54 protein-coding genes and 1 pseudogene (2 of these 55 only partly in view) are annotated in these 56,557 nt (G+C 60.9%); 43 read left to right on the forward strand and 12 right to left on the reverse strand.

Annotated features, from left to right (window positions below):
* The 3 genes from secD to FBX99_RS08770 form a co-directional block, all read left to right on the forward strand.
* Window positions 1-1,662, forward strand: partial view of a protein translocase subunit SecD gene (secD, locus tag FBX99_RS08760; RefSeq protein WP_144923121.1) — the 3' portion only. The gene continues 207 nt to the left of window position 1, outside the view; 1,662 of the gene's 1,869 nt are visible here — the last part of the coding sequence; the start codon falls outside the window, past its left edge; its stop codon occupies window positions 1,660-1,662.
* A 9-nt stretch (window positions 1,663-1,671) separates the two neighbouring features.
* Window positions 1,672-2,586: a protein translocase subunit SecF gene (secF, locus tag FBX99_RS08765; protein ID WP_144923126.1), complete on the forward strand. Its 915-nt coding sequence runs from the start codon at window positions 1,672-1,674 to the stop codon at window positions 2,584-2,586.
* Window positions 2,587-2,703: 117 nt separating this feature from the next.
* Window positions 2,704-3,252 carry a glycine zipper 2TM domain-containing protein gene (locus tag FBX99_RS08770; RefSeq protein WP_024777040.1) on the forward strand — a complete coding sequence of 183 codons (549 nt, stop codon included), beginning with the start codon at window positions 2,704-2,706 and terminating at the stop codon, window positions 3,250-3,252.
* 275 nt (window positions 3,253-3,527) lie between these two features.
* Here FBX99_RS08770 and suhB read toward each other — a convergent pair whose 3' ends face one another.
* Entirely contained in the window at window positions 3,528-4,346 is an 819-nt protein-coding gene (gene suhB / locus FBX99_RS08780; RefSeq protein ID WP_145131263.1) for an inositol-phosphate phosphatase, read from the reverse strand.
* A gap of 144 nt (window positions 4,347-4,490) precedes the next feature.
* Here suhB and trmJ point away from each other — a divergent pair, with 144 nt between their 5' ends.
* The 22 genes from trmJ (at window position 4,491) to FBX99_RS08890 (ending at window position 23,780) form a co-directional block, all read left to right on the forward strand.
* A complete protein-coding gene (gene trmJ / locus FBX99_RS08785; RefSeq protein ID WP_144923129.1) occupies window positions 4,491-5,261 on the forward strand; it encodes a tRNA (cytosine(32)/uridine(32)-2'-O)-methyltransferase TrmJ in 771 nt (256 codons plus the stop codon).
* A gap of 1 nt (window position 5,262) precedes the next feature.
* Window positions 5,263-6,039: a serine O-acetyltransferase gene (gene cysE / locus FBX99_RS08790; RefSeq protein ID WP_047702174.1), complete on the forward strand. Its 777-nt coding sequence runs from the start codon at window positions 5,263-5,265 to the stop codon at window positions 6,037-6,039.
* A gap of 247 nt (window positions 6,040-6,286) precedes the next feature.
* A complete protein-coding gene (iscR, locus tag FBX99_RS08795; RefSeq protein WP_003185160.1) occupies window positions 6,287-6,778 on the forward strand; it encodes a Fe-S cluster assembly transcriptional regulator IscR in 492 nt (163 codons plus the stop codon).
* A gap of 50 nt (window positions 6,779-6,828) precedes the next feature.
* On the forward strand, window positions 6,829-8,043 hold the full coding sequence (locus tag FBX99_RS08800; protein ID WP_144923132.1) for an IscS subfamily cysteine desulfurase: 1,215 nt from the start codon (window positions 6,829-6,831) through the stop codon (window positions 8,041-8,043).
* Window positions 8,044-8,086: 43 nt separating this feature from the next.
* Window positions 8,087-8,473, forward strand: a complete 387-nt coding sequence (iscU, locus tag FBX99_RS08805) for a Fe-S cluster assembly scaffold IscU (RefSeq protein ID WP_003185157.1) — start codon at window positions 8,087-8,089, stop codon at window positions 8,471-8,473.
* Between the two features lie 23 nt (window positions 8,474-8,496).
* Window positions 8,497-8,820: an iron-sulfur cluster assembly protein IscA gene (iscA, locus tag FBX99_RS08810; protein ID WP_047702172.1), complete on the forward strand. Its 324-nt coding sequence runs from the start codon at window positions 8,497-8,499 to the stop codon at window positions 8,818-8,820.
* Between the two features lie 8 nt (window positions 8,821-8,828).
* Window positions 8,829-9,350 (forward strand): co-chaperone HscB, encoded by a 522-nt coding sequence (gene hscB, locus FBX99_RS08815; protein WP_047702171.1) that lies wholly within the window; start codon window positions 8,829-8,831, stop codon window positions 9,348-9,350.
* Window positions 9,351-9,400: 50 nt separating this feature from the next.
* Window positions 9,401-11,263 (forward strand): Fe-S protein assembly chaperone HscA, encoded by a 1,863-nt coding sequence (hscA, locus tag FBX99_RS08820; protein WP_144923135.1) that lies wholly within the window; start codon window positions 9,401-9,403, stop codon window positions 11,261-11,263.
* A 3-nt stretch (window positions 11,264-11,266) separates the two neighbouring features.
* Window positions 11,267-11,608 (forward strand): ISC system 2Fe-2S type ferredoxin, encoded by a 342-nt coding sequence (gene fdx, locus FBX99_RS08825; RefSeq protein WP_144923137.1) that lies wholly within the window; start codon window positions 11,267-11,269, stop codon window positions 11,606-11,608.
* A 14-nt stretch (window positions 11,609-11,622) separates the two neighbouring features.
* Entirely contained in the window at window positions 11,623-11,823 is a 201-nt protein-coding gene (gene iscX, locus FBX99_RS08830) for a Fe-S cluster assembly protein IscX (RefSeq protein WP_144923140.1), read from the forward strand.
* 92 nt (window positions 11,824-11,915) lie between these two features.
* On the forward strand, window positions 11,916-12,341 hold the full coding sequence (gene ndk, locus FBX99_RS08835) for a nucleoside-diphosphate kinase (RefSeq protein WP_144923143.1): 426 nt from the start codon (window positions 11,916-11,918) through the stop codon (window positions 12,339-12,341).
* Window positions 12,342-12,369: 28 nt separating this feature from the next.
* On the forward strand, window positions 12,370-13,515 hold the full coding sequence (rlmN, locus tag FBX99_RS08840) for a 23S rRNA (adenine(2503)-C(2))-methyltransferase RlmN (protein WP_144923146.1): 1,146 nt from the start codon (window positions 12,370-12,372) through the stop codon (window positions 13,513-13,515).
* Window positions 13,516-13,527: 12 nt separating this feature from the next.
* Window positions 13,528-14,286, forward strand: coding sequence for a type IV pilus biogenesis/stability protein PilW (pilW, locus tag FBX99_RS08845; RefSeq protein WP_144923149.1), 759 nt, complete (start codon window positions 13,528-13,530; stop codon window positions 14,284-14,286).
* Window positions 14,286-15,302, forward strand: a complete 1,017-nt coding sequence (locus FBX99_RS08850; RefSeq protein ID WP_145131265.1) for a RodZ family helix-turn-helix domain-containing protein — start codon at window positions 14,286-14,288, stop codon at window positions 15,300-15,302. The genes pilW and FBX99_RS08850 overlap by 1 nt, the downstream gene beginning before the upstream one ends.
* Before the next feature lie 3 nt (window positions 15,303-15,305).
* Window positions 15,306-16,415 carry a flavodoxin-dependent (E)-4-hydroxy-3-methylbut-2-enyl-diphosphate synthase gene (gene ispG, locus FBX99_RS08855; RefSeq protein ID WP_020795607.1) on the forward strand — a complete coding sequence of 370 codons (1,110 nt, stop codon included), beginning with the start codon at window positions 15,306-15,308 and terminating at the stop codon, window positions 16,413-16,415.
* A gap of 22 nt (window positions 16,416-16,437) precedes the next feature.
* Window positions 16,438-17,727, forward strand: coding sequence for a histidine--tRNA ligase (gene hisS / locus FBX99_RS08860; protein ID WP_055126918.1), 1,290 nt, complete (start codon window positions 16,438-16,440; stop codon window positions 17,725-17,727).
* A gap of 41 nt (window positions 17,728-17,768) precedes the next feature.
* Window positions 17,769-18,410: a tetratricopeptide repeat protein gene (locus FBX99_RS08865; RefSeq protein WP_144923156.1), complete on the forward strand. Its 642-nt coding sequence runs from the start codon at window positions 17,769-17,771 to the stop codon at window positions 18,408-18,410.
* Window positions 18,403-19,554 (forward strand): outer membrane protein assembly factor BamB, encoded by a 1,152-nt coding sequence (bamB, locus tag FBX99_RS08870; protein WP_144923160.1) that lies wholly within the window; start codon window positions 18,403-18,405, stop codon window positions 19,552-19,554. The genes FBX99_RS08865 and bamB overlap by 8 nt, the downstream gene beginning before the upstream one ends.
* A gap of 201 nt (window positions 19,555-19,755) precedes the next feature.
* Entirely contained in the window at window positions 19,756-21,228 is a 1,473-nt protein-coding gene (gene der / locus FBX99_RS08875) for a ribosome biogenesis GTPase Der (RefSeq protein WP_144923163.1), read from the forward strand.
* Window positions 21,229-21,367: 139 nt separating this feature from the next.
* Window positions 21,368-22,516 (forward strand): pyridoxal phosphate-dependent aminotransferase, encoded by a 1,149-nt coding sequence (locus FBX99_RS08880; RefSeq protein WP_144923166.1) that lies wholly within the window; start codon window positions 21,368-21,370, stop codon window positions 22,514-22,516.
* Window positions 22,504-23,295 carry an amidohydrolase gene (locus FBX99_RS08885; protein WP_144923169.1) on the forward strand — a complete coding sequence of 264 codons (792 nt, stop codon included), beginning with the start codon at window positions 22,504-22,506 and terminating at the stop codon, window positions 23,293-23,295. The genes FBX99_RS08880 and FBX99_RS08885 overlap by 13 nt, the downstream gene beginning before the upstream one ends.
* Window positions 23,296-23,363: 68 nt before the next feature.
* Window positions 23,364-23,780 carry a hypothetical protein gene (locus tag FBX99_RS08890; RefSeq protein WP_144923172.1) on the forward strand — a complete coding sequence of 139 codons (417 nt, stop codon included), beginning with the start codon at window positions 23,364-23,366 and terminating at the stop codon, window positions 23,778-23,780.
* Between the two features lie 177 nt (window positions 23,781-23,957).
* Here the strand turns inward: FBX99_RS08890 and leuA are convergent, their stop codons facing one another.
* The 3 genes from leuA to xseA form a co-directional block, all read right to left on the reverse strand.
* Entirely contained in the window at window positions 23,958-25,637 is a 1,680-nt protein-coding gene (gene leuA / locus FBX99_RS08895) for a 2-isopropylmalate synthase (RefSeq protein WP_144923175.1), read from the reverse strand.
* Between the two features lie 437 nt (window positions 25,638-26,074).
* Window positions 26,075-26,896 (reverse strand): peptidoglycan DD-metalloendopeptidase family protein, encoded by an 822-nt coding sequence (locus tag FBX99_RS08905; protein ID WP_145131267.1) that lies wholly within the window; start codon window positions 26,894-26,896, stop codon window positions 26,075-26,077.
* Between the two features lie 3 nt (window positions 26,897-26,899).
* Entirely contained in the window at window positions 26,900-28,279 is a 1,380-nt protein-coding gene (gene xseA, locus FBX99_RS08910; RefSeq protein WP_144923480.1) for an exodeoxyribonuclease VII large subunit, read from the reverse strand.
* Window positions 28,280-28,495: 216 nt separating this feature from the next.
* On the opposite strand from xseA, the gene FBX99_RS08915 reads away from it, so the two are divergent.
* The 4 genes from FBX99_RS08915 (at window position 28,496) to guaA (ending at window position 33,205) form a co-directional block, all read left to right on the forward strand.
* On the forward strand, window positions 28,496-29,263 hold the full coding sequence (locus FBX99_RS08915; RefSeq protein ID WP_145131269.1) for a sulfite exporter TauE/SafE family protein: 768 nt from the start codon (window positions 28,496-28,498) through the stop codon (window positions 29,261-29,263).
* 68 nt (window positions 29,264-29,331) lie between these two features.
* Window positions 29,332-29,880, forward strand: coding sequence for a sugar ABC transporter ATPase (locus tag FBX99_RS08920; RefSeq protein ID WP_144923183.1), 549 nt, complete (start codon window positions 29,332-29,334; stop codon window positions 29,878-29,880).
* Window positions 29,881-30,031: 151 nt separating this feature from the next.
* Entirely contained in the window at window positions 30,032-31,501 is a 1,470-nt protein-coding gene (gene guaB / locus FBX99_RS08925; protein ID WP_145131271.1) for an IMP dehydrogenase, read from the forward strand.
* 126 nt (window positions 31,502-31,627) lie between these two features.
* A complete protein-coding gene (gene guaA / locus FBX99_RS08930; protein ID WP_047702151.1) occupies window positions 31,628-33,205 on the forward strand; it encodes a glutamine-hydrolyzing GMP synthase in 1,578 nt (525 codons plus the stop codon).
* Window positions 33,206-33,281: 76 nt separating this feature from the next.
* On the opposite strand, the gene FBX99_RS08935 is transcribed toward guaA, so the two are convergent.
* On the reverse strand, window positions 33,282-33,941 hold the full coding sequence (locus FBX99_RS08935; protein ID WP_145131273.1) for a TetR/AcrR family transcriptional regulator: 660 nt from the start codon (window positions 33,939-33,941) through the stop codon (window positions 33,282-33,284).
* Between the two features lie 105 nt (window positions 33,942-34,046).
* Here FBX99_RS08935 and FBX99_RS08940 point away from each other — a divergent pair, with 105 nt between their 5' ends.
* From FBX99_RS08940 to tadA, 6 genes and pseudogenes are all read left to right on the forward strand, one after another.
* The gene (locus FBX99_RS08940; RefSeq protein WP_145131275.1) at window positions 34,047-34,940 is read left to right on the forward strand and encodes an NAD(P)/FAD-dependent oxidoreductase; all 894 of its coding nucleotides are present in this window, start codon (window positions 34,047-34,049) and stop codon (window positions 34,938-34,940) included.
* A gap of 48 nt (window positions 34,941-34,988) precedes the next feature.
* Window positions 34,989-35,852, forward strand: a complete 864-nt coding sequence (locus FBX99_RS08945) for a class I SAM-dependent methyltransferase (protein ID WP_144923195.1) — start codon at window positions 34,989-34,991, stop codon at window positions 35,850-35,852.
* A 407-nt stretch (window positions 35,853-36,259) separates the two neighbouring features.
* A pseudogene (locus tag FBX99_RS08950) lies at window positions 36,260-36,445 on the forward strand (DUF6632 domain-containing protein); the annotation flags it as partial.
* Between the two features lie 280 nt (window positions 36,446-36,725).
* The gene (locus FBX99_RS08955) at window positions 36,726-39,443 is read left to right on the forward strand and encodes an AAA domain-containing protein (RefSeq protein WP_145131277.1); all 2,718 of its coding nucleotides are present in this window, start codon (window positions 36,726-36,728) and stop codon (window positions 39,441-39,443) included.
* 285 nt (window positions 39,444-39,728) lie between these two features.
* The gene (locus tag FBX99_RS08960) at window positions 39,729-41,105 is read left to right on the forward strand and encodes a multicopper oxidase family protein (RefSeq protein ID WP_145131279.1); all 1,377 of its coding nucleotides are present in this window, start codon (window positions 39,729-39,731) and stop codon (window positions 41,103-41,105) included.
* The gene (gene tadA, locus FBX99_RS08965) at window positions 41,105-41,602 is read left to right on the forward strand and encodes a tRNA adenosine(34) deaminase TadA (protein ID WP_144923204.1); all 498 of its coding nucleotides are present in this window, start codon (window positions 41,105-41,107) and stop codon (window positions 41,600-41,602) included. Before FBX99_RS08960 ends, tadA begins: the two co-directional genes overlap by 1 nt.
* A gap of 125 nt (window positions 41,603-41,727) precedes the next feature.
* Here the strand turns inward: tadA and cmoB are convergent, their stop codons facing one another.
* Window positions 41,728-42,684, reverse strand: a complete 957-nt coding sequence (gene cmoB / locus FBX99_RS08970) for a tRNA 5-methoxyuridine(34)/uridine 5-oxyacetic acid(34) synthase CmoB (RefSeq protein ID WP_144923207.1) — start codon at window positions 42,682-42,684, stop codon at window positions 41,728-41,730.
* Window positions 42,681-43,424, reverse strand: a complete 744-nt coding sequence (cmoA, locus tag FBX99_RS08975) for a carboxy-S-adenosyl-L-methionine synthase CmoA (protein WP_024778935.1) — start codon at window positions 43,422-43,424, stop codon at window positions 42,681-42,683. The genes cmoB and cmoA overlap by 4 nt, the downstream gene beginning before the upstream one ends.
* A gap of 307 nt (window positions 43,425-43,731) precedes the next feature.
* Between cmoA and FBX99_RS08980 the strand changes: the two genes are divergently transcribed.
* Window positions 43,732-44,691 carry an omptin family outer membrane protease gene (locus FBX99_RS08980; RefSeq protein WP_256662463.1) on the forward strand — a complete coding sequence of 320 codons (960 nt, stop codon included), beginning with the start codon at window positions 43,732-43,734 and terminating at the stop codon, window positions 44,689-44,691.
* A gap of 25 nt (window positions 44,692-44,716) precedes the next feature.
* Here the strand turns inward: FBX99_RS08980 and FBX99_RS08985 are convergent, their stop codons facing one another.
* The 5 genes from FBX99_RS08985 to FBX99_RS09005 all read right to left on the reverse strand — a co-directional run bounded on the left by FBX99_RS08985 (window position 44,717) and on the right by FBX99_RS09005 (window position 51,414).
* On the reverse strand, window positions 44,717-45,109 hold the full coding sequence (locus FBX99_RS08985) for a protease inhibitor I42 family protein (protein ID WP_041020627.1): 393 nt from the start codon (window positions 45,107-45,109) through the stop codon (window positions 44,717-44,719).
* Window positions 45,110-45,299: 190 nt separating this feature from the next.
* Window positions 45,300-47,714 (reverse strand): endopeptidase La, encoded by a 2,415-nt coding sequence (gene lon, locus FBX99_RS08990; RefSeq protein ID WP_144923210.1) that lies wholly within the window; start codon window positions 47,712-47,714, stop codon window positions 45,300-45,302.
* 199 nt (window positions 47,715-47,913) lie between these two features.
* The gene (locus FBX99_RS08995; protein WP_144923213.1) at window positions 47,914-49,227 is read right to left on the reverse strand and encodes an MFS transporter; all 1,314 of its coding nucleotides are present in this window, start codon (window positions 49,225-49,227) and stop codon (window positions 47,914-47,916) included.
* Between the two features lie 120 nt (window positions 49,228-49,347).
* Window positions 49,348-50,589 (reverse strand): CNNM domain-containing protein, encoded by a 1,242-nt coding sequence (locus tag FBX99_RS09000; RefSeq protein ID WP_144923216.1) that lies wholly within the window; start codon window positions 50,587-50,589, stop codon window positions 49,348-49,350.
* Between the two features lie 12 nt (window positions 50,590-50,601).
* A complete protein-coding gene (locus tag FBX99_RS09005) occupies window positions 50,602-51,414 on the reverse strand; it encodes an inner membrane protein YpjD (protein ID WP_144923219.1) in 813 nt (270 codons plus the stop codon).
* A 196-nt stretch (window positions 51,415-51,610) separates the two neighbouring features.
* Between FBX99_RS09005 and ffh the strand changes: the two genes are divergently transcribed.
* The 7 genes from ffh to FBX99_RS09040 all read left to right on the forward strand — a co-directional run.
* Window positions 51,611-52,987, forward strand: coding sequence for a signal recognition particle protein (gene ffh, locus FBX99_RS09010; protein WP_144923222.1), 1,377 nt, complete (start codon window positions 51,611-51,613; stop codon window positions 52,985-52,987).
* Between the two features lie 228 nt (window positions 52,988-53,215).
* Complete coding sequence (gene rpsP, locus FBX99_RS09015) at window positions 53,216-53,467, forward strand: 30S ribosomal protein S16 (protein WP_007927680.1); 252 nt, start codon at window positions 53,216-53,218, stop codon at window positions 53,465-53,467.
* A gap of 5 nt (window positions 53,468-53,472) precedes the next feature.
* Window positions 53,473-54,009: a ribosome maturation factor RimM gene (gene rimM / locus FBX99_RS09020; RefSeq protein ID WP_144923226.1), complete on the forward strand. Its 537-nt coding sequence runs from the start codon at window positions 53,473-53,475 to the stop codon at window positions 54,007-54,009.
* Window positions 53,991-54,764, forward strand: a complete 774-nt coding sequence (trmD, locus tag FBX99_RS09025; RefSeq protein ID WP_173668653.1) for a tRNA (guanosine(37)-N1)-methyltransferase TrmD — start codon at window positions 53,991-53,993, stop codon at window positions 54,762-54,764. The genes rimM and trmD overlap by 19 nt, the downstream gene beginning before the upstream one ends.
* Window positions 54,765-54,808: 44 nt before the next feature.
* Window positions 54,809-55,159, forward strand: coding sequence for a 50S ribosomal protein L19 (rplS, locus tag FBX99_RS09030; protein WP_003175895.1), 351 nt, complete (start codon window positions 54,809-54,811; stop codon window positions 55,157-55,159).
* Window positions 55,160-55,290: 131 nt separating this feature from the next.
* Window positions 55,291-56,187, forward strand: coding sequence for a site-specific tyrosine recombinase XerD (xerD, locus tag FBX99_RS09035; protein WP_144923229.1), 897 nt, complete (start codon window positions 55,291-55,293; stop codon window positions 56,185-56,187).
* Window positions 56,188-56,475: 288 nt separating this feature from the next.
* Window positions 56,476-56,557 carry the beginning of a DsbC family protein gene (locus tag FBX99_RS09040; RefSeq protein WP_144923232.1) on the forward strand. The gene runs 650 nt beyond the window's last position, so 82 of the gene's 732 nt are visible here — the first part of the coding sequence; it begins with the start codon at window positions 56,476-56,478; its stop codon lies off the right edge, out of view.

Raw genomic sequence — 56,557 nt, forward strand, 5'->3', positions numbered from 1 at the left:
GTTGCCGAAAATGGCAAGGGCGGCCTGTTGCGCCTGGTCAAGGCTGAAGACCAACTGCCGGCCAAGGACGTGGTGCGCAAGGCGTTGGGCGACGATTACGTCGTAGCTCTGAACCTGGCCCAGACCACCCCGCAATGGCTGCGCAAATTCGGCGCGCATCCGATGAAGCTGGGCCTGGACTTGTCCGGCGGTGTGCACTTCCTGCTGGAAGTGGACATGGACAAAGCCCTCGACGCGCGGATGAAAGTCTACGAAGGCGACGTCAAGAGTCTGTTGCGTAAGGAGCGCGTGCGCTATCGCAGCCTGCCGGCCTTCAACGGTGCCATTCAGCTGGGCTTCAGCGATGAAGATACCCGCGAGCAGGCCCGTGCACTGGTCCGCAAAACCTTCAACGATTTCGACATTGTGCCGGCCGACCTCAATGGTCAACCGGTGCTGCGTCTGGCGATGACCCCGGCCAAGCTGGCGGAAATCCGCGAATACTCCATCAAGCAGAACTTGACCACGGTGCGTAACCGCGTCAACGAGCTGGGTGTGGCCGAACCGATCGTGCAGCGCCAGGGTGCCAACCGCATCGTGGTCGAGCTGCCGGGTGTGCAGGACACCGCCGAGGCCAAGCGTATCCTCGGCAAGACCGCCAACCTGGAGTTCCGCCTCGCGGCCGAGCCGGGTGCGTCCAAGGCCACTTCCGAGAGCTTCGAGTTCCGTGAGGGCAACCGCCCGGCGGCGCAGATCGAGCGCGGCCTGATCATCACCGGTGACCAGGTCACCGACGCCAAGGCGAGCTTCGACGAGCACGGTCGTCCACAGGTGAACATCCACCTCGACGGCCACGGCGGCGAACTGATGAGCCGCGCCACGCGCAGCAATGTCGGTCGCAGCATGGCGGTGATCTTCATTGAGCAGAAGCCGATCACCACCTATACCAAGCAAGTGGTCGACGGCGTCGAAAAAGACGTCGCGGTGCAGGCGTTCAAGGAAGAGAAGAAGATCATCAGTTTGGCGACCATCCAGTCGCCACTGGGCAGCCAGTTCCGCATCACCGGCCTGAACGGCCAGGGTGAATCCTCCGAGCTGGCGCTGCTGCTGCGCGCCGGTGGCCTGGCCGCACCGATGTACTTCGCTGAAGAACGCACCATCGGCCCGAGCCTGGGTGCGGACAACATCACCAAGGGTATCGATGCGTCGCTGTGGGGCATGCTGTTCGTGTCGCTGTTCATCATCGCTATCTACCGCTTCTTCGGCCTCATCGCCACCGTCGCGCTGGCGGTGAACATGGTGATGCTGCTGGCCTTGATGTCGCTGCTGGGTGCCACGCTGACCCTGCCGGGTATCGCCGGTATCGTATTGACCATGGGTATGGCGGTGGACGCCAACGTGCTGATCTTCTCGCGGATACGTGAAGAGATCGCCGCGGGCATGTCGATCCAGCGGGCAATCAACGAAGGCTTCGGCCGGGCATTCACTGCGATTCTCGACGCCAACCTGACCACGTTGCTGGTGGGCGGGATTCTCTTCGCCATGGGCACCGGCCCGGTCAAGGGCTTCGCAGTGACCATGTCCCTCGGGATCTTTACCTCGATGTTCACAGCCATCATGGTGACCCGCGCAATGGTCAACCTGATCTTTGGCGGTCGTGACTTCAAGAAGTTGTGGATTTAAGGGGCTGCCATGTTACGTACAATCAACTTCATGGGCGTTCGCAACGTTGCGTTCGGCGTCACATTGTTCCTTACCGTGCTGGCGTTGTTCAGCTGGGCCACCAAGGGCCTGAACTACGGCCTGGACTTTACCGGCGGTACGCTCATCGAGCTGACCTACGAGCGTCCGGCCGATGTGACCAAGGTGCGTGAGCAACTGGCAACGTCCGGTTACCACGAAGCCATCGTACAGAGCTTCGGTGCAACCACCGACCTGCTGGTGCGCATGCCGGGTGAAGATCCGCAACTGGGCCACCAGGTTGCCGATGCCTTGCAGAAGGCCGGTGGCGACAACCCGGCGAAGGTCAAGCGCGTCGAGTTCGTGGGCCCGCAAGTGGGTGAAGAACTGCGCGACCAGGGCGGCCTCGGCATGCTGATGGCGCTGGGCGGTATCCTGCTTTACCTGGCCTTCCGCTTTCAGTGGAAATTCGCGGTGGGCGCCATTGTCTCGCTGATCCACGACGTGGCCGTGACGGTGGGTATCCTGTCGTTCTTCCAGATCACCTTCGACCTGACGGTGCTGGCGGCGGTGCTGGCGATCATCGGTTACTCGCTCAACGACACCATCGTGGTGTTCGACCGGGTGCGTGAGAACTTCCGCGTGCTGCGCAAGGCCTCGTTGATCGAGAACATCAACATCTCGACCACCCAGACCCTGCTGCGGACCATGGCGACGTCGATCTCCACCTTGCTGGCGATTGCCGCGCTGCTGTTCTTTGGTGGCGACAACCTGTTCGGATTCTCCATTGCGCTGTTTATCGGTGTATTGGCGGGTACCTACTCGTCGATCTACATCGCCAACGTGGTGCTGATCTGGCTGAACCTGAACTCCGAGGACCTGATTCCTCCTGCGGCCACCGAAACGGAAGTGGACGACCGCCCGTAAGGCGCGTCGCTCCGCCCGTCACCGCTGAAAAGGCGCGAATTGAACTCGCGCCTTTTTTTATGCTCCAAGGCTGGGAGAAGCGCGGATTATTCCGCTGGTGATGCCCAGGAGGTTCAAGTGAACAAATCGATGCTGGTTGGTGCGGTATTGGGTGCTGTCGGTGTTACTGCCGGTGGTGCGGTCGCCACCTACAGCTTGGTGAAAAGTGGTCCTGAGTATGCGCAGGTGCTGGCAGTGGAGCCGGTCAAGACTCAGATCAAAACCCCGCGTGAGGTCTGCAAGGACGTCACCGTGACCCGGCAGCGGCCGGTCCAGGATCAACATCAGATTGCCGGTACTGTGTTGGGCGCCGTGGCGGGTGGCCTGTTGGGTAACCAGATCGGCGGCGGCACCGGCAAGAAAATCGCCACCGTGGCGGGTGCGGCCGGTGGTGGTTATGCCGGTAACAAGATTCAGGAAGGCATGCAGGAGCGCGACACCTACACCACCACCCAGACGCGCTGCAACACGGTCAATGACATCAGCGACAAGGTGGTAGGCTACGACGTTCGCTACATGCTCGACGGCAAAGAAGGTAAAGTCCGCATGGACCGCGACCCGGGCAACCAGATCCCGGTGAGCAAGGAAGGCCAACTGATCCTGGGCCAGAACCAACCGGCGCAGTGATCTGAATGTTTTGAAGAAGCACCCTTCGGGGTGCTTTTTTTATGCCCGGATTCCAGGATCCATCACTCAATCCTGTGGGAGCGGGCTTGCTCGCGAATGCGGACTGGCATTCAAACCAGACATCGACTGACCCACCGCTTTCGCGAGCAAGCCCGCTCCCACACTGGAACTTCAGTGAACTCAAATTTCATGCCCGGCACAGGGATCGGGTTCATCCATAAAACTGAGGCATAAAAAAAGCACCCCGAAAGGTGCTTTTTCTGTAGCCGGGATGCTTAACGCTTCAACGAAGCCGGCAGATGCGGCTGGATAGCAGTCAGCACAGCCTTGAAGCATTTGGTGTTGCCAGCAACGATGTGGCCTTTTTCAAGGAAGTCGTGGCCGCCGGTGAAGTCGCTCACCAAGCCACCGGCTTCCTGGATCAGCAGGGCGCCTGCCGCCATGTCCCACTCGGACAGGCCCGACTCCCAGAATGCGTCGAAACGACCGGCCGCCACATAAGCCAGGTCCAGGCTGGCGGCGCCAGCGCAGCGGATGCCGGCGGTCTGGCCGACCAGGGCGCGGAACATGCCCAGGTAGTTGTCCAGGTTGTCCATCTGATCATCGCGGAACGGGAAGCCGGTACCCAGCAGGGCGCCGTCCAGGCTGGTGCGGCCGCTGACGCGCAGGCGACGACCGTTCAGTTGGGCGCCACGGCCACGGCTGGCGGTGAATTCTTCCTGGCGAACCGGGTCCAGCACGACAGCGTGTTCCAGGCGGCCACGGTATTTGCAGGCGATGCTGACGGCGAAGTGAGGAATGCCGCGCAGGAAGTTGGTGGTGCCGTCCAGCGGATCGATGATCCACAGGTACTCTTCACCCTCGATGCCGGTGCCGGCGTGCATGCCGGTCTCTTCACCGAGGATGGAGTGGTTCGGGTAAGCCTTGCGCAGGGCATCGACGATTTTCTGTTCGGCGGCGCGATCGACCTCGGACACGTAGTCCTTGGCGTCTTTTTCATCGACCTTGATGGTATCCAGGCGCTCGATGGAGCGGAAGATCAGTTCACTGGCGCTGCGGGCGGCGCGCAGCGCGATATTCAGCATGGGCTGCATGGATGTGTCACCTAAGGTTGTTAAAGAAAGCCGCGCATTCTATCAGAAAGTTTTCCGAGGAGAAGGTTGGCGTTCGCTTTCATAGCTTAACGGTAGGTGCTTAGGTAAGATTTGCTCCCTTTGTCGTGTTCGAGAGCGCCTCCCTTGTTGCAGAACATTCGTGTCGTCCTGGTCAATACCAGCCATCCGGGCAATATCGGCGGAGCTGCGCGGGCCATGAAGAACATGGGCCTGTCGCGGCTGGTGCTGGTCGAGCCTCGCTTGTTTCCCCATCACGAAGCCGACGCCCGGGCGTCCGGTGCCGGTGACATCCTGGCGGGTGCGCAGGTCGTCGCCACTCTGGAAGACGCCTTGGCGGGCTGCAACCTGGTGCTCGGCACCAGTGCTCGTGACCGCCGCATCCCCTGGCCGTTGCTCGATCCCCGCGAATGTGGGACGAAAGTGGTCGAGGAAGCCGCGCAGGGTATCGAAATCGCGTTGGTGTTCGGTCGTGAAGACTCCGGCCTGACCAATGACGAGCTGCAGCGATGTCACTTTCACGTGCATATCCCTTCCGACCCCGGATTCAGTTCCTTGAACCTCGGGGCGGCGGTGCAGGTGTTGAGCTATGAAGTGCGCATGGCCTGGCTGGCGGCCGAAGGTAAGCCAAGCAAGGTCGAAAAATTCGAGGCGACGTCGCCGCGCAGTGAGACACTGGCGACCATGGACGAACTGGAGCGATTCTATGAACACCTGGAGCAGACCCTGGTGGACATCGAATTCCTCGACCCGGACAAGCCTAGGCACTTGATGGCGCGCCTGCGTCGGTTGTACGGACGAAGCTCGGTCAGCCGGGCGGAGATGAATATATTGCGCGGCATCCTCACGGAAACCCAGAAAGCGGCCCGTGGCGAGCTGATTAAGCGGAAGGATTAAAATGTTCGATCGTTTGCGTGAAGATATCCAAAGCGTTTTCCATCGTGACCCGGCGGCGCGCAACGCCTTTGAAGTGTTGACCTGCTACCCGGGGATGCACGCCATCTGGATCCATCGGCTGTCCGGCGCCCTGTGGAACCTTGGCTGGAAGTGGCTGGCACGGTTGGTATCCAACTTCGGTCGCTGGCTCACCGGGATCGAGATCCATCCGGGGGCCAAGGTCGGTCGCCGGTTCTTCATCGACCACGGCATGGGCATTGTCATCGGCGAAACCGCTGAGATCGGCGATGACGTGACTCTGTATCAGGGGGTGACGCTGGGCGGTACCAGTTGGAACAAGGGCAAGCGCCACCCGACCCTGGGCGATGGTGTGGTGGTCGGCGCGGGCGCCAAGGTGCTCGGCCCGTTCACCGTCGGGGCGGGGGCGAAGGTCGGCTCCAACGCCGTGGTCACCAAGGCCGTGCCGCCCGGCGCGACCGTGGTGGGCATTCCCGGGCGGATCATCGTCAAATCCGATGACGAGCAGGACGCCCGACGCAAGGCCATGGCCGAGAAAATCGGCTTCGACGCCTACGGTGTCGGTGAAGACATGCCCGACCCGGTCGCCCGCGCCATCAACCAGTTGCTCGATCACCTGCAGGCCGTCGACGGGCGCCTGGAGGGGATGTGCGGCGCCCTGAAGGACCTGGGCAGTAATTATTGTGCCAAGGACCTGCCTGAGCTGCGCGAGGAAGATTTCGCGTGCGTGAAGGACAAGGATCAGAGCCAGGTCGGCTGAAACCTGGCTGGCCCCTTCGCGAGCAAGCCCGCTCCTACATTGAATCGTGGCGTTTATGCGATCCCTGTGGGAGCGAGCCTGCTCGCGATGAACGATAACGCGGTGTCACTGTCCTGCCCGCCAAGCCTTTGCTATCATGCGCGCGCTCTTTCGCGGGTAAACCCGAGTGCTCCACTAGGTCTTATAGTTGACTTAATTACTCGGGAATTGCATACTCGCCCCATTCCGAACTCCGTGGTAATTGTCCATGCGACTGACTACAAAAGGCCGATACGCCGTGACCGCGATGCTGGACCTGGCATTGCATGCGCAGCACGGGCCGGTGTCCCTGGCCGATATCTCCGAGCGCCAGGGCATTTCCCTGTCTTATCTTGAACAGCTGTTCGCCAAGCTGCGTCGCAGCAACCTGGTGTCCAGTGTGCGTGGTCCTGGTGGCGGCTATCAGCTGTCGCGCGACATGCAAGGCATCCAGGTCGCCCAGGTGATCGATGCGGTGAACGAATCGGTCGATGCGACCAAATGTCAGGGGTTGGGCGACTGCCATGGCGGTGATACTTGCCTGACCCATCATCTGTGGTGCGACTTGAGCCTGCAGATCCACGAGTTTCTGAGCGGTATCAGCTTGGCTGACCTTGTTACCCGCCGTGAGGTGCAAGAAGTAGCCCAGCGTCAGGACCAGCGCCGTTGCAATAGCAAGGCGCCGCACCTGGACAAGATTGAAGCGTCCGCCGTCGAATGACTGCCGCAGAGCACGCGGAACGCCAGCCAGCCTGATTTAGGAGAGAGTCCATGAAATTGCCGATTTACCTTGATTACTCTGCGACCACCCCGGTTGACCCGCGTGTCGCGCAGAAAATGAGTGAATGCCTGCTGGTCGACGGAAACTTCGGTAACCCGGCCTCCCGCTCCCACGTGTTCGGCTGGAAGGCCGAGGAGTCGGTCGAGAACGCCCGTCGCCAGGTCGCCGACCTGGTCAACGCCGACCCGCGTGAAATCGTCTGGACCTCCGGTGCCACCGAGTCCGACAACCTGGCAATCAAGGGTGTCGCGCACTTCTATCACACCAAGGGCAAGCACCTGATCACCTCCAAGATCGAGCACAAGGCTGTCCTGGACACCACGCGCCAACTGGAGCGTGAAGGTTTCGAAGTCACCTACATCGAGCCTGGCGAAGACGGTCTGATCACCCCGGCCATGGTCGAAGCCGCGCTGCGCGACGACACCATCCTGGTTTCGATCATGCACGTGAACAACGAAATCGGCACCGTCAACGACATCGCGGCCATCGGCGAACTGACCCGCTCCCGCGGCGTTCTGTTCCACGTCGACGCGGCCCAGTCCACCGGCAAGGTCGACATCGACCTGTCGAAGCTCAAAGTCGACCTGATGTCGTTCTCCGCCCACAAAACCTATGGCCCTAAAGGTATCGGCGCGCTGTACGTGAGCCGCAAGCCGCGTGTTCGCCTCGAAGCGACCATGCATGGTGGCGGTCACGAGCGTGGCATGCGTTCCGGCACCCTGGCGACCCACCAGATCGTCGGCATGGGCGAAGCATTCCGCGTGGCCAAGGAAGACATGGCCGCCGAGAACGTGCGCATCAAGGCCCTGAGCGACCGCTTCTACAAGCAGGTCGAGCACCTGGAAGAGCTCTACGTCAACGGCAGCATGACCGCTCGCGTACCGCACAACCTGAACCTGAGCTTCAATTACGTTGAAGGCGAGTCGCTGATCATGGCGCTCAAGGACCTGGCCGTGTCGTCCGGTTCGGCGTGCACCTCGGCGTCCCTCGAGCCGTCGTATGTACTGCGCGCCCTGGGCCGCAACGACGAACTGGCCCACAGCTCGATCCGCTTCACCTTCGGCCGCTTCACCACCGAAGAAGAAATCGATTACGCCGCGCAGAAAGTCTGCGAGGCGGTCACCAAGCTGCGCGCACTGTCGCCGCTATGGGACATGTACAAAGACGGCGTCGACATTTCGAAAATCGAATGGGCGGCGCACTGAGAAGTCGCCACCAGAGCGGCTCCACTGATGAGGATTGAAGCAAATGGCATATAGCGAAAAGGTCATCGACCACTACGAGAACCCGCGCAACGTCGGCAAGATGGACGCGCAGGATCCTGATGTCGGCACCGGCATGGTCGGCGCGCCTGCGTGCGGCGACGTGATGCGCCTGCAGATCAAGGTCAACGAGCAAGGCATCATCGAAGATGCCAAGTTCAAGACCTACGGCTGCGGTTCGGCCATTGCGTCAAGCTCCCTGGCCACCGAGTGGATGAAGGGCAAGACCCTTGATGAAGCCGAAACCATCAAAAACACCCAGCTGGCCGAAGAACTGGCCCTGCCGCCAGTGAAAATCCACTGCTCGGTACTCGCTGAAGACGCCATCAAGGCTGCCGTTCGCGACTACAAGCAGAAGAAAGGCTTGATCTGAACCGCGACAGGTAAGGAGTTTCCATGGCTATCCAGATGACAGAAGCAGCCGCCAGGCATGTACAGCGTTCCCTTGCAGGACGCGGCAAGGGCGAGGGCATCCGCCTGGGTGTTCGCACCACGGGTTGTTCCGGCCTTGCCTATGTACTGGAATTCGTCGATGAAGTCGGCGAAGACGATCAGGTGTTCGAGAGTCATGGTCAGAAAGTGATCATCGACCCGAAGAGCCTGACGTACCTGGACGGCACTGAGCTGGATTTCGTCAAGGAAGGGTTGAACGAAGGCTTCAAGTTCAACAACCCCAACGTGCGCGGTGAGTGTGGCTGCGGCGAAAGCTTCAACATCTGAGGCAGCTCGTGGGTACTCCTTGTCATTTCGCTTTGTTTCAGATGCAGCCGGGTTTCAGCCTGGATCTCGATGAGTTATCGGCGCGTTACCTCGAGCTGGCCCGGGGTGTCCATCCGGACCGCTTCGCGGATGCCTCCGAGGCTGAGCAACGGCGGGCGCTCGAGCAGTCCGCGAACCTCAACGAGGCCTACCAGACGCTCAAGAGCCCGGCCAAGCGCGCGCGATACCTGCTTGCCATCAGCGGTCATGAGCTGCCCCTGGAAGTCACGGTGCACGATCCCGAGTTTCTTCTGCAGCAGATGCAGTGGCGCGAAGAACTCGAAGACCTGCAGGACAGTGCCGACCTGGCGGGTGTCGCCGCGTTCAAGCGCCGCTTGAAGGACGCCCAGCAAACCCTGAACGAAAGCTTCGCAGCCTGCTGGAACGATGCCGCGCAACGCGAACAGGCCGAACGCCTGATGCGGCGCATGCAGTTCCTCGACAAGCTCACCTACGAAGTGCGCCAGCTAGAAGAGCGCCTCGACGATTAACCCAGTGCCGCTCCGGTCGCACGCCTGATTACAGATAAGTCCTGATTACGATGGCCCTACTGCAGATCGCCGAACCCGGCCAAAGTCCACAACCGCACCAGCGTCGCCTGGCTGTGGGGATCGACTTGGGTACCACCAATTCCCTGGTCGCTGCGTTGCGCAGCGGTCTTTCCGAGCCGCTGGCCGATGAGCAGGGCCGGGTGATCCTGCCGTCCGCCGTCCGTTACCACGTCGACCGTGTCGAAGTGGGCGAGTCGGCCAAGCTGGCCGCCGCCACCGATCCGTTGAACACTATTGTTTCGGTCAAGCGCTTGATGGGTCGTGGTCTGTCCGACGTCAAGCAATTGGGCGATCAACTGCCGTACCGCTTCGTCGGTGGCGAATCCCACATGCCGTTCATCGAGACCGTGCAGGGCCCGAAAAGCCCGGTGGAAGTGTCGGCCGACATCCTCAAGGTCCTGCGTCAACGCGCCGAAGCGGCGCTGGGCGGTGAATTGGTGGGTGCGGTCATCACCGTCCCGGCCTACTTCGATGACGCCCAACGCCAGGCCACCAAGGACGCGGCCAAGCTGGCCGGCCTGAACGTGCTGCGCCTGCTCAACGAGCCGACCGCTGCGGCGGTGGCCTACGGTCTGGATCAACACGCCGAAGGCCTGGTCGCCATCTATGACCTGGGCGGCGGCACCTTCGATATCTCCATCCTGCGCCTGACCGGCGGGGTCTTCGAAGTCCTGGCCACCGGTGGCGATAGCGCCCTGGGCGGCGATGACTTCGACCACGCCATTGCCGGCTGGATCATCGAGCAAGCCGGCTTGTCCGCCGACCTCGACCCGGGTGCGCAACGCCACCTGCTGCAAACCGCCTGTGCCGCCAAGGAAGCCTTGACCGACGCCGCCACTGTTGAAGTCGCTTATGGCGACTGGAAAGCCGCGCTGACCCGCGAAGCCTTCGATGCCCTGATCGAACCCATGGTCGCCCGCAGCCTCAAGGCCTGCCGCCGCGCCGTGCGCGATTCCGGCGTGGAGCTGGAAGACGTCAAGGCCGTGGTCATGGTGGGCGGGTCGACCCGCGTGCCTCGGGTTCGCGAAGCCGTTGCCGAGGCCTTTGGCCGTCAACCACTGACCGAAATCGACCCCGACCAGGTGGTCGCCATCGGTGCCGCGATTCAGGCCGATACCCTGGCCGGCAACAAGCGCGACGGCGGCGAACTGCTGCTGCTTGACGTGATTCCGCTGTCCCTGGGTCTGGAAACCATGGGCGGCCTGATGGAGAAGGTGATTCCGCGCAACACCACCATCCCCGTCGCCCGTGCCCAGGATTTCACCACTTATAAAGACGGCCAGTCGGCCATGATGATCCACGTGCTGCAAGGCGAGCGTGAGCTGATCAGCGACTGCCGCTCCCTGGCGCGCTTCGAATTGCGCGGCATTCCGGCCATGGTGGCTGGCGCGGCGAAGATCCGCGTGACCTTCCAGGTCGATGCCGACGGCCTGCTCAATGTTTCCGCCCGCGAGCTGGGTTCGGGCGTCGAGGCGAGCATTCAGGTCAAGCCGTCCTACGGCCTGACCGACGGCGAAATCGCCCGGATGCTCAAGGATTCCTTCCAATATGCCGGCGACGACAAGGTGGCCCGCGTGTTGCGCGAGCAGCAAGTCGACGCCCAGCGACTGATCGAAGCCGTGCAGGGCGCCCTCGAAGCCGACGGCGAGCGTCTGCTGGACGCCGAAGAGCGCATGGTCATCGAATTGCAGATGCAGGAATTGTCCGAATTGATCAAGGGCACCGATGGCTATGCCATCGAGCAGCAGACCAAGCGTCTGTCGCAAGTCACTGATGCCTTTGCCGCCCGCCGCCTGGATTCAACGGTCAAAGCCGCCCTGGCGGGGCGTAACCTGAATGAAATCGAGGAGTAATTGATGCCGCAGGTGATTTTTTTGCCCCACGAGAAGTTCTGCCCAGAGGGCAAGGTGGTGGAGGCTGAGCCTGGGATATCCATCCTTGATCTGGCCCATGAACACCATATTGAAATGGAAAGCGCCTGTGGCGGTGTCTGCGCCTGCACGACCTGCCATTGCATCATTCGCGAGGGCTTCGATTCGCTGGAAGAGGCGGACGATCTGGAAGAAGATTTCCTCGATCGCGCCTGGGGGCTGGAACCGCAGTCGCGTCTGGGTTGCCAGGCCATCGTCGGTACGGAAGACCTGACCGTCGAGATCCCGAAATATTCGCTTAACCACGCCGCCGAAGCGCCGCACTGATCCGGGAAACCATCATGAGTCTGAAATGGATTGATGTGCTGGAGATTGCGATCCAGCTGACCGAGGCCAAGCCTGATGTAGACCCGCGGTACGTGAACTTCGTCGATCTGCACCAGTGGGTGTTGGCATTGCCGGAGTTCAGCGACGATCCGGCCCGCGGTGGCGAGAAAGTACTTGAAGCCATTCAAGCCGCCTGGATAGAAGAAGCAGACTGAGTCTGCGCTGTACGCAGTTAGGCAATACCCGATAACCCGCGTATAATTCGCGGGTTTAATTTTTCGCACATTACCGTTTCTGGAGTTACACCATGGCTGTTCAACGTACTTTCTCCATCATCAAGCCTGACGCCGTTGCTAAAAACGTGATCGGCAAGATCGTCACCCGCTTCGAAGACGCCGGCCTGCGCGTCGTCGCTTCGAAAATGAAGCAACTGTCCAAGGCCGAAGCCGAAGGCTTCTACGCTGAGCACAGCGAGCGTGGTTTCTTCGGTGAGCTGGTTGCGTTCATGACTTCCGGTCCGGTTGTCGTTCAGGTGCTGGAAGGCGAAAACGCCATCGCTCGCAACCGTGAGCTGATGGGCGCCACCAACCCTAAAGAAGCCGCTCCAGGCACCATCCGTGCCGACTTCGCACAGTCCATCGACGCCAACGCCGTTCACGGTTCGGACTCCGAAGCCGCTGCTGCCCGCGAAATTGCTTACTTTTTCTCCGCTACTGAAGTAACCACTCGCTAAGCCCAGGCTTTTGAGTGAAGGTGAATCCATGACTACATCGAACGGCAAAACCAACCTGTTGGGCCTGACCCAGCCGGAAATGGAGAAATTCTTCGACTCGATCGGGGAGAAGCGTTTCCGTGCCGGTCAGGTAATGAAATGGATTCACCACTTTGGCGTCGACGATTTCGACGCCATGACGAATGTCGGCAAGGCCTTGCGTGAAAAGCTCAAGGCCGTTGCCGAGATTCGCGGCCCCGAAGTGGTCAGCCAGGACATTTCCAGCGACGGCACCCGTAAATGGGTGGTGCGCGTGGCGTCCGGCAGCTGCGTCGAGACCGTCTACATTCCCCAGGGCAAGCGCGGCACCTTGTGCGTTTCGTCCCAGGCAGGCTGTGCCCTGGATTGCAGTTTCTGCTCCACCGGCAAGCAAGGCTTCAACAGCAACCTTACCGCCGCCGAAGTGATCGGCCAGGTGTGGATTGCCAACAAATCCTTTGGCAGCGTCCCGGCGACCGTCGACCGTGCCATCACCAACGTGGTGATGATGGGCATGGGTGAGCCGCTGCTGAACTTCGACAACGTCGTGTCCGCCATGCATCTGATGATGGATGACCTGGGCTATGGCATTTCCAAGCGCCGCGTGACCCTGTCCACGTCTGGCGTGGTGCCGATGATCGATGAGCTGGCCAAGCACATCGACGTCTCCCTGGCGTTGTCGCTGCACGCACCCAATGACGCATTGCGTAACCAGTTGGTGCCGATCAACAAGAAGTATCCGCTTAAGATGCTGCTGGACTCGTGCCAGCGCTACATGTCGGCCTTGGGCGAAAAGCGCGTGCTGACCATCGAGTACACCCTGCTCAAGGATGTGAACGACAAGGTCGAGCATGCGGTCGAGATGATCGAACTGCTCAAGAACATCCCGTGCAAGATCAACCTGATTCCGTTCAACCCGTTCCCGCACTCCGGTTACGAGCGTCCGAGCAACAACGCGATCCGTCGCTTTCAGGATCAGCTTCATCACGCGGGCTTCAACGTCACCGTGCGTACCACCCGCGGCGAAGACATCGATGCGGCGTGCGGTCAATTGGTCGGGCAGGTGCTGGATCGCACCCGTCGCAGCGAACGCTACATTGCCGTGCGCGAGTTGAACGCCGCCGACGATGTGCAGAACGCTGCGAACGGTCACTAAGAGAGGAACTCTATGTCCCTGCGCTTCGCGCTGCTGTTGCTGTTCGCCGGTCTGTGCGCCGGTTGTGTTCTGTCGGGTGACTACAACCCGATGAAAACCAGCAAGGGGCGTGACGAAGCGCGTGTGGCCTATGTGCAACTGGGCATCGGCTACCTGCAGCAGGGCATGACCGAGCGGGCCAAGGTACCGCTCAAGAAGGCCCTGGAGCTGGACAGTTCCGATGCCGACGCCAACGCGGCCCTGGCCCTGGTGTTCCAGGCTGAGCTGGAACCGGAGCTGGCCGACGAGCACTTTCGCAAGGCACTGTCCAGCCGGCCCCAGGATGCACGGATCCTGAACAACTACGGCAGTTTTCTCTACGAGCAACAGCGTTACAAGGAAGCCTACGAACGCTTCGAACAGGCCGCCGCGGATACCCTTTACCCTGAGCGTTCGCGGGTTTTCGAGAACCTCGGCATGACCGCCGCGAAACTCGGCCAGCGTGACCTGGCCCGCCAGCAATTGGAAAAGGCGCTGCGGCTCAACCGCCAGCAACCGCGAGCCTTGCTGGAAATGGCTGAGTTGTCCTACGAAGACAGGCAATATGTGCCCGCGCGGGACTATTACGAACGTTTTAGTCTGCTGAGCGAGCAAAATGCACGTAGTCTATTGCTCGGCGTTCGGCTGGCGCACGTATTCGAAGATCGTGACAAGGCCGCCAGTTATGGCCTGCAACTAAAAAGACTCTATCCCGGTACGCCGGAATATCAGCAATACCTGTCGGAGCAATGATGAAAGCGGCGCATCCTGAAGTGGTAGCAGCGACTCGCGTGAACCCCGGTGAGACCCTGCGTCAAGCCCGCGAAAGCAATGGTTGGTCGCTGGCCCAAGTAGCCCTCAAGCTCAATCTCACCGTGGCTTCCCTGAGCAATCTGGAAGCGGGCGCGTTCGACAAATTGCCGGGGCATACCTTTGCCCGGGGCTACATCCGTGCCTACGCCAAATTACTCGACATGGACCAGACCATGCTGGTCCAGCAATTCGATCAGTACACCGGGTCCGACGCCCAGGGCAGCAATGTGCACAGCCTGGGTCGCATCGAGGAGCCGGTGCGTGTTTCCCACACCATTTTGCGAATCGTCAGCCTGCTATTGCTGATTGCGGTGATTGGGGGCGGTTTCGTCTGGTGGCAGGATCAAGCCTCGCTACGCAGTAAGGAATCGGTCGCCATGGCGCCGGAGCACGTGGAAGTGGAGGGCGCCGACGGCACCACGCGGATCCATCCGCTGGACGAGCCGGAGGACCAGGCTGTGCTCGAAGGCCAGGCGGAAGGCGAAACCAGCCTGGCATTGCCGCAAGGCCAGGACGGCGCTGATGCCGAAGCCGGTGCCGAGCAGGGCGCGCCTGCCGCCCCGGCTGTTGCCCCCGCTGTGCCCGGCACTCCCGCTCCTACCACCAGCGCACCGGTGGCCCCGAGCACACCTGCGCCGACCGTGGCTGCTCCGGCGCCTGCTACTTCGGCAGCTCCGGCAGCGACGCCGGCAGCTCCCGTGGCGCCGGCCGCAGGTGAAGGCCAGGTGCAGATTCAATTCACCGCCGACTGCTGGACGCAGGTTACCGACGGCAACGGCAAGGTGCTGTTCAGTGGGCTCAAGCGCAAGGGCGACAGCACTACCATCAATGGCAAGCCACCATTCGCCGTACGCCTGGGCTATGCCCGTGGCGCGCAGGTCAGCTACAACGGCCAGCCGGTCGACGTCGCTCCGTTCACCAGTGGCGAGACCGCTCGCCTGAAGTTGGGTCAATAAGTCATGCACGGCGAATCTCCAATCAAACGTCGCGAATCCCGCAAGATCTGGGTTGGTAACGTGCCCGTGGGCGGCGATGCGCCTATCGCTGTGCAGAGCATGACCAACAGCGACACCAATGACGTGGCCGCCACGGTCGCGCAGATCAACCGTCTGGAAGCCGCCGGTGTCGACATCGTGCGGGTTTCCGTGCCGGACATGGACGCTGCCGAGGCGTTCGGCAAAATCAAGCAACTGGTCAAGGTTCCCCTGGTGGCCGATATCCACTTCGACTACCGCATCGCCCTGCGCGTGGCCGAGCTGGGCGTCGATTGCCTGCGCATCAACCCGGGTAACATCGGTCGTGAAGACCGCGTGCGCGCCGTGGTGGATGCTGCCCGCGACCGTGGCATCCCGATTCGCATCGGTGTGAACGCCGGTTCCCTGGAAAAAGACCTGCAAAAGAAATATGGCGAACCTACACCGGCGGCCCTGGTGGAGTCGGCGCTGCGCCATGTCGAGCACCTCGAACGGCTGAATTTCCAGGATTTCAAGGTCAGCGTGAAAGCCTCCGACGTGTTCATGGCCGTCGAAGCCTATCGCCTGCTGGCCAAGGAAATCGTTCAGCCCCTGCACCTGGGCATCACCGAAGCCGGTGGGTTGCGTTCGGGCACGGTGAAATCCGCCGTCGGCCTCGGTATGCTGCTCGCCGAAGGAATTGGCGATACCATCCGCATCTCGTTGGCGGCTGATCCGGTCGAGGAAGTGAAAGTCGGCTACGACATTCTCAAGTCCCTGCACCTGCGTTCCCGTGGCATCAACTTCATCGCCTGCCCGAGCTGCTCGCGGCAGAATTTCGATGTGGTCAAGACCATGAACGAGCTGGAGGGGCGACTCGAAGACCTGCTGGTGCCGTTGGATGTCGCGGTGATCGGCTGTGTGGTCAACGGGCCGGGCGAAGCCAAGGAGGCCCATATCGGCCTCACCGGCGGTACGCCGAATCTGATTTACATTGACGGCAAGCCGTCGCAGAAGTTGACGAATGACAATCTGGTGGATGAGCTGGAACGGCTGATCCGCGAGAAAGCGGCCGAAAAGGTCGAAGCCGACGCTGCGGTCATCGCGCGCGGTTAAGTCGAAAGATTAAGGAATAGACGTGAGCAAGTCTCTGCAAGCCATTCGTGGCATGAACGACATCCTGCCCGAGCAGACGCCCCTGTGGCGCTATTTCGAGGGCACCGTGGCGCGCCTGCTGGATAACTACGGTTATCGGCAGATCCGCATGCCAATCGTCGAGTTCACCGAGCTGTTCAAGCGCTCCATCGGCGAAGTGACCGACATCGTCGAAAAAGAGATGTACACCTTCGAGGACCGCAATGGCGACTCCCTGACCCTGCGCCCCGAAGGCACGGCGGCCTGTGTGCGTGCAGTGCTCGAACACGGCATTACCGGTGGCGGCCAGGTGCAGAAGCTCTGGTACATCGGTCCGATGTTCCGTCACGAGCGGCCGCAGAAGGGTCGCTATCGTCAGTTCCACCAGATCGGCCTGGAAGTGTTCAACCTCGACGGTCCGGACATCGATGCCGAGCTGATCGTCATGACCTGGCGCCTGTGGGGCGAGCTGGGCCTTCGTGACGCGGTCAAGCTTGAGCTCAACAGCCTGGGCACCAGCGAGTCCCGTGGCCGCTACCGTGAGGCGTTGGTGGAATTTCTTTCCGCGCACCTGGACAAGCTCGACGAAGACAGCCAACGCCGTCTGAAGACCAATCCGTTGCGCGTGCTCGACACCAAGAACGCCGATACCCAGGCGATCCTGGCTGACGCGCCGAAAATGGCCGACTACCTCGACGACGAATCCCGTGCGCACTTCGAAGGCTTGAAGGCGCGCCTGGACGCCGTGGGCATTCCTTACGTGATCAACCCCAAGTTGGTCCGTGGCCTGGATTACTACAGCAAGACCGTCTTCGAATGGGTGACCGACAAGCTTGGCGCCCAGGGCACCGTGTGTGCCGGCGGCCGCTACGACGGCCTGGTGGAGCAGATGGGTGGCAAGCCGACGCCAGGCGTGGGCTTTGCCATGGGCATCGAGCGTCTGGTGCTGATGCTTGAAGCCCTGGACAAGGTGCCGGAAGCGCTTTCCCGTCAGGTCGACGTCTACCTGTGTGCTTTCGGTGAAGCGGCCGAACTGGCGGCCCTGGCGCTGAGCGAACGGGTCCGCGATCAGTTGCCTGGCCTGCGCCTGCAGATCAACGCCGGTGGCGGCAGCTTCAAGAGCCAGTTCAAGAAGGCCGACAAGAGCGGTGCGCTGTATGCACTGATCCTGGGTGACGACGAACTGGCCCAACAAGTGGTAGGTTTCAAACCCCTGCGTGGCCAGGGCGAACAACAAAGTATTGCCTGGGATGCACTTGCTGCACACCTGGCCACCTGCGTCGTGCAGGGTTGAAGCTGTCTAAACAGCCGATTTAGCGATTAAGGAGTATTGGGGTGTCGAGTACCGAAGATGAACAGCTGGCGGATTTGAAGGACTGGTGGAGTCGTAACGGCAAGCCGCTGGTCACTGGCGGCCTGTTGGCGCTGGTCATCGTATTCGGCTGGCAGGCGTTCCAGAAATACCAGAGCAACCAGTCGCAAGGCGCCTCGATGCTCTATCAGCAGTTGCTGGAAACCACCCTGACCCCGGACGGCAAGCCTGACGCCGCCCGCGTGGCGGACCTGGCTGGCAAGCTCAACAGCGAATACGGCGGCACCGCCTACGCGCAGTACGGTCGTCTGTTCGTGGCCAAGGTCGCGGTAGACAGCGGCAAGCTGGACGACGCGGCCACCGAGCTCAAGGGGATCGTCGACAAGCCTGCCAATCCGACCCTGGGTGAAGTGGCGCGTCAGCGCCTGGCGCAGGTGCTGGCGGCTCAGAACAAGACCGAAGATGCATTGAAGCTGCTCGACGGCGATGCCGACAAGGCGTTCCTGGCGACCCGCGAAGAACTCAAGGGCGACTTGCTGGTACAGCTGGGTCGTGCTGATGAGGCCTATGCGGCCTACCAAAAAGCCAAGGCTGCGCTGTCGGACGAAGCCGCAGTCGGTGGCCTGCAAATCAAGCTGGACGACCTGGCCAAAGGGGATGCGTGACGTGATCCGTTGGAAACATGCAGCATTGCTGGCTCTGGCCATTCTGGCCGCGGGTTGCAGCAGCAACAGCAAGAAAGAACTGCCGCCGGCTGAACTGACCGACTTCAAAGAAGAAGTCGTGCTGCAGAAGCAGTGGAGCCGCTCCATCGGCGACGGCCAGGGCGAAACCTACAACATGCTGGTGCCGGCCATCGACGGCGACACCATCTATGCCGGTGACGTCACGGGCGTGGTGATGGCGATGGATCGCCTGAACGGCGACGTCAAATGGGAAAAAGATCTTGAGCTGCCGGTGTCCGGCGCCGTTGGCGTGGGTTACGGGCTGGTCATGATCGGCACGCTCAAGGGGGAAATCGTCGCCCTGGACGCCAGCAACGGTGAAGAGAAATGGCGCGCCCGCGTGACCAGCGAAGTACTCGCACCGCCGGCTTCCAACGGTGATGTGGTGGTGGTCCAGACCCAGGATGACCGTCTGATCGGCCTGGATGCTGCTACCGGCAACCAGCGCTGGTTGTACGACAGCACTCCGGCGGTCCTGACCCTGCGTGGCACCAGCGCGCCGATCGTTACCAACCGCCTCGCGGTGGCCGGGTTGTCCACCGGTAAAGTGGTTGCCCTGGACATCTCCAACGGCGTGCCGGTGTGGGAGCAGCGTGTTGCCGTTCCACAAGGTCGTTCGGAACTGGAGCGCGTGGTCGACATCGATGGCGGCCTGCTGCTGTCCGGCGGCACGATCTACGTCGCCAGCTACCAGGGTCGCGTCGCGGCGCTGGACCTGGAAAGCGGTCGTCCGTTGTGGCAGCGCGATGCGTCCAGCTACGCCGGTGTCGCCCAGGGTTTCGGCAGCGTCTATGTCAGCCTGTCCTCGGGCACGGTTGAAGGCGTCGACGAACGTTCCACCACCGCATTGTGGAGCAACGATTCCCTGGCCCGCCGTCAACTGTCGGCTCCGGAAGTGTTCTCCAGCTACGTTGCAGTCGGTGACCTGGAAGGTTACCTGCACCTGCTGAGCCAGGTGGACGGTCGTTTCGTCGGCCGCGAGCGTATCGACAGCGACGGCCTGCGTGCCCGTCCGCTGGTGGCAGGCAACATGATTTATGTGTATGGCAACAGCGGCAAACTGGAAGCCCTGACCATCAAGTAAGACTATGCTTGGGGCTAGATCTCAAGCGGCCCGTCCATTGTGAGAGCGGGCTTGCTCGCGAATACGGTGTATCAGAAGAGAATTTGTTAACTGACACACCGCATTCGTGAGCAAGCCCGCTCTCACAGGACTGCCTCCGAGCACCAGCCGCTGCCTCGCAGCGGCTTTTGTATTTTCTGAAATAACGAAGTGGAGAGCCGCATGGTTCCCGTAATCGCCCTGGTGGGCCGACCGAACGTCGGCAAGTCCACCTTGTTCAATCGCCTGACCAGGACTCGAGACGCCATCGTTGGCGACTTGTCCGGTCTGACCCGTGATCGCCAATACGGTGAGGCCAAGTGGCAAGGGCGTACCTACATCCTGATCGACACCGGCGGTATCTCCGGTGATGAACATGGCATGGACGAAAAAATGGCCGAGCAGTCGCTGCTCGCCATTGAAGAAGCGGATGTGGTGCTGTTCCTGGTAGACGCCAAGGCTGGTTTTACTGCCGCCGACCAGATGATCGCCGAGCATTTGCGCAAACGTAACAAGCGCTCCCACGTGGTCGCCAACAAGGTCGACAATATCGATCCGGACATGGCCCGCGCCGAGTTCGCGCCGTTGGGCATGGGCCAGGCGATTCCGATTGCCGGTGCCCACGGTCGCGGCATCAGCCAGTTGCTGGAAGTCGCCCTGGCTGATTTCCCGAAAGACGACGAAGACGAGCCGGAAGAAGGCGAAGAAGAGGTCGTTGCCGAAGGCGAGGAAGCCAAGCGCATTCCGGGCCCGAGCGAAAAGGACGGGATCAAGATCGCGATCATCGGCCGTCCGAACGTGGGCAAGTCGACGCTGGTCAACCGCATGCTCGGCGAAGACCGGGTCATCGTGTACGACCAGCCCGGCACCACCCGCGACAGTATCTACATCCCCTTCGAGCGCAACGAAGAGAAGTACACGCTGATCGACACCGCCGGTGTGCGCAAGCGCGGCAAGATCCACGAGGAAGTCGAGAAGTTCTCCGTGGTCAAGACGTTGCAGGCCATCAAGGACGCCAACGTGGTGATCTTCGTGATGGATGCCCGCGAAGGCGTGGTCGATCACGACTTGAACCTGCTGGGCTTCGCCTTGGAGGCCGGTCGTGCGCTGGTGATCGCGATCAACAAGTGGGACGGCATGACGCCGAGCGAGCGCGATTTCGTCAAGGTGGAGTTGCAGCGCCGGCTGTTCTTCGTCGACTTCGCTGACATTCACTTCATCTCGGCCCTGCACGGCACGGGCGTGGGCAACCTCTACGCCTCGGTGCAGAACTCCTTCAAGTCGGCGGTCACCCGCTGGCCGACCAACCGCCTGACCCAGATCCTGGAAGACGCGGTTGGCGAACACGCGCCACCGATGGTCAACAACCGCCGGATCAAGCTGCGTTACGCTCACCTGGGCGGCGCCAACCCGCCGATCATCGTGATCCACGGCAACCAGATCGAGAAGGTGCCCAAGTCGTACGTCCGTTACCTGGAAAACACCTATCGCCGTGTCCTGAAGCTGGTTGGCACGCCGATCCGCATCGAGTTCAAGGGCGGCGAGAACCCGTACGAAGGCAACAAGAACACGCTCACCGACCGTCAGGTCAACAAGAAGCGCCGCTTGATGTCGCACCACAAGAAGGCCGACAAGAAGCGTCGCGACAAGAAATAGAAGCAGCTGCAAGCTGCGAGCTGCAAGCCACAAGTTCGGCGCACCGGCTTGTAGCTTGCTGCTTGCAGCTTTTTTTTGGGCTATTCTCGACCTCTCCCGCGCCGCGCCAGAGCCCGGGTGCAGACGCAGAGACCCCCTGATGATCACCAGCAAGCTGCCGAATGTCGGCATCACCATTTTCACCCAGATGTCCCAGCTCGCCGCGCAGACCGGTGCGCTCAACCTGTCCCAGGGGTTTCCCGATTTCGATGGCCCGCAGGCCTTGCGCGATGCGGTAGGCCGGCATATTGCCCAAGGTCATAACCAGTATTCGCCCATGACCGGGCTGCCGGCCCTGCGTCAGCAGATCGCGGCGAAGATTGCCCGCAGTTATGGCGCCCAGGTCGACGCCGACCAGGAAGTCACTGTGACCCCCGGCGCGACCCAGGCGATTTTCTGCGCCATCGCGGCGGTGGTCCAAAGCGGCGATGAAGTGATCGTGTTCGACCCTTGCTATGACAGCTACGAACCCTCCGTCCAACTGGCCGGTGGCCGTTGCGTACATGTTCAGTTGGGCCTGGATGATTTCTCCATCGATTTCCAGAAGCTCGGCGAAGCCCTGAGCCCGCGTACGCGGATGATCATCCTCAACACGCCCCACAACCCCAGCGGCGCCCTGATCAGTCGCGCCGAGCTGGATCAATTGGCGGCGTTGATCCGTGATCGCGATATCTACCTGATCAGTGATGAAGTTTATGAACACCTGGTGTTCGACGGTGTGTCCCATGCCAGCGTCCTCGCCCATGAGGAACTGTACCGCCGCGCCTTCGTGGTCAGTTCGTTCGGCAAGACCTACCACGTTACCGGCTGGAAAACCGGCTACGTCGTGGCGCCACCGGCCCTGACGGCGGAGCTGCGCAAGGTGCATCAGTACGTCAGCTTCTGTGGCGTGACACCGCTGCAATACGCCTTGGCTGACTACATGGCGGCGCATCCCGAGCATGTGGAAGAGCTGCCGGGTTTCTACCAGGCCAAGCGTGACCTGTTTTGCGATCTGCTGGCCCCGTCGCGGTTCAGCTTCAAGCGCGTGACCGGTACCTATTTCCAGTTGGTGGATTATTCGCACATCCGCCCGGACCTGAACGATGTCGACATGGCGGTCTGGATGACCCGTGAGCACGGCGTGGCGACGATTCCGGTGTCGGTGTTCTACCGGGAGCCACCCCAAGGCCAGCGCCTGGTGCGGCTGTGCTTCGCCAAACGCGAGGAGACGCTGCGCGAAGCGGCGGAAAAACTATGCGTGATCTGAGTGCATTGCCGAACCTCAATATCGCCTTGATCCAGACTACCCTGGCGTGGCATGACCGCCAGGCCAACCTGGAACATTTCGAAAGCTTGCTGGAGCAGGCGCGGGGGGCCGACCTGGTCATCCTGCCGGAAATGTTCACCACCGGGTTTTCCATGGAGTCGCAAACCCTGGCGGAGCCTGAACACGGGCCCACCAGCGTCTGGATGCGGACCCAGGCGGCAAGGCTGGATGCGGTAATCACCGGCAGTCTGATTGTCCAGGCCGCTGATGGCAGCCATCGCAACCGCTTGCTCTGGGTGCGACCGGATGGTGAGGTGCTGCACTACGACAAGCGCCATCTGTTCCGCATGGCCGGCGAACACGATCACTACACACCGGGTGAGCGGCAAGTGCTGTTCGAGCTCAAGGGGTGGCGGGTCCGTCCGCTGATTTGCTACGACCTGCGTTTCCCGGCCTGGAGTCGCGACGCCGAGGACACCGACCTGTTGCTGTACACCGCCAACTGGCCGGGCGCCCGGCGCCAGCATTGGAACCGCCTGCTGCCGGCCCGCGCCATCGAGAACCTGTGCTACGTGGCGGCAGTGAACCGCATCGGTACCGACGGCAAGGGCTTCGCCTATACCGGCGACAGTCAGGTGCTGGACTTCCAGGGCGAAACCTTGCTCAGTGCAGGGGAGGCCGATGGTGTGTTCATGGTGAGTTTGAATGCGGCGGACCTGGCGGCCTATCGCAAGCGCTTTCCGGCGAACCTGGATGCCGACCGTTTCGAATTCATCTGATTGAAACGATTCAGCTCTTAAGAAGCGCTGTTGCATGCCGATAACGGGTCAGCCAAGGAGGAGTCCCCATGACCACGATCAGCGCAACTACCGTAAATCCTTACCCACTCTCGGCCCCAAAGACCCGGATCGGCGGGGCCGCCGAAGAAACGACGGCCACTTCGCCGGCATCGACTGATGCCGCCGACGAGAAGGAAAAGGCACTGAAAGTCGATACCAGTGGCGCCAATATCGCCGGTGCGCCTGCCAGCAGCGGTGTGGATGTCATCGAGCAACTGAAAAAGCAGATTGAGCAGACCGAAAAGCTGTTGGCCCAGCAGCAGGCCGAACTGGCCCGCGTGGAGAAAAGCCAGGCCAATGAAGAGCAGAAGGCCCAGCAGGCCATGGCCATCCAGACCCAGATCATGGGCACCCAGGCCGCTTTGCAGACCTTGCGGGCAGCGTTGTTGCAGGCCATGGCCGGTTCTGTCGATACCCATGCCTGAGATTGTTGTTGCCTGACAGATCGCCATCGCGAGCAGGCTCGCTCCCACAGGGGCTACATGGAACCTGTGGGAGCGAGCCTGCTCGCGATGGGGCCATGACAGATAGCACAAGACCACCGCCAAACAAAAAAGGCCCCAGGGTTCACACCCCGGGGCCTTTTGCATTTCGGCCGCGAATCAGGCCGCCTTGGCCTCAGGCTGGCTCAGCGAACGGTTCAGCGCGCTGAACAGGGCCTTGAAGCTGGCCGTGGTGATGTTTTCATCGATGCCCACGCCGTGCACCGCGCGTTCACCGTTGACCCGCAGTTCGATGTACGCCGCTGCCTTGGCGTTGGTGCCGGCGCCGATGGCGTGTTCGTTGTAGTCCATGATCTCCACCGGAATTGGCAGGCCGGCCACCAGTGCCTCCAGCGCGCCGTTGCCCTTGCCGCGCCAGTGCAGGTTGGTTTCGCCCTGGCCCTTGCTGGCGACTTCCACTTCCACGGCGCTGTTGCCGTTTTCTTCCTGCAGGCGATGGCTGACCAGCGCATATGGGGTGTTGGCTTGCAGGTATTCGCGTTGCAGCAGGCTGTGGATCTGCTGGGCGGTCATTTCCAGGCCGAGGCGGTCGGTCTCGCGCTGAACCACCTGGCTGAACTCGATCTGCATGCGGCGCGGCAGGCTGATGCCATATTCCTGTTCCAGCAGGTAGGCGATGCCGCCCTTGCCCGACTGGCTGTTGACGCGAATCACCGCCTCGTAGCTGCGGCCGATGTCGGCCGGGTCGATCGGCAGGTACGGCACTTCCCACAGCGTGTCGGATTTCTGCTGGGCAAAGCCCTTGCGGATAGCGTCCTGGTGCGAGCCGGAGAACGCGGTGTGAACCAGGTCTCCGACGTAGGGGTGACGTGGGTGCACCGGGATCTGGTTGCACTCTTCGACCACTTTGCGCACGCCATCGATGTCGGAGAAATCCAGCTCAGGGTTGATGCCCTGGGTGTAGAGGTTCAGCGCCACGGTCACCAGGTCGACGTTGCCGGTGCGCTCGCCGTTGCCGAACAGGCAGCCTTCGACACGGTCGGCACCGGCCATCAGGCCCAGCTCGGTGGCGGCCACACCGGTACCACGGTCGTTGTGGGTGTGCAGGCTGATGAGCACGCTGTCACGACGGCTGATGTTGCGGTGGAACCACTCGATCTGGTCGGCGTAGACGTTCGGGGTGGCGACTTCCACGGTGGCGGGCAGGTTGAGGATCACCTTGCGCTCGGGAGTCGGGTTCCAGACTTCGATCACCGCGTCGCAGACTTCCTTGGCAAACTCCAGCTCAGTGGCGCTGAACGTCTCTGGCGAGTATTCGAACTGCCACTGGGTTTCCGGCTGTTGGGCGGCATATTTGACGAACAGCTTGGCCGCGTTCACCGCGATTTCCTTGACGCCGTCCTTGTCCTGGTTGAACACGATGCGGCGGAACGACGGGCAGGTGGCGTTGTAGAGGTGGACGATGGCTTTCTTCGCGCCGCGCAGGGACTCGAAGGTCCGGGCGATCAGGTCTTCACGGGCCTGGGTCAGCACCTGGATGGTGGTGTCGTCCGGGATGTGGCCTTCTTCGATGAGGGTGCGCACGAAGTCGAAATCGGTTTGCGAGGCGGCCGGGAACGACGCTTCGATTTCCTTGACGCCCACGGCGACCAGGGTTTTCCAGAAGCGCAGTTTCTTGACCGCATCCATCGGCTCGATCAGCGACTGGTTGCCGTCGCGCAGGTCGGAGCTGCACCAGATCGGCGCGGCGGTGATGGTCTTCGACGGCCAGGTACGATCCGGCAGGTTGATGGTCGGGAAGGCGCGGTATTTGGAAGACGGGTCTTTGAGCATGCTCATGGGCGGAATCCTTATTGTCGTGGCCGGAAAAAGGCGGCCTGCCGGTGGTTCGAACGGGGTGGCTCTACAGCCTGGACGGGGTGCCGCGATTCAGCCCGGCAGTCGTGCGCTGACGAGGCACAGGCTGCGGTGCTGGCGAAGCTGGATGAGGGTATGAGAGGTTTTCATGCCTTCAACCCTAACCGTGTGGGGGGAGGATCGCAAGCAGTCGGAAAAAATTGAGAGAAGTTCTGCTTTAGGGCGTTTTTGCGAGATTTAATCGCGTGCTATTCGGGTTTTTGTATTTTTATTGCGTCGATGTTTCTGACTTGGCAATCCCTTGAATATGGGTGGATGCAGCTTAAGCCTTCGCGAGCAAGCCCGCTCCCACAGGTACAGCGTCGATCCTGTGGGAGCGGGCTTGCTCGCGAAGAGGCCAGTCGCCTTGCCTCACTCTTTCAGGGTTCGAACGCCCCGATGAAAATCGCCGGATCCACCCGCGCATCGTTCAGGCTGATGTTCCAGTGCATGTGGGGCCCGGTCGCTCGACCGGTGGCGCCGACCTTGCCCACTACCGCGCCTCGGGCCAATTGTTGGCCCACCTTCACATCGATCTTCGACATATGGCAGAACATGCTGATGAAGCCCTGGCCATGGTCGACGAACACGGTGTTGCCGTTGAAGAAGTAATTGCCAGTGAGGATCACCCTGCCGGCCGCCGGTGTCTTGATCGGCGTGCCGGCGGGCACGGCGAAGTCCAGGCCGGCGTGGGGGTTGCGCTCTTCGCCGTTGAAGAAACGACGCACGCCAAACCGGCTCGACAGCGGGCCATTGACCGGCTTGTCCAGCAGCAGGTTGCTGGGGATGTTCGGGCTGAAGCTGCGGTAGGCCTTCAACTGCACGGCCAGCTCGGCGTCGATGCGCTTGAGGTCCGCCGGGTTCGGATTGACCTGGCGCTTGTTCTTCAGGGTGATGTGCTGCTCGGGGTATTTTTTATAGCCGACCACGAACGGGTGGGTGCCGCCGCCGCTGCTGATCTGCTGGGTGCCCGGCTGGACGGTCAGCGGGATGCCGACAATCGCCAGCCAGTTGTTCTGTTCCTTGACCACCAGCACCGGCTTGCCTTGATAGCTGGCTTTCGGCGCCTGGGCCGCGGTGCCCAGGTCGACCACGGCCACGCCGCCGGGCACCGGTTTGTTCAGCAGGCGGGTGATGTAACTGTCGGCATGGGCATTGAAGGTCAGGCACAGCAAAAGCAGAGGTGTTAGAAATCGCGGCATGGATCAATCCAGTAGAGAAAGGGTGACCGGCGTCAGGTGATTGTCTTCGACCCTTACCAGCAATTCGCCTTCGCCGAGCCGGGCCGTCAGGCGCTGGCCGGTCTGGGTCTGTCCGGCACTGCGGATCGCATGGCCGCGTTCGTCCAGCAGAATGCTGTAGCCGCGGCCGAGGGTCGCCAGGGGGCTGACAATGTGCAGTGTCTGCATCTGGTTGTGCAATTGCACGCGTCGCGCTTTCAAGCCTTCGCGCATGGCCCGGGGCAGGCGTTCGGCCAGGCTGTCCAGGCGCTGGCGCAGCAGTGCCAGATGACGGCCCGGATGTTGGCCAGCCAGTCGGGTTTCCAGGCGGATCAGACGTTCGCGACGGGTATTGAGGCTGCGTTCGAAAGCCCGGCGCAGGCGCATGTCCAGGTCGTCCAGGCGCTGGGCTTGCTGGCGCAGGCGTTCACCGGGGTGACGCAATCGTCGGGTCAGGCCTTCGAGACGCAGTTGATCGCGCATCAAGCGGTCACGCATACGCATCACCAGCCGCCGATGCAGGCTTTCAACCCTGCGCACCAGGTCACCGGCATCCGGCGCCAGCAGTTCAGCGGCGGCGGATGGCGTCGGGGCGCGTACGTCGGCGACGAAATCGCTGATAGACACGTCAGTTTCATGGCCGACGGCGCTGACAATCGGTGTCACGCAGGCGTCCACGGCCCGGGCCACGGCTTCTTCATTGAAGCACCACAAGTCTTCCAGCGAACCGCCGCCTCGGGCCAGGATCAGCGCATCGAAGCCCCGGGCGTCCGCCAGTTTCAGCGCGCGGACGATCTGTGCGGTGGCTTCGCGACCCTGCACGGCGGTGGGGATCAGCGTCAGGGCAATCTGCGGCGCACGGCGACGGAACACGCTGATGATGTCGCGGATCACCGCGCCGGTGGGCGAACTGATGATGCCGATGCGTTGTGGATGGGCGGGCAGGGGCATCTTGCGCTCGGCGCTGAACAGGCCTTCGGCGCTGAGCTTTTCCTTCAAGGCATCGAAGGCCAGGCGCAGGGCACCGTCGCCGGCCGGCTCTACGGTGTCGAGAATCAACTGGTAGTCGCCACGGCCCTCGAACAGCGAGACCTTGCCGCGTACCTTGACCGCCAACCCGTCCTTCAAGGTCTGGCGCACCCGCACGGCGTTCTGCCGGAACAGTGCACAACGCACCTGGGCACCGCTGTCCTTGAGGGTGAAATACACATGGCCGGAGGCAGGGCGGGCGAGGTTGGAGATTTCGCCCTCGACCCAGATGTTGCTGAATACGTCTTCGAGCAACACCCGCGCACGGCCATTGAGCTGGCTGACAGTCAGGACCTCACGGTCCAGGCCCAGGCGGGCAAAGGGATCTTTAATCATGGGCGGCATGATAAGGGCATTTGTGGCTGAATCTCCATGAGTGCAAAGAATTAGAGCGCGTCGCCTTCTTCGCGAGCAAGCCCGCTCCCACAGGGTCCTACGCCGTCCTTGTGGGAGCGAGCCTGCTCGCGATTGCAATGGTGAAGTCATCATAATTGCTGGATAAGCCTACGAGCTCTGGCTAAAGTCGCCGCTTCGTCAGCAAGGAAGTGCCGGATGAACCTCTTCTCGTGGTTAGGCCAATGGGCATTCGCACCCACGGATTGGCTGGTGATCGGCCTTGCCATCGCCCTGGCCTACATTGTGTTCGGCATTGCCGGGTTCGGCACCGCTCTGGTAGCCGCGCCGATTCTGCTGCTGTTCCTGCCGCTGTCGAAAATCGTGCCGCTACTGGTGCTGCTGGATTTTGTCGCGGCGTTCGGCAACCTGCTGCCGTCGCGCAAGGATGTTGCCCGGCCGGAATTGCTGCGCTTGTTGCCGTGCATGGCGGTAGGTTGCACCCTGGGCGTGATTTTCCTGCTCAACCTCAAGTCTGACCTGCTGTTGCTGTTGATGGGCCTGTTCATCAGCGCTTATGCGATCTACAGCCTGTGGATAAAGACCCGGCCCGCGCAACTGTCGGCGCTGTGGGCGATCCCGATGGGCACGGTGGGCGGGATGTTCGGGGCCTTGTTCGGCAGCGGCGGCTTTTTATATGCAATCTATTTGAACAGCCGCTTGCCCAAGGAACCGGCCCGGGCCACCCAAAGCGCGCTGATCAGTTGCAGCACCGTGGTGCGCCTGAGTCTGTTCGCTGTCGCGGGCGTGTATGCCGAACTACCCTTGTTGGTACTGGCGCTGTGTTTATTGCCGGCCATGGCGCTGGGGCTGTGGATAGGGCGTCGCCTGACCATGAGGATGTCCCGCGAGACGTTCGTGCGTCTGGTGACGTGGCTGGTGCTTGCCAGTGGCCTCGCGCTGATCGGGCGCTACCTGAGCGCTTGACCTGGCTCGGCCAGGGATTAAGCTGCCGGCCTCCCAGCGCATCGCAACGTAAACCGTCAGGCCGCATCATGAATTCGCAAAGCATCATCGTTCCGAGAATCTCCACCCTGCCGGTCCATGAACCTCGGGCCCGGGCCATCGTGCGCTGGCTGGTGCGCAAGAATATCGTCGAGGAACAACTGACCACCTGCGCACGCACCGGCAATCGCATGGGCCACGCCATCGCCCCCGGCGCCCGCGAGGTGGTCCTGCAGCCTGATGCACTGCCATTCGGCGACGCGATCAACGGCCTGGAGATCATCACCAAGCGTTGCATCTATACGCCGGCCAAGGGTTTCCTTGAAGAGGCCGGCTGTGCCGAGTGCCGCAAAGAGGTCGGCGAGGCGCTGTTCGAAAGCCTGGAAGACTGGATGCCGGGTCGCACCGACAACTTCACCTGCCCCGAATGCGGGCATGAAGACGACATCAACGGGTTCCTGTTCTTGCAGCCGTGCGCATTCTCCAACCTGGGGTTCATTTTCAATAACTGGCTGGAAGCGGGGTTCAAGCAGTCGTTTCTCGATGAGTTTGCTGATTGGCTGGACCAGCCGGTGAGTTGGGTTCGGGTGGAGCTGTAGATAGGCACACAGGATCTGTTGTGCGGCAAGGATTGTTGTGCTTTAGCTCCATCAATCAGCCCGCCAATAATAGACAGAGTTTTACATTGAGCCAGACGGTGTGCATGAGTATAATGGCGCGCTTCCATTTTCCCGCTCGGGAGCCCCCGCGATGCTGCGTATCAGCCAAGAAGCCCTGACCTTCGACGACATTCTCCTAGTGCCTGGTTATTCCGAGGTGCTGCCTAACGAAGTCAGCCTCAAATCCCGTCTCACCCGTGGCATCGAACTGAATATCCCGCTGGTTTCCGCTGCCATGGACACCGTGACCGAAGCCCGTCTGGCCATTGCTATGGCTCAGGAAGGCGGTATCGGTATCATCCACAAGAACATGACCATCGAACAGCAGGCCGCCGAAGTGCGCAAGGTCAAGCGGTTCGAGGCTGGCGTGGTCAAGGATCCGATCACCATCGAGGCTGACGCCACCGTCCGGGATCTGTTCGAACTGACCCGTATGCACAACATCTCCGGCGTTCCGGTACTGCACGATGGCGACCTGGTCGGCATCGTCACCTCCCGCGACGTGCGTTTCGAGAACCGTCTCGATGCTTCCGTGCGCCAAGTGATGACGCCTAAAGAGCGTCTGGTCACGGTCAAGGAAGGCACCAGCAAGGACGAAGTCCGCGAGTTGCTGCACAAGCACCGCATCGAGCGCGTGCTGATCGTCGACGAAAAATTCGCCCTCAAGGGCATGATGACCGTCAACGACATCGAAAAAGCCAAGGCCTACCCGCTGGCGAGCAAGGACGACCAGGGTCGTCTGCGCGTCGGCGCTGCGGTCGGTACCGGCAAGGACACCGGCGACCGCGTCGCCGCCCTGGTCAATGCCGGCGTTGACGTGGTGGTGGTCGACACCGCCCACGGTCACTCTAAAGGCGTGATCGACCGCGTTCGCTGGGTCAAGCAGAACTTCCCTGACGTGCAGGTAATCGGCGGCAACATCGCCACCGGCGCTGCCGCCAAGGCCCTGGCCGAAGCCGGCGCCGACGCGGTCAAGGTCGGTATCGGCCCTGGCTCGATCTGCACCACACGGATCGTCGCCGGTGTCGGCGTGCCGCAGATCAGCGCCATCGCCAACGTTGCCGCTGCCCTTGAAGGCACTGGCGTCCCGTTGATCGCCGACGGCGGCATCCGTTTCTCCGGTGACCTGTCCAAGGCCATCGTTGCCGGTGCCTACAGCGTGATGATGGGTTCGATGTTCGCCGGTACCGAAGAAGCGCCGGGCGAGATCGAGCTGTTCCAGGGCCGTAGCTACAAGGCTTACCGCGGCATGGGGTCGCTGGGCGCCATGTCCCAGGCCCAGGGCTCTTCCGATCGTTACTTCCAGGACTCCTCCGCGGGTGCCGAGAAGCTGGTGCCGGAAGGCATCGAAGGTCGCGTGCCATACAAAGGCACCTTGACCGCCATCATCCATCAACTGATGGGTGGCCTGCGTTCCTCGATGGGCTACACCGGCAGTGCCAACATCGAAGAGATGCGCACCAAGCCGGAGTTCGTACGCATCACCGGCGCCGGCATGGCCGAGTCCCATGTTCACGACGTACAGATCACCAAGGAAGCGCCGAACTACCGGGTCGGCTAACGCCTCGAGCTGCGAGTTAGGAGCTTCAAGCTACAAGCGATAGTGGTGCTGCAGCCGCTATCGCGTTCTACCCGATCAACTTGCAGCTTGCGGCTTGAAGCTTGCAGCTGCATCAGAGAATGAGTCATGGCCCTCGACATTCACGCTCACCGCATCCTGATCCTCGACTTCGGTTCCCAGTACACCCAACTGATTGCCCGCCGCGTGCGTGAAATCGGCGTGTACTGCGAATTGCATCCGTTCGACATGGATGACGAAGCGATTCGCGAGTTCGCTCCCAAAGGCGTCATCCTCGCCGGCGGCCCCGAGTCCGTGCACGAAGCCAACAGCCCGCGCTGCCCGCAAGCGGTGTTCGACCTGGGTGTACCGGTTTTCGGCATCTGCTACGGCATGCAGACCATGGCCGAGCAGCTCGGTGGCAAGGTGGAAGGCTCCGACCTGCGTGAATTCGGCTATGCCCGCGTTGACGTGGTCGGCAAGAGCCGCCTGCTGGATGGCATCGAAGACCATGTCGACGCCGATGGCCTGTTCGGCCTGGACGTGTGGATGAGCCACGGTGACAAGGTCACCAGGATGCCGGAAGACTTCCACATCCTCGCCAGCACCCCGAGCTGCCCGATTGCCGGCATGTTCAGCGACGAGCGTCGCTACTACGGCGTGCAATTCCACCCGGAAGTGACCCACACCAAGCAGGGTGGCCGCATCCTGTCGCGCTTCATCCTCGACATCTGCGAATGCGAAGCCCTGTGGACACCGTCGAAAATCGCTGAAGACGCCATCGCCCAGGTGCGCGCCCAGGTCGGTACCGACAACGTACTGCTGGGTCTGTCCGGCGGTGTCGACTCCTCGGTAGTCGCCGCGCTGCTGCACAAGGCCATCGGTGATCAACTGACCTGCGTCTTCGTCGACAACGGCCTGCTGCGCCTGCACGAAGGCGAGCAAGTGATGGCCATGTTCGCCGAGAACATGGGCGTCAAGGTCATCCGCGCCAACGCCGAAGAGCAGTTCCTGGCCAACCTGGCCGGCGAATCCGACCCGGAGAAAAAGCGCAAGATCATCGGTCGTACCTTCATTGACGTGTTCGATGCCGAATCCTGCAAACTCGACAACATCAAGTACCTGGCCCAAGGCACCATCTACCCCGACGTGATCGAGTCGGCCGGCGCCAAGAGCGGCAAGGCCCACGTGATCAAGTCCCACCACAACGTCGGTGGCCTGCCGGAAGAAATGAACCTCAAGCTGGTTGAGCCGCTGCGCGAGCTGTTCAAGGACGAGGTTCGTCGCCTCGGCCTGGAACTGGGCCTGCCGTACGACATGGTCTACCGCCACCCATTCCCGGGCCCGGGCCTGGGCGTGCGGATCCTCGGTGAAGTGAAGAAGGAATACGCCGACCTGCTGCGTCGCGCCGACCACATCTTCATCGAGGAACTGCGCAAGGCTGACTGGTACCACAAGGTCAGCCAGGCGTTCGTGGTGTTCCAGCCGGTGAAATCGGTTGGCGTGGTGGGCGATGGCCGTCGTTACGCCTGGGTCGTGGCCCTGCGTGCGGTGGAAACCATCGACTTCATGACCGCTCGTTGGGCACACCTGCCGTACGAGCTGCTGGAAACCGTTTCCGGTCGCATTATCAACGAAATCGACGGTATCTCCCGCGTGACGTATGACGTGTCGAGCAAGCCGCCGGCGACGATTGAGTGGGAGTGATCCCGCGTCTGGCATAGACCGGCACAAAGCGCATTGAAGTACTTAAAGCCCGCGTAACTGCGGGCTTTTTGCATTTTCAGTCTGGCACTGTCTGGTCGGCGGCAGCTCGCGTCGCGTGCGCGGCGATAAACATGGCGACGGCCGACCGGCAATAGGATTCGATTTCGCTGTCGTCCTCTGCTCTCGCCTCATCGAAGCGAGCGATGATCAGCAGATCGGATCCTTTGAAAAGCGCGGTAAACAAGCGGGCGGACTGGCGAGGATCGGGCACGTTCAGAACCGCCTTCGCGTGCAACTGACGCAACAGGGCCTCGATTTGGGCGATAACATAGGCGGGGCCGGCTTCGTATTGGCGTTGGCTTAACGTTTTTTGATTGGTTTTGTCGGCCGTGATCATGGCTTCGACACTGCGTACGTCCGGGCTCAACAGCGTGCGAAGCAAGGTTGATCCCACCGCCATGAGCTGATCTTCGGCCGAGCCGTCGACGCCTTCAAAAAGGGCCTGTGGCGCAAACTGCTGGCAATGGACCGCGATGGCCGCGCTGAACAGCGCCTCCTTGTTCTCGAAGTGCCGATAGATGCTTAGCTTGGATATCTTCGCCCGCTGGGCGACTTTGTCCATGGTCGTCGCTTGAAAACCCAATTCCACAAAGAGTTCGTACGCTGCGTCGATGATCGTTTGGCCAAGCGCTTCGTTGGCGGGCCGGCCGCGTCGGGCCTGGCTGTTTTCGGACATAAAAATTCCAGTACTTGACAGTATTCTAATTCTGGAATTATGGTACTTTAAAGTATCTTAAAGCCGCAACCTATCTCCTCCACCCACAGCGCGGAGCCCATCACCATGAATGACGTCATTATCATCGGCGGCAGCTTTGCCGGCCTCGCCGCCGCCCTGCAGCTCGGCCGTGCTCGCCGCAAGGTCACGGTTCTCGATACCGGCCTGCCGCGCAATCGCTTCGCTGGCCACTCCCATGGCCTGCTCGGCCACGATCACAAGCCACCGCTGGACATCCTGGCAGAGGCGCGGCAGCAGTTGGCGCGCTACCCCACGATCAGACTGGTCAACGCCCGGGCCGAGAGCATCTCCGGCACCATTGACCATTTCTCCGTCCTCACTGGCGATGGCGAATGTCTTGGGGCGCGCCGCTTGATCCTGAGCTATGGCGTCGTCGACCAGATGCCTGATGTTCCGGGCTTCGCCGAAAGCTGGGGCACGTCCATCGTGCCGTGTCCGTATTGCGACGGTTTTGAAAACGCCGGCCAGCATTGGGGCCTCGTCTGGTCCGGCCCGCAGGCGCACAATTATGTCAGGCTGTACCACGATTGGACTGACACGTTGACGGTCTTCGCCGATGGTCATGACATCCCGCCCGATATCCGGGCCGATCTGGCGCACCGCAACATATCTGTCGTCGATGGCCGGATCGTCGAGATCGCCCATCAAAAGGGTCATATCAGCACGGTCAATCTCGACACCAGCCCCAATGTCGCGGTCGACATCCTGTTCGCCCATCCGCGCAGCAAGCCGTGCACAAGCCTGCATGAATCACTGGGCCTCGCCACGGTGGATACGCCCGCCGGCATCGTCCTCAAAGTCGACGAGCGCCGCCAGACCAGCATGCCCGGCATCTACGCCGCCGGCGACCTCGCCACGCCATTTTTGCCCTCGGTCACCCAGGCATCATCGCAGGGCGCGATGGCGGGTATCTTCGCTCAGCAATCGATGCTGGTTTGAGCGCGCAGATTCCCGTCTATTAAGAACGAATCAGAACAGGGAGATCCCATGACAGAGCAAAATGCCCATCAGGTTGCCGACTGGAATGGCCAAAGCGGGGAGTACTGGGCCGCCAACCAGGCTCGGCTGGACGCCATGATGGCGGTGTTCGGCCGGGCCGCGATCGAAGCCGCCGCGCCCGTCACGGACGAACGCGTGCTGGACGTCGGTTGCGGCGCGGGTGCGTCAAGTCTGGATCTGGCCGCTCGCGTCGGCGCGGGCGGCTATGTGCTGGGCGTGGACATCTCCGAACCGCTGATCGACCGAGCACGTGCGCTTGCGCCACAGGATACGCCGGTCCTGTTCCGAGTGGCCGACGCCAGCAGCACCGAGCTGCCCGAGGGCGCGTTCGACATCCTGTTCTCGCGTTTCGGGGTGATGTTCTTCGAAGATCCGACTGGGGCGTTCGCCCATATGCGCCGCGCGCTTCGGCCGGGCGGGCGGGTCGCTTTCGTCTGCTGGCGCGGCGTGGCCGAGAACGATTGGGTGCGCCTGCCGATGGGGGCGATCAAGGACATCGTCCCGCTACCCGCGCCGCCCGGTCCCGAAGCGCCCGGCCCATTCTCGTTCGGTGATCGGGGGCGGGTGATGCGTATCCTGACAGCGGCCGGCTTCACCGATATCACTATCACACCCTTTGATGCTTCCATCCCATTCGGCGAGGGCAAAACGCGGGACGCGGCGATCGACGACGCGGTGAGGATGGCGTTCGAGGGCGGCCCGCTGTCACTTGTGCTCGCTGATCAACCCGATGACATCCGCGCCCGAGCCTGGGCCGCGGCCCGTGCCGCCTTCGCGGGCCTCGCTGGCGAGAGGTCGGTGATGATCAACGGCGCGGCTTGGATCGTGATGGCGCGCAATCCGGCAAGCTGATAAGGATTAACTGGGGAGATGACCCGCTGTGGAGCGGGCGTCTTTGGCCGGTCAGATTGATGTTCCCTCTGGCTTTAAAACCGCCATTTGCGAGCTGGAGACTTGGATCATGTTTAACCCTTTCCTCAGCTCTGGTGAGGATTGCTAGAAATAACTGTTTTTGTGCGTAACTCTTGTTTTCTAATCGTTTTTTTCCGAGCTTAATCGTTAGCTGACAAGATCAGGCGTAGCGCATCCTTTTTTCAATACCCGAAAGCCGTCTTGTCCGCAGAGGCCCCTGCGGCATGAAGTTACCCATCTGGAGTTCCTCGCCCGTCTGTTGAAGAGTCCCGCTATCTGCGCAGCCATGCACGGGCGCGTGCAGCGTTAAAGGAGGTGGTCGAGATGCCTGATCAACAGGCATACCTGTGAGTCTGATCTGGTTCACCGTGTGGTCGAGCGTGGTGCATGGCGCGATCATGGCTGTGCAGTCCTTCGGTGTCGGAATGGACGGAATGAGCCACTACGGCCACTTGCTCGGCGATGTGCCTGCGTTGTTCGTTGTCGCGGCGGCGCTGGCGTTCTTCACGCCGCGGGGCGAGAAGGCGCGGTAGCTCACATCTTCCAACTACGACAGCAGTAAGTGACGACGGCGCCTGATGGTGCTGTCATCTTTCTCTACGATTTGCCGCCTTCACCCGCGCTTGGAAGCACCTATCATCGACCCGTTCGTCCCGCGGCAATCCGCTTGCATGGCTGGAGGTTATGCATCCATGGATGCTGATGTTCGAGTGAGGAGTGATGGCGCAATAGTATTGAATTGTCGGGTCAACCAGATGAAACTTCAGACAACATGGACGTATCCAGGCATGAACGAGCCTGACTAAGGAATGTATGGTTTCTATCAAGGTACGCGGTGAAGACAGGACCGGACAGATCAGCAACTGGACAATCAAGAACGAGGGTAGCGCAGGGTTTTCGCTTGTTTGTCATCTTCCTTGCGGTAAGAAGGTGCTCTATCCGCTCGAAGAATGTGAAGTCGTTCCTACCCGAGTGGTGGGGAACAGCTACCTGTGCAAGCAGGGCTGTGCGGTACATGATCCTATCAAGGAGGCTGTGATCTATGGAGAAAAATACGCCATAGTCCAGTATCCCAAAGGCGCCAGGAAATACCTGTTCAAGCTGGACGCTATCGAGCTGGTCGCATCGACGAAGTTTAATGACGACCCGGTCTTTGAGTATTTCCTTTCTGTGGCTAACGGGCGGGTCACCCAGGCCGAGAAGCCGGATGACAAAAAGATCGCTGACAATGTGCTGCGTCAGCTGACTGCAGTTCCGTTGTGCGCAGGTACAGCACTGCACGCGTACTGCACCGGGCAGAATGGTCAGCAGAGGCAAGCGGGTCATTTAATCTTTCCGTTTGGTATCAACGAAAGCCAGCTCCAAGCTGTTGAGCGGGCTTTGGCCTCCCAAGTCAGTCTTATCGAAGGCCCTCCCGGCACTGGCAAGACCCAGACCATCCTGAACATCATCGCTAACATCCTGTTGCGTGGAAAAAACGTAGCGGTGGTCTCCAACAATAATTCGGCCGTTGCGAATGTCTGTGAAAAACTGGGCAAGTCGGGGCTTGATTATTTGGTCGCCGAGCTGGGCAGCAGCAGAAATCGCGAGACATTTTTCGCCAATCCGCGTTCTCGACCTTCACCACCTACCGAAACCGCGCCATCAATGGAGCGCATCCAGGCTGTCCTGCACCAACTCAAGGGCTATTTGCATGCCTGCAATGCGGTGGCGCAGTTGCAGATTGAAATCGCTGAACTGGAAGTCGAGAAGCGCTACTTGCAGGAATGGCAGCAGGACAACGGCATACGGGTGCCGGACCTGGAGAAGTACAAGCTCACTGCGCAAAAGTCCGCTGATCTGATGGCGTATTTGACTCATCTTGGCGGCGGTCGCATCAGGATCAAGGATCGAATCGAGTTGCTGTTCAATTTCAGCATCTTGCGCACCAGGCCATTCGATAATTGGGAGAAACGCAAGTCGACGTTCTATGGCCTGCAACTGCACTATTACGACAAGGCGTTGCAGGAAAAAAACGCAGCGCTGGAAGGCCATCAGCAAGCGTTGAGAATCGGCAATTATCAGGCGCTGCTGGATGAGCTGACCGGCAGCTCGATGAAGTACCTCAAACAACACTTGCATCAACATGTACCGACCCCTGAGGCCTTTGAAGCCGAGACTTACAAGTGCAGATTCGATGAGTTCGTGAAGCGTTATCCGATCATTTCCAGCAGTACACATTCAATCATCAACTCGCTTCAAAGCGGGACGATACTCGACTACGTGATCATCGACGAAGCCTCGCAGCAGGACATCGTTCCAGGAATATTGGCTTTGGGCTGCGCAAAGAATCTGATCATTGTCGGTGATAGGAAACAGTTGGCGCACATCCCGGCAAAGCTGGGCCTGGCTGCGCCCGAGTATAAGGATCACTACGATTGCGAGAAGCACAGCCTGCTCGATTCATGCGTCAGGGTTTTCAACGGTTCTATTCCGAGAACGTTGCTTAAAGAACACTACCGCTGTCATCCGAGAATCATTCAGTTCTGTAACCAGCAGTTCTACGAGGGGCAACTGGTCCCGATGACAAAGGACAATGGGGAAAAACCGCTGTCGTTGTTGATCACCGCCAAGGGCAACCACGCACGACGGACAACCAACCTTCGCGAATTGGAATCGCTGCTGGCGACGCTCGACAGTGAGGGCAAAAGTGCCTGGGAGGGCGAGGATGGCAGGGGCCTCATTGCTCCATTCAGGGCCCAGGCCGCACTATCGGGCACGCTGCTGCCGGCTGACTTCGTCAATGACACCGTACATAAGTTCCAGGGCCGGGAGTGCGAAGAAATCGTCTTCTCCACGGTGTTGGATAAAAAGACGACTACCCAGAAGTTCCTCGCATTCGTGGATGATCCGCGCATGGTGAACGTGGCGGTGTCCCGCGCTAAAAATCGCTTTACGCTGGTCACGGGAGATGATGTTTTCACTGCGAACAACGGGCATATCGCGGCGTTGGTGCGCTACATCGAATACTACGCCGAAGAAAGGCAGGTGCATCGTGCACCGGTGATATCGGCCTTTGACCTGCTTTACAAGGAATACGACCAATCGCTTGAGCGTCTTAATCAGCGGCTACGGTCGGAGGACTCCACTTACAAATCCGAGCAGATCGTCGCACAGATATTGCGCGAGACGTTGGAGCCTGCGGCTTGCCGAGGGCTCAGATTCCGCTCGCAGATCCCACTGATTCAAGTGGCTTCCATCCTCAACACTAGCCTGACGCCGCGAGAGCAGGCATTCATGAGTAACGGTGCCAGTTGTGATTTCGTAATTTATTTCAAAGTCGGGAAGACGCCGCTAGGTGTCATTGAAGTTGATGGAGGCAGCCATGACACGCCGGAGCAGGCGGAACTTGACGCTTTGAAAAACAGCATCCTGGGCAAATGCAGTCTTCCGTTATTGCGCTTGCGCACGGTTGAAAGTCACATTGAACAGCGGGTGAGCGCATTCGTAACGCAGTGGACAACCAGCGTTTCGAACGAAATTGCGACTTAGGCTCTGTACGAAAAGCCTTGATACTCGTCCATGCTGCGTTGAAAACAGCCTCGCAATGCTCATGTACTCCAGTACACTGCGCTTCCTCGGCTGTTTTCGCCTTGCCTGACCTTCGTCTCAAGACTTTTCGTACAGAGCCTAGTCTGAGCATTTGGGCGCTGTGGTGACCAATGTTCGAACGGGGTCGCGACAATCCTTCACTTAATCTTTCTCAATTGCGGGTGTATCGTATTCGCCTTTTGCGGACCTGCCGGTTCGCCGCGGATTCAATAGGTGGTTGCCTTCATGTCGTTTACCCGTCGCCAAATACTCGGTGGCCTGGCCGGTCTTGTTGTCGTGGGCGTTGGCGCGGGAGGCGCATCGCGGTATTGGTTGGGCAAGCGGGCGGATGCCGAGGCTGGGCACGACTATGAGTTGATTGCTGCGCCTCTGGACGTCGAGTTGGTGGCCGGGCACAAGACCCAGGCCTGGGCCTTTGGACCATCGGCGCCGGGGACCGAGTTGCGGGTGCGCCAGGGCGAGTGGCTGCGGGTGCGCTTCATCAATCACCTGCCGGTGGCGACTACGATCCATTGGCACGGGATCCGTCTGCCGCTGGAAATGGACGGTGTACCGTACGTCTCGCAACTCCCGGTGCTGCCGGGGGAATACTTCGATTACAAGTTCCGTGTGCCGGACGCCGGCAGCTACTGGTATCACCCGCACGTCAACAGCAGCGAAGAGTTGGGGCGTGGCTTGGTAGGGCCGTTGATCATCGAGGAGCGCGAGCCCACCGGGTTCAAGTACGAGCAAACCTTGAGCCTCAAGAGCTGGCATGTGGACGAGCAAGGCCAGTTCGTTGAGTTCAGCATTCCCCGCGAGGCGGCCCGTGGCGGGACGGCCGGGCGACTGGCGACCATCAACGGTGTGCCGGAGGCGGTAATTGACTTGCCGGCCGGGCAGATCACGCGGGTGCGCCTGCTCAACCTCGACAACACCCTGACCTACCGGATCAACATTCCCGGGGTCGAAGCGCAGATCTATGCCCTGGACGGCAATCCCATCGAGCCGCGCCCGCTGGGCAAGGAGTACTGGCTCGGCCCGGGCATGCGCATCTGCCTGGCCATCAAGGCGCCGCCGGCCGGGGAAGAATTGTCGTTGCGCAACGGCCCGGTGCGCCTGGGCACCCTGCGGTCGGTGCCCAACAACGATGCGCCGACCCAATGGCCACCCGCGTTGCCGGCCAATCCGGTGTCCGAGCCGGACCTGGCCAATGCCGAGAAACTCAACTTCAATTTCGAGTGGGTCGGTTCGGTGTCGGTCAATGTCGACAACGGCAAGCCGCCAAGCCTGTGGCAGATCAACGGCAAGGCCTGGGACATCACCGACAAGACCTGCGCCGACCGGCCGATTGCCACGCTGAAAAAGGGCAAGAGCTACATCTTCGAATTGAAGAACATGACTCAATATCAGCATCCAGTCCATTTGCACGGGATGAGCTTCAAGGTGATCGCGTCCAACCGCCACAAGGTCATTCCGTATTTCACCGACACCTACCTGCTGGGCAAGAACGAGCGGGCACAGGTGGCGCTGGTGGCGGATAACCCGGGTGTGTGGATGTTCCACTGCCATGTGATCGACCACATGGAAACCGGCCTGATGGCCGCCATCGAGGTGGCGTGATGCGTCAGATTCGTCCCGCTCGGATCATCGATCGCAGCCGCGACCAGGACTTCATGCGCGAAGCCCTGGCGCTGGCCGCGCAAGGGGCGGCCTTGGGCGAGGTGCCGGTGGGCGCGGTGCTGGTGCAGGACGGCGAGATCATCGGGCGCGGCTTCAACTGCCCGATCAGCGGCCACGACCCCAGCGCCCACGCGGAAATGGTCGCCATCCGCGCCGCCGCCCAGGCCGTGAGCAATTATCGCCTGCCCGGCAGTACCCTCTATGTGACGCTCGAACCGTGCAGCATGTGCGCCGGCCTGATCGTCCATTCCCGCATCGCCCGGGTTGTCTACGGTGCCCTCGAACCCAAGGCCGGTATCGTGCAGAGCCAGGGGCAGTTTTTCAGCCAGGCGTTCCTGAACCATCGGGTGATGTTCGAGGGCGGGGTGTTGGCGGAAGAATGCAGCACGATGCTGAGCGAGTTCTTCAAGGCGCGCAGGGCCAAACCCCAGGACTGAACACCGAATCCCCTTGTGGGAGCGAGCCTGCTCGCGATAGCGGAGTGTCAGTTAACACACCTTTGACTGATTCACCGCTATCGCGAGCAGGCTCGCTCCCACTGGAAATGGGGGGGGTGATCTATTTATTTACGCGCCACAATCACCGCCCGCATTGGCGCCGGCAAGCCTTCGATGGTCTTGCTGGAGTCTTCGGGGTCGAGAAAATCGCTCAGCGACTGATACTTCATCCACTCCGTGCTGCGTTGTTCTTCCACGGTGGTCAGGCTCACGTCCACGCAGCGCACGTCGCTGAAACCAGCGCGGCGCAGCCAGCGCTCCAAGGCTGGCACCGATGGCAGGAACCACACGTTGCGCATCTGTGCGTAGCGATCCTCAGGCACCAGCACCTGATGCTCGTCGCCCTCTATCACCAGGGTTTCCAGTACCAGCTCACCGTTCTTGACCAGGCAGTTCTTGAGGGCCAGCAAGTGCTCGATAGGGGAGCGGCGGTGGTAGAACACGCCCATGGAAAAAACCGTGTCGAAGCCTTCCAGATCCGGCGGCAAGTCTTCGAATGGGAACGGCAGGTGCCAGGCATTGGGCTGCGACAGGTAGCGCTGCACCGCCTGGAATTGGCAGAAGAACAGCCAGTTGGGGTCTACGCCGATCACCGTGTCAGCCCCGGCGCCGAGCATCCGCCACATGTAGTAACCGTTGCCGCAGCCCACATCGAGGATGCGCTTGCCCTTGAGGTCCAGGTGCGGCGCCACCCGGGACCACTTCCAGTCCGAGCGCCATTCGGTGTCCACGTGCACGCCAAACAGATCGAACGGCCCCTTGCGCCACGGCGACAAGCCCATCAGCGCGGCGCGCATTCGGGCGCGGGTTTCGTCGCTGCAATCGGTGTCGAGGGTCAGCCCGTTCAACAGGTCGATTTCGCTCGGCTGCAGCACCGGCAAGGCATCAAGGGCACTCTGCCAGCGCTCCAGGTCGCCATGGCCCTTTTCCATTTTGGTGTCGAGTTGCGCCTGCAGCGTCGCGGCCCAATCGGCCAGGGGCGTGCCGGCCAGGCGGCGGGCGAGGGGGGACAGATCAATCATGGCAGGGCAATCAACGAGGCGAAGTTAAGACACTGGAACCATGGCACGACTTTCGAGAACCCGGCCGCCAGCAGGCGTTCGCGGTGTTCCTCGAGGCTGTCGGGCTTCATGACGTTTTCGATGGCACTGCGTTTCTGGGCAATTTCCAGCTCGCTGTAGCCGTTGGCGCGCTTGAACGCGACGTGCAGGTCAGTGAGCAGCGCATGCTCCTGCGCATCGTTGAAGCGCAGCTTTTCCGACAAGATCAGGGCGCCGCCGGGCAGCAGGGATTGGCGGATGCGGCTCAACAAGGCCGTGCGCTGATCCGGTGCGATGAACTGCAGGGTGAAGTTCAGCGCCACCACCGAGGCCGGCTGGAATTCCAAGGCCAGGATGTCGCCCTCGATCACTTCCACCGGCAGCAGCTCCTGGAACATCGAGTCCTGGCCGTTAAGGTATTCGCGGCAGCGCTCGACCATGGCCGCAGAGTTATCCACAGCGATCACCCGGCAACCGTCGGTGCGTACGTGGCGGCGCAGCGCCTGGGTCACCGCGCCCAGGGAGGAGCCCAGGTCATAGAGCACGCTGCCCGGCTGGGCGAATTGCGCGGCAAGCACACCGAGGTTTTCGACAATGGTCGGGTAACCCGGCACCGAGCGCTTGATCATGTCCGGAAATACCCGCACGACGTCCTCGTTGAAGGCGAAGTCCGGCACTTGGGCCAAGGGTTGGGCGAATAGGCGATCAGGGTCGTTGCTCACGGCGGTTCCAGCGGCAGGGTGAAAAGGCGGGCATTTTAGCCAATTAATGCGTCGAGCGTGATCTTTGATCGATGCCTGGCCGTGGGCGGTGCGGGGCGTTTTCATCGGAGGCGCGAAGACCGTCCGATCAAGGTGCGCAATATGTGCAACTTCCTGGCACATTTTGTTTGGTCGCGTTTTAAATTCGTTTCTTGCTGAATAACTTTACGTTGATATAAAAAGCTCCACTTCGTAAGACGGGTGCGGTGTTAGAAGTCTCATTGTTGTTATGAGGTTGCCGCCTGTAAAATTTTCAGGGAGAAACGAAATGTTCATGCCAGGGGTCAAGACGGCCAAGCGACTACAGCGGTTTATAATCATGACACTCGCGTCGGTTAGTTTTGCAGCTACTGCCGATAATACGGACTCGTTATATACCAATGAAAGATTGACGCTTGGTATTAATATGGGGGTGCTCAGTGGTCAGGCCAAAGAGCGGGTCTACTTTCCCGAGGAGGGAGGAAGAAAAGCCAGCCAACTGAATTGGGAGTACAGCAATGCCGCTGTCATCAAAGGCTCCCTGGATTGGGACGTGCTGCCATGGGTGTCGGTCGGGGCCTCAGGCTGGACGACAATCACCAGCAAGGACGGCCACATGGAGGACTATGACTGGATGGATGCTCGACAGAGCAAATGGTCGGATCGAAGCGTCCATCCCGATACCACCCTGCAATACGCCAACGAGTTCGATCTTCATCTAACGGGTTGGCTGATCAACCAACCCGCTTATCGTTTCGGTTTGATGGCGGGTTATCAGGAAAGCCGCTTCAGCTTCAGGGCCAGAGGCGGATCATATGACTACAACAACGGTGCAGATATCGGTGAAATTCCGGCCGGTGTCACGGTGATTGACTACAAACAACGATTCAAAACCCCCTATGTTGGCTTGGTAGGAAGTTATCGTTATCAGCGTTTCGATATGGAGGGCGCGCTCAAGTACAGCCGCTGGGTGTCAGCCACAGACTTCGATGAGCACTATCTGGCCGATAAAAATTTTGTCGGTAAAACAAAACGTCAGCATTATTATGCGCTGGTGGGAAACCTGGGCTATTTCGTGACGGACAATACAAAACTTTTCGTGGAGGGCGCCTGGAGTCGCATGCGAAATAAAAAAGGCAGCGTCGACCTCTCCAGTCGCTCCGATGACTACCGCGAAACCTTCGCCGACTCCGCGGGTATTGAAAACTCGAATGTGATGATGACCCTTGGGCTGAAACACTTGTTCTGAAGTGCGAGGATCAGCCGGCCCGTTATCAATTCACCGCAATGGCACAGTCGAAGGTTTCCACGGGGGGCACTTCGGGAGCCCAGGGCTGCTGATAAGTCAGGCGCAACCGGCCGGTACCGGCGGCGAATGCCTGGAAGCGCCAGGTCGACACGCCAGCGGCACCGACGATGCCGGCGTCTTCCGGGTTGCGGTAGACCTCAGGGCCCAGCGCTTTCAACACACCGCCCGCTGAGTCCTGGATGGCCCAGCGATACCCGGTGGTCGGGTTGCTGGGCAAGCTGAGGATCATGTTCTGCCCGTTGTTGAGCCGCACCGGGCACTCGCTGAGTTTCTCCACGGTCACGTTGTTTTTCGGTTGCGTGGCGCAAGCGCTCAGCAGGGCAAGGCTGACGGGGACGAGCAGGCGGGTAAGGGACATGGGGGCTCCGGCATTCACGACGAATGGTGAGCATAACCGAAGATGCTACAGGGTGTGTCAGCTAGGAATGTGTTGTGGCTGATGCCGTTTCGCGAGCAGGCTCGCTCCCACAGAGTATTGTGAGCAACACAATTTTCAATGTGGGAGCGAGCCTGCTCGCGATGAGGCCCGCGCGGTCGCTACATCATCTTCAGAACAACACCTTCGCCACATCCGCAAAGCGCTTGGCGAAGTGCACCGTGACGCCTTCCTTCAGGTAGTCCGGCAGCTCTTCGAAGTTACCCCGGTTGGCTTCCGGCAGGATCAGTTCGAGAATCTTCTGCCGGCGCGCCGCGATGACCTTTTCGCGGACCCCGCCAATGGGCAACACGTGCCCGGTGAGGGTCAGCTCGCCGGTCATGGCGACGCCTTTCTTCGGTGGCTGGTTGCGGGCCAGGGACAGCAGCGCGCTGGCCATGGTCACCCCGGCGCTCGGGCCGTCCTTGGGCGTGGCGCCTTCGGGCACATGCAGATGGACGAAGGCTTCGTCGAAGAACTTCGGGTCGCCGCCGAACTGCTTCAAATGCGAGCTGACATAGCTGTGGGCGATTTCCGCCGATTCCTTCATCACGTCGCCCAGTTGTCCGGTGAGTTTGAAGCCGCGATTGTGGGTGTGGATGCGCGTTGCTTCGATCGGCAGGGTGGCACCGCCCATGCTGGTCCAGGCCAGGCCGGTAATCACGCCGATGCCAGACAGCACCTGCTCGTTGCGGAACACCGGTTTGCCCAGGGACGCTTCAAGGTCCTTCGGCCCGAGCTTGATCACCGCCTTTGGCTCGTCGATCAGCTTCATCACCGCCTTGCGCACCAGTTTGCCCAGCTGCTTCTCCAGCTGCCGAACCCCGGCTTCGCGGGCGTAGCCGTCGATCAACGTCTTCAAGGCCCCGTCGCTGATGCTCAGGCTGCCCTTGGACACCCCAGCCTTGGCCAGTTGCTTGGGCCACAGGTGGCGCTTGGCGATGGCGACCTTTTCTTCGGTGATGTAGCCCGACAAGCGAATCACTTCCATCCGGTCCAGCAGCGGGCCGGGGATCGAGTCCAGGGTGTTGGCGGTGCACACGAAGAGCACCTTGGACAGGTCCAGGCGCATGTCCAGGTAGTGATCGAGAAACTCGACGTTCTGCTCCGGGTCGAGGGTTTCCAGCAAGGCCGAGGCTGGATCGCCCTGGTAGCTCTGGCCCATCTTGTCGATCTCGTCGAGCATGATCACCGGGTTCATCACTTCGACGTCTTTGAGCGCCTGTACCAGTTTGCCCGGCTGGGCGCCGATGTAGGTACGCCGATGGCCCTTGATCTCGGCCTCGTCGCGCATGCCGCCGACGCTGAAACGGTAGAACGGCCGGCCGAGGGACTCGGCAATGGACTTGCCGACGCTGGTCTTGCCCACGCCCGGCGGGCCCACGAGCAGCACGATGGAGCCGCTGATCTCGCCTTTGTAGGCACCGACGGCGAGGAATTCGAGGATACGGTCCTTGATGTCGTCCAGGCCGGCGTGGTGCTGGTCGAGCACCTTGCGCGCGTGCTTGAGATCGAGCTTGTCCTGGCCGTATACGCCCCACGGCACCGAGGTCGCCCAATCGAGGTAGTTGCGGGTGACGGCGTATTCCGGCGAACCGGTTTCCAGGATGGAAAGCTTGTTCATTTCCTCTTCGATACGCTTCTGGGCCTGGGCCGGCAGCGCCTTGCCCTCCAGTCGCTGCTCGAACTGTTCGAGGTCGGCGCTACGATCGTCCTTGGTCAGCCCCAATTCCTGCTGAATGACCTTGAGCTGTTCCTTGAGGAAGAACTGGCGCTGATGTTCGCCGATCTTGCTGTTGACCTCGGCGGAAATCTCTTTCTGCAACCGCGCCACTTCGACTTCCTTGCGCAGCATCGGCAGCACTTTTTCCATGCGCTTGAGCATGGGCACGCAATCGAGCACTTCCTGCAGTTCGTTGCCGGTGGCGGAGGTGAGTGCGGCGGCGAAGTCCGTCAGCGGCGACGGATCGTTGGGGCTGAAGCGGTTGAGGTAGTTCTTCAGCTCTTCGCTGTACAGCGGGTTCAGCGGCAGCAGTTCCTTGATCGCATTGATCAGCGCCATGCCATAGGCCTTGACCTCGTCGGTCGGCTCGCTGGGCTGATGCGGGTATTCGACTTCCACCAGGTACGGTGGACGATGGTGCTTGAGCCAGGTGCGGATGCGCACGCGGGTCAGGCCCTGGGCAACGAATTGCAATTTGCCCGCCTCGCGACTGGCGTGATGCACCTTGACCAGCGTGCCGTACAGCGGCAGCGCCGACGTATCGAAATGGCGTGGGTCTTCCTGGGGAGTATCCATGAAGAACAGCGCCAGGGAATGATGTTCGGACTTGGCCACCAGTTCCAGGGTTTCGGCCCAGGGTTCTTCATTGACGATGACCGGCAGCACCTGAGCCGGGAAGAATGGACGATTATGGATGGGGATGATGTAGACCTTGTCCGGCAGGTTCTGGCCGGGCAGCGCCAGGCCGGTGCCGGAAACGGTGTGTTCGATGTGTTCGGAGTCAGCGTATTCGTTCGTGGCTTCAGTAGAGTGCTGGTCGCTCATGGGGCACCTGCGCAATGGAGTATGGAGCTTAGATGGGGCAGGTGGGGGGTGGTTTCAATGGTGGGCGATTGTTAGCGGCTATTTCATGGTGTGTTGTTCAGCGTTGTGACAGGTCTGCGGCAAGGGATTGCCGTGGCGATGGAGCTTCTGTGGCGAGGGAGCAAGCTCCCTCGTCATAGTGGGTAGAGGCTGCCGGGTTTCACTCGACCCGGTTCAAATCGTTATGCCGGGTTTCTTTCAGGCACAGCACCGCGATCACGCTGAGTACGGCAGCGGCTGATACATAGCCACCGACATAGCTCAAGCCGCCCATCGCCACCAGTTTCTGGGCAAAGAACGGGGCGGCCGAGGCGCCAACGATGCCGCCCAGGTTGTAGGCGGCCGACGCGCCGGTGTAACGCACGTGTGTCGGAAACAGCTCCGGTAGCAAGGCACCCATGGGGGCGAAGGTCACGCCCATCAGGAACAGCTCGATGCACAGGAACAGCGCCACGCCCGCAGTCGAACCCTGGGTCAGCAGGGGCTCCATGAGAAAACCCGAGGCTATGGCCAGCACACCACCGGTGACCAGCACGGGCTTGCGCCCGAAGCGGTCGCTGGCCCAGGCCGACAAGGGCGTGGCGGCGGCCATGAACAGCACGGCAAAACACAGCAGGGCGAGGAACGTCTCGCGGCTGTAGCCAAGGGTGGCGACGCCGTAGCTCAGGGAGAACACCGTGGAAATATAGAACAGCGCATAACACACCACCATCGCCACCGCGCCCAGCAAGGTCGGCCCCCAATACTGGCTGAACAGCTCGACCAGCGGCACTTTCACCCGTTCCTGACGGGCGACGGCATTGGCGAAGACCGGGGTTTCATGGAGTTTGAGTCGCACATAGAGGCCGACGATCACCAGTACGGCACTGAGTAGGAACGGAATCCGCCAGCCCCAGGAGCGGAACTGCTCGTCGTCCAGGCTCATCGCCAGGGTCAGGAACAGCCCATTGGCTGCCAGGAAGCCAATGGAAGGGCCCAGTTGAGGGAACATGCCGAACCAGGCACGCTTGCCCTTGGGGGCGTTTTCGGTGGCGAGCAGCGCGGCGCCGCCCCATTCACCACCCAGGCCCAGCCCCTGGCCGAAACGCAGCAGGCACAGCAGGAACGGTGCCCAGGCGCCAATGCTGGCATACCCGGGCAGCACGCCGATGAGTGTGGTGCACACGCCCATCAGCAGCAGTGACGCCACCAGCGTGGACTTGCGCCCGATCCGGTCGCCAAAGTGGCCGAACAGCGCCGAGCCCAGTGGACGGGCGAGGAAAGCGATGCCGAATGTCAGGAAGGACGACAGCATCTGTGCCGTGCCTGACGTCTGTGGGAAGAACACCGGCCCGATCACCAGGGCAGCAGCCGTGGCATAGACGTAGAAATCATAGAACTCGATGGCCGTGCCGATGAAGCTCGCGGTCGCCACGCGGGTGGTGGAGTTCGTCGGCTGGGCAGACACGGCGTCGTTGCAGGTGGTGGTAGTCATGCAGTTATCCCTGACAGTCATGTGCTCCGTTGGAGCGAATTATTATGGTTGAACGGCTAGGGGTGGTGCTGGTGGTGAACTTTGTGGCGAGGGGATAAATCCCCTCGCCACAGGGAGAATTCAAGCAGCCGTTGGCGCCGAACTGTTATGCCATGCCAGCACCTGGCTGACGCGGTTGTCCACGGTCTCGATGATTTCCAGGCGATAGCGACCGATTTTCAGGCAGACCGGGCTTTCGGGAATGGTTTCCAGCGCTTCGGTCACCAACCCGTTGAGGGTCTTGGGTCCATCGCAAGGCAGGTGCCAGCCGAGGGTCTTGTTCAATTCGCGAATCGACGCCGCGCCATCGATCATCAGGCGCCCGTCCGGCTGCGGATGGACGTGAGGGTTGTCGAGGCTGTGCTCGCTTTCGAACTCACCGACGATTTCTTCGAGGATGTCTTCCAGGGTGACGATACCCAGCACTTCGCCATATTCGTCCACCACCATACCGAGGCGCCGTTGCTGCTTGTGGAAGTTCAGCAGTTGCAGCTGCAGCGGTGTGCTTTCGGGCACGAAGTAAGGTTCGTGGCAAGCGGCTAGCAGCGCCTCCTGGGTCAGGCTCGCGTCCGCCAGCAGATGGCGGATCTGGCGGGTGTTGAGCACGGCTTCGACCTGGTTGATGTCGCTGTGGAACACTGGCAGGCGGGTGCGCCGATTCAGGAGCAACTGCTCGATGATCTCGCCAATGGGATCGTCGAGGTTGATGCCGTCGACTTCGCTGCGGGGGACCAGGATGTCGTTGACGGTGATGTTGTCGAGGGCGTGGATGCCGGAAACCGGATGCGGCCGGCCGATGCTCTGCTCATGTTCATGCTCGACGCGCGCCGGTGTGGGCATTTCCTCGTCGCTTTGCTGGACGGCGCTGGTCTTGCGGGCAAAGGGTCGCAGCAGCCACTCACTCAGGTTGTTCAATAGCCAGGCCAGGGGGTAAATCAGTTTCAATGGTACGCCAAGGAGGGTGTTGCCCAGCGCCAGTATCGCGTCCGGGTGGCGGGTGGCCAGGGTGCGTGGCAGGTAGTCGGCGAACACCAACAGTGCCGCACTGATGGCGAGCCAGGCGATCCAGGGGCCGTTTTCCAGCCAGGTAAAGATCGCTAGCAAGGTGCCGATCACCAGCGCCAGGGCGCGACACAGGGTATTGCACAGAATCAGGCTGGTCAGGGGGAAGTCCAGCTTCGCCAGCGGCTTGTCGCCGGCGCGCGAAGCCTTGCGCTGGGCCAACAGATGGTGCCGGGCGGCTTCGATGGCGGTAAACAGGGCCGCCCAGAGAATCAGCACGACCAGTACAGCGAGCAGTGGCCCCGCGGGCAACCTATCCATCAGCGCCGTCCGTCAGATATGCAGGATGTATTCACGGACCAGTTTGCTACCGAAGTACGCCAACATCAGCAGGCAGAAACCGGCCAGGGTCCAGCGAATGGCTTTATGGCCGCGCCAGCCGAGACGGTTGCGGCCCCACAGCAGCACACTGAACACCACCCACGCCAGGCAGGCCAGCAGGGTCTTGTGCACCAGGTGCTGGGCGAACAGGTTCTCGACGAACAGCCAGCCGGAGATCAGCGACATCGACAACAGGGCCCAGCCGGCCCAGAGGAAGCCGAACAGCAGGCTCTCCATGGTTTGCAGCGGCGGGAAGTTGCGGATCAGTCCGGACGGGTGCTTGTTCTTGAGCTGGTGGTCCTGGACCAGCAGCAGCAAGGCCTGGAACACGGCGATGGTGAACAGGCCATAAGCGAGGATCGACAGCAGGATGTGGGCGAGAATGCCCGGTTCTTCGTCGATGACCTGCACCGTGCCCGACGGCGCGAACTGCGCCAGCAGCACCGTGGCCAGCCCCAATGGGAAGAGCAGCACCAGCAGGTTTTCCACCGGGATGCGCGAACAGGCCAGCAGTGTCAGGGCGATCACCGCGACGGCGATCAGGCTGGCGGCGTTGAAGAAGTCCAGGCCCAGGCCGATCGGCGTCATCAGGTGGGTATAAAGGCTGGCCGCGTGGCCGAGCACCGCCAGCACGCCGAGCGTGACCAGCAGGCGTTTGTTCGCCTTGGCACCGGTGGCCAGGCGGGTGCCGTGATAGAGGGTCGCCGCGGCGTATAGGCAGGCGGCGACGAGGGAGGCAAGCAAGCTGGGTGACAAGGGGAGCATAAATCCTGTTAGGCAAGCCCGAAAGGCGCTGAGTTTGGCATAGAACCCATCCTGCACGAAAGGCCGCCGCGAGGTGTACGTGGCACGCTTCTTCGCTATAATCCGCGACCTGCCCACGCCGCAGGCTCGCCGAGCACATTTTTCACGGTCTGGGCCGCCATTATCCCGGCCTCGTACGGGCCTGAAAGGATCGCGCATGTTTGAAAACCTAACCGACCGTCTCTCGCAGACGCTGCGCCATGTCACCGGCAAGGCTAAGCTGACCGAGGACAACATCAAAGACACCCTGCGCGAAGTGCGCATGGCGTTGCTCGAAGCCGACGTTGCCCTGCCGGTGGTCAAGGACTTCGTCAATTCGGTCAAGGAACGCGCCGTCGGCACCGAAGTGTCGCGCAGCCTGACGCCGGGCCAGGCGTTCGTGAAGATCGTCCAGGCCGAGCTCGAAAGCCTGATGGGCGCCGCCAACGAAGACCTGAACCTCGCCGCCGTACCGCCAGCGGTGGTGCTGATGGCCGGTCTGCAGGGCGCGGGCAAGACCACCACCGCCGGCAAGCTGGCGCGCCTGCTCAAGGAGCGCAAGAAGAAGTCGGTGATGGTGGTGTCCGCGGACGTCTACCGTCCGGCGGCGATCAAGCAGCTGGAAACCCTGGCCAACGACATCGGCGTGACGTTTTTCCCGTCCGACCTGAGCCAGAAGCCGGTGGACATCGCCCAGGCGGCCATCAAGGAAGCGAAGCTCAAGTTCATCGACGTGGTCATCGTCGACACCGCCGGTCGCCTGCACATCGATGAAGAAATGATGGGCGAGATCAAGGCGCTGCATGCCGCGGTCAACCCGGTGGAAACCCTGTTCGTGGTCGATGCCATGACCGGCCAGGACGCGGCCAACACCGCCAAGGCCTTCGGTGATGCGCTGCCGCTGACCGGCGTGATCCTGACCAAGGTCGACGGCGATGCCCGTGGCGGTGCCGCGCTGTCGGTACGGGCCATCACTGGCAAGCCGATCAAGTTCATCGGTATGGGCGAGAAGAGCGAAGCGCTCGAACCGTTCCACCCTGAGCGCATCGCCTCGCGCATCCTGGGCATGGGCGACGTGCTCAGCCTGATCGAGCAGGCCGAGCAGACCCTCGACAAGGAAAAAGCCGACAAGCTTGCGAAGAAATTAAAGAAGGGCAAGGGCTTCGACCTCGAAGACTTCCGCGACCAGCTGCAACAAATGAAGAACATGGGCGGCCTCGGCGGGCTCATGGACAAACTGCCGAACATCGGCGGCGTGAACCTGGCGCAGATGGGCAACGCCCAGGGCGCGGCTGAAAAGCAGTTCAAGCAGATGGAAGCCATCATCAACTCCATGACCCCGGCCGAGCGCCGCGACCCTGACCTGATCAGCGGTTCGCGCAAGCGCCGTATCGCCATGGGTTCCGGCACCCAGGTGCAGGACATCGGTCGCTTGATCAAGCAGCACAAGCAGATGCAGAAGATGATGAAGAAGTTCTCCACCAAGGGCGGGATGGCCAAAATGATGCGCGGCATGGGCGGCATGCTGCCCGGCGGCGGCATGCCCAAGATGTAGGAATCCACGCACCGGCAGTCATGCCGGTGCAACTCACGGGGACGTGGGATCTCCAGCCAACCCGTCATTCGCGGGCGCTGATCGTCGCAGATCTGAATGGCAGCCCGGCACCCGCCGGAAAAAGTCATTTGCAAAAGTCTGGATATTCCTTAGAATATGCGGCCTTTCGGGCACCCATGCCCGCTGTGCATTTAGATTTGCAGCACCGACTACAGGAACGATGTTCACATGCTAACAATCCGTCTTGCCCTTGGCGGCTCCAAAAAGCGCCCGTTTTACCACCTGACCGTAACCGACAGCCGCAACCCGCGCGACGGTTCCCACAAAGAGCAGGTTGGTTTCTTCAACCCTATCGCCCGTGGTCAGGAAGTTCGTCTGTCCGTGAACCAAGAGCGCGTTGCCTACTGGCTGAGCGTTGGTGCACAACCTTCTGAGCGCGTTGCTCAGTTGTTGAAGGAATCGGCTAAGGCTGCGGCCTGAGCAATATGAACGCGACGCCAAAAGATGCTGATGATCTGATCGTTGTCGGCAAAATCTATTCTGTACATGGCGTTCGCGGCGAAGTGAAGGTGTATTCCTTTACTGATCCGATCAAGAACCTGTTGGACTACAAAGCCTGGACGCTCAAGCGCGAAGGCAGCGTGAAACAGGTTGAGCTGGTCAGCGGACGCGGGAACGACAAGTTCCTGGTCGCAAAGCTCAAGGGTCTCGATGATCGTGAAGAAGCGCGTCTTCTGGCCGGTTATGAGATCTGCGTGCCGCGCAGCCTGTTCCCTGAACTGACCGACGGCGAGTACTACTGGTACCAGCTGGTAGGGCTGAAGGTCATCGACCATCTCGGGCAATTGCTCGGGAAAATCGATCACCTGCTCGAGACCGGTTCGAACGATGTCATGGTGGTAAAGCCTTGCGTCGGCAGTCTGGATGATCGCGAACGCCTGTTGCCCTATACCGGGCAGTGCGTGTTGGCCGTTGACCTGGAGGCAGGCGAGATGAAGGTGGAATGGGATGCGGATTTCTGAACGTGGCCAACTTGCGCGTTGAAGTCATCACATTGTTTCCCGAGATGTTTTCCGCCATCAGCGAGTACGGCATAACCAGCCGCGCGGTGAAACAGGAGCTATTGCAGCTGACCTGTTGGAATCCGCGGGACTACACCACGGATCGGCATCACACTGTGGACGATCGCCCGTTTGGCGGTGGTCCGGGCATGGTGATGAAGATCAAGCCCCTGGAAGATGCACTGGTTCAGGCCAGGGCGGCAGCCGGGGAAGGTGCGAAGGTGATCTACCTGTCGCCCCAAGGCCGCCAACTGACTCAGTCGGCGGTACGCGAACTGGCGAATTCGGATGCATTGATCCTGATTGCCGGTCGTTATGAAGGCATTGACGAGCGTTTCATTGAAGCTCATGTCGATGAAGAGTGGTCGGTTGGCGACTATGTACTGTCTGGCGGCGAGCTGCCGGCGATGGTCCTGATCGATGCGGTTACACGACTGCTGCCTGGAGCTTTAGGGCATGCAGATTCCGCTGAGGAAGATTCCTTTACGGATGGTCTGCTGGATTGCCCGCACTACACCCGACCGGAGGTGTATGCGGATCAGCGTGTTCCCGACGTGTTGCTAAGTGGCAACCACGCGCACATCCGGCGTTGGCGTTTACAGCAGTCCCTTGGTCGGACCTGGGAACGACGCGCCGATCTTCTGGAAAGCCGCTCGCTTTCTGGAGAAGAGAAGAAGCTGCTCGAGGAATACATCCGCGAGCGGGACGATAGTTAACAACGTATCGATGGTAAGTCCGAGACTTGCCTTAGGAGCACAGCATGACTAACAAAATCATCCTTGCACTCGAAGCAGAGCAGATGACCAAAGAAATCCCTACCTTTGCCCCGGGTGACACCATTGTCGTCCAGGTGAAAGTGAAGGAAGGTGATCGTTCCCGTCTGCAAGCGTTCGAAGGCGTCGTTATCGCCAAGCGTAACCGTGGCGTGAACAGTGCTTTCACCGTTCGTAAAATCTCCAACGGTGTTGGCGTAGAGCGTACTTTCCAGACCTACAGCCCGCAAATCGACAGCATGGCTGTGAAGCGTCGCGGTGACGTACGTAAAGCCAAGCTGTACTACCTGCGTGACCTGTCCGGTAAAGCAGCTCGCATCAAGGAAAAACTGGCCTGAGTCCAGCTTCCGATGCAAAAAAAGCAGCCTGAGGGCTGCTTTTTTGTTGCCTGCGATTTGCTCTTTGAGCACCCTGCGTACTTTCTTTATCGTATGGATGCAGCGTGCTTGCGCATCCGCCAAGAGTGTTTATGCCAGCCATCGATCATCCGCTGATAGACCAGTTTCTCGACGCCCTGTGGCTGGAGAAAGGGCTTTCCGACAATACCCGTGACGCCTACCGCAGCGACCTGGCGCTGTTCAACGGCTGGTTGCAGGAGAAGAACCTGGAATTGGCCGATGCCGGCCGGGAGCTGATCCTCGATCACCTGGCATGGCGCCTGGAGCAGAACTACAAACCGCGCTCAACTGCGCGTTTTCTCTCCGGTGTGCGTGGGTTCTATCGTTACTTGCTGCGAGAAAAGCTGATCGCGGTGGATCCGACCTTGCGGGTGGAGATGCCTCAGTTAGGGCGTCCGCTGCCCAAATCCCTCTCTGAAGCCGATGTGGAGGCGCTGCTGGCGGCGCCGGACCTCAGCGAAGCCATCGGCCAGCGCGACCGGGCCATGCTGGAGGTCTTGTACGCCTGCGGCCTGCGTGTCACCGAGTTGATCAGCCTGACGCTGGAGCAGGTCAACCTGCGCCAGGGGGTCTTGCGGGTGATGGGTAAAGGCAGCAAGGAGCGCCTCGTACCAATGGGCGAGGAGGCGATCGTCTGGGTCGAGCGCTACCTGCGGGACGCTCGTCATGAGCTGCTTGGCGGTCGCCCTAGTGACGTATTGTTCCCGAGTCGTAACGGCGATCAGATGACTCGCCAGACGTTCTGGCACCGCATCAAGCACCAGGCCAAGGTCGCCGGGATCGGTAAATCCCTCTCGCCCCACACCTTGCGCCATGCCTTTGCCACGCACCTGCTCAACCACGGCGCCGACCTGCGGGTGGTGCAGATGCTGCTGGGCCACAGCGACCTGTCCACCACCCAGATCTACACCCATGTCGCCCGGGCGCGGTTGCAGGATCTGCATGCCAGGCATCATCCGCGCGGCTGAACGAAGAATCCTGTGTACAAGCAGGACTGAGGTTTTGAGTCAAGGCTAAACCTTGTGGGAGCGGGCTTGCTCGCGAAAGCGGTGCATCAGTGGAGTCAATGGCGACTGACACGCCGCATTCGCGAGCAAGCCCGCTCCCACAAAAAATGCATCCTCAATGCCTTGCATCAACGGCATTCGGCCCCGCCGGCCTTATGTGGTAGGCTTGGCCGGTTTGCACAGTGGGCGGCCGGAACCGGATCTGCGGGTTGGCGTTCTCCGTCCCATTTGTTCGCCTCAGGAGTTCCCATGCGTTTGATCCAGATGTTCACCGCCGCTGCCATTGCGTTGGCCAGCACCTTTGCCATCGCCGACGACGCGGCGGACAAGG

The organism is Pseudomonas sp. SJZ074 (assembly GCF_007828215.1).
GTDB lineage: Bacteria > Pseudomonadota > Gammaproteobacteria > Pseudomonadales > Pseudomonadaceae > Aquipseudomonas.

Excerpts from the sequence above, each read along its gene's own strand:
- secF (WP_144923126.1), top strand. The coding sequence starts at position 1,672 with ATGTTACGTACAATCAACTTCATGGGCGTTCGCAACGTTGCGTTCGGC.
- suhB (WP_145131263.1), bottom strand. The coding sequence starts at position 4,346 with ATGCAGCCCATGCTGAATATCGCGCTGCGCGCCGCCCGCAGCGCCAGT.
- cysE (WP_047702174.1), top strand. The coding sequence starts at position 5,263 with ATGTTCGATCGTTTGCGTGAAGATATCCAAAGCGTTTTCCATCGTGAC.
- iscR (WP_003185160.1), top strand. The coding sequence starts at position 6,287 with ATGCGACTGACTACAAAAGGCCGATACGCCGTGACCGCGATGCTGGAC.
- FBX99_RS08800 (WP_144923132.1), top strand. The coding sequence starts at position 6,829 with ATGAAATTGCCGATTTACCTTGATTACTCTGCGACCACCCCGGTTGAC.
- iscU (WP_003185157.1), top strand. The coding sequence starts at position 8,087 with ATGGCATATAGCGAAAAGGTCATCGACCACTACGAGAACCCGCGCAAC.
- iscA (WP_047702172.1), top strand. The coding sequence starts at position 8,497 with ATGGCTATCCAGATGACAGAAGCAGCCGCCAGGCATGTACAGCGTTCC.
- hscA (WP_144923135.1), top strand. The coding sequence starts at position 9,401 with ATGGCCCTACTGCAGATCGCCGAACCCGGCCAAAGTCCACAACCGCAC.
- fdx (WP_144923137.1), top strand. The coding sequence starts at position 11,267 with ATGCCGCAGGTGATTTTTTTGCCCCACGAGAAGTTCTGCCCAGAGGGC.
- iscX (WP_144923140.1), top strand. The coding sequence starts at position 11,623 with ATGAGTCTGAAATGGATTGATGTGCTGGAGATTGCGATCCAGCTGACC.
- ndk (WP_144923143.1), top strand. The coding sequence starts at position 11,916 with ATGGCTGTTCAACGTACTTTCTCCATCATCAAGCCTGACGCCGTTGCT.
- rlmN (WP_144923146.1), top strand. The coding sequence starts at position 12,370 with ATGACTACATCGAACGGCAAAACCAACCTGTTGGGCCTGACCCAGCCG.
- pilW (WP_144923149.1), top strand. The coding sequence starts at position 13,528 with ATGTCCCTGCGCTTCGCGCTGCTGTTGCTGTTCGCCGGTCTGTGCGCC.
- FBX99_RS08850 (WP_145131265.1), top strand. The coding sequence starts at position 14,286 with ATGAAAGCGGCGCATCCTGAAGTGGTAGCAGCGACTCGCGTGAACCCC.
- ispG (WP_020795607.1), top strand. The coding sequence starts at position 15,306 with ATGCACGGCGAATCTCCAATCAAACGTCGCGAATCCCGCAAGATCTGG.
- bamB (WP_144923160.1), top strand. The coding sequence starts at position 18,403 with ATGCGTGACGTGATCCGTTGGAAACATGCAGCATTGCTGGCTCTGGCC.
- der (WP_144923163.1), top strand. The coding sequence starts at position 19,756 with ATGGTTCCCGTAATCGCCCTGGTGGGCCGACCGAACGTCGGCAAGTCC.
- FBX99_RS08880 (WP_144923166.1), top strand. The coding sequence starts at position 21,368 with ATGATCACCAGCAAGCTGCCGAATGTCGGCATCACCATTTTCACCCAG.
- FBX99_RS08885 (WP_144923169.1), top strand. The coding sequence starts at position 22,504 with ATGCGTGATCTGAGTGCATTGCCGAACCTCAATATCGCCTTGATCCAG.
- FBX99_RS08890 (WP_144923172.1), top strand. The coding sequence starts at position 23,364 with ATGACCACGATCAGCGCAACTACCGTAAATCCTTACCCACTCTCGGCC.
- leuA (WP_144923175.1), bottom strand. The coding sequence starts at position 25,637 with ATGAGCATGCTCAAAGACCCGTCTTCCAAATACCGCGCCTTCCCGACC.
- FBX99_RS08905 (WP_145131267.1), bottom strand. The coding sequence starts at position 26,896 with ATGCCGCGATTTCTAACACCTCTGCTTTTGCTGTGCCTGACCTTCAAT.
- xseA (WP_144923480.1), bottom strand. The coding sequence starts at position 28,279 with ATGATTAAAGATCCCTTTGCCCGCCTGGGCCTGGACCGTGAGGTCCTG.
- FBX99_RS08915 (WP_145131269.1), top strand. The coding sequence starts at position 28,496 with ATGAACCTCTTCTCGTGGTTAGGCCAATGGGCATTCGCACCCACGGAT.
- FBX99_RS08920 (WP_144923183.1), top strand. The coding sequence starts at position 29,332 with ATGAATTCGCAAAGCATCATCGTTCCGAGAATCTCCACCCTGCCGGTC.
- guaB (WP_145131271.1), top strand. The coding sequence starts at position 30,032 with ATGCTGCGTATCAGCCAAGAAGCCCTGACCTTCGACGACATTCTCCTA.
- guaA (WP_047702151.1), top strand. The coding sequence starts at position 31,628 with ATGGCCCTCGACATTCACGCTCACCGCATCCTGATCCTCGACTTCGGT.
- FBX99_RS08935 (WP_145131273.1), bottom strand. The coding sequence starts at position 33,941 with ATGTCCGAAAACAGCCAGGCCCGACGCGGCCGGCCCGCCAACGAAGCG.
- FBX99_RS08940 (WP_145131275.1), top strand. The coding sequence starts at position 34,047 with ATGAATGACGTCATTATCATCGGCGGCAGCTTTGCCGGCCTCGCCGCC.
- FBX99_RS08945 (WP_144923195.1), top strand. The coding sequence starts at position 34,989 with ATGACAGAGCAAAATGCCCATCAGGTTGCCGACTGGAATGGCCAAAGC.
- FBX99_RS08955 (WP_145131277.1), top strand. The coding sequence starts at position 36,726 with ATGGTTTCTATCAAGGTACGCGGTGAAGACAGGACCGGACAGATCAGC.
- FBX99_RS08960 (WP_145131279.1), top strand. The coding sequence starts at position 39,729 with ATGTCGTTTACCCGTCGCCAAATACTCGGTGGCCTGGCCGGTCTTGTT.
- tadA (WP_144923204.1), top strand. The coding sequence starts at position 41,105 with ATGCGTCAGATTCGTCCCGCTCGGATCATCGATCGCAGCCGCGACCAG.
- cmoB (WP_144923207.1), bottom strand. The coding sequence starts at position 42,684 with ATGATTGATCTGTCCCCCCTCGCCCGCCGCCTGGCCGGCACGCCCCTG.
- FBX99_RS08980 (WP_256662463.1), top strand. The coding sequence starts at position 43,732 with ATGTTCATGCCAGGGGTCAAGACGGCCAAGCGACTACAGCGGTTTATA.
- FBX99_RS08985 (WP_041020627.1), bottom strand. The coding sequence starts at position 45,109 with ATGTCCCTTACCCGCCTGCTCGTCCCCGTCAGCCTTGCCCTGCTGAGC.
- lon (WP_144923210.1), bottom strand. The coding sequence starts at position 47,714 with ATGAGCGACCAGCACTCTACTGAAGCCACGAACGAATACGCTGACTCC.
- FBX99_RS08995 (WP_144923213.1), bottom strand. The coding sequence starts at position 49,227 with ATGACTACCACCACCTGCAACGACGCCGTGTCTGCCCAGCCGACGAAC.
- FBX99_RS09000 (WP_144923216.1), bottom strand. The coding sequence starts at position 50,589 with ATGGATAGGTTGCCCGCGGGGCCACTGCTCGCTGTACTGGTCGTGCTG.
- FBX99_RS09005 (WP_144923219.1), bottom strand. The coding sequence starts at position 51,414 with ATGCTCCCCTTGTCACCCAGCTTGCTTGCCTCCCTCGTCGCCGCCTGC.
- ffh (WP_144923222.1), top strand. The coding sequence starts at position 51,611 with ATGTTTGAAAACCTAACCGACCGTCTCTCGCAGACGCTGCGCCATGTC.
- rpsP (WP_007927680.1), top strand. The coding sequence starts at position 53,216 with ATGCTAACAATCCGTCTTGCCCTTGGCGGCTCCAAAAAGCGCCCGTTT.
- rimM (WP_144923226.1), top strand. The coding sequence starts at position 53,473 with ATGAACGCGACGCCAAAAGATGCTGATGATCTGATCGTTGTCGGCAAA.
- trmD (WP_173668653.1), top strand. The coding sequence starts at position 53,991 with ATGGGATGCGGATTTCTGAACGTGGCCAACTTGCGCGTTGAAGTCATC.
- rplS (WP_003175895.1), top strand. The coding sequence starts at position 54,809 with ATGACTAACAAAATCATCCTTGCACTCGAAGCAGAGCAGATGACCAAA.
- xerD (WP_144923229.1), top strand. The coding sequence starts at position 55,291 with ATGCCAGCCATCGATCATCCGCTGATAGACCAGTTTCTCGACGCCCTG.